68 protein-coding genes, 2 tRNA genes and 2 pseudogenes (1 of these 72 cut by a window edge) are annotated in these 53,401 nt (G+C 55.3%); 29 read left to right on the top strand and 43 right to left on the bottom strand.

What is annotated here, in order from left to right; genetic code table 11:
* The 4 genes from CPJ18_RS14645 to CPJ18_RS14630 all read left to right on the top strand — a co-directional run.
* A protein-coding gene (locus CPJ18_RS14645) for a DMT family transporter (protein WP_103659179.1) crosses the window boundary here: on the top strand, window positions 1-384 show its 3' end. It extends 516 nt beyond the left edge of the window; the window shows 384 of its 900 coding nt (coding positions 517-900); the start codon falls outside the window, past its left edge; its stop codon occupies window positions 382-384.
* A 645-nt stretch (window positions 385-1,029) separates the two neighbouring features.
* Window positions 1,030-4,845: a vitamin B12-dependent ribonucleotide reductase gene (locus tag CPJ18_RS14640; RefSeq protein ID WP_103659178.1), complete on the top strand. Its 3,816-nt coding sequence runs from the start codon at window positions 1,030-1,032 to the stop codon at window positions 4,843-4,845.
* A gap of 280 nt (window positions 4,846-5,125) precedes the next feature.
* Window positions 5,126-5,404 (top strand): BrnT family toxin, encoded by a 279-nt coding sequence (locus tag CPJ18_RS14635; protein WP_103659177.1) that lies wholly within the window; start codon window positions 5,126-5,128, stop codon window positions 5,402-5,404.
* Complete coding sequence (locus CPJ18_RS14630; RefSeq protein WP_245445412.1) at window positions 5,391-5,726, top strand: helix-turn-helix domain-containing protein; 336 nt, start codon at window positions 5,391-5,393, stop codon at window positions 5,724-5,726. Before CPJ18_RS14635 ends, CPJ18_RS14630 begins: the two co-directional genes overlap by 14 nt.
* A gap of 180 nt (window positions 5,727-5,906) precedes the next feature.
* On the opposite strand, the gene CPJ18_RS14625 is transcribed toward CPJ18_RS14630, so the two are convergent.
* Both CPJ18_RS14625 and CPJ18_RS14620 read right to left on the bottom strand, forming a co-directional pair.
* Window positions 5,907-7,190 carry an O-acetylhomoserine aminocarboxypropyltransferase gene (locus CPJ18_RS14625; RefSeq protein WP_103659176.1) on the bottom strand — a complete coding sequence of 428 codons (1,284 nt, stop codon included), beginning with the start codon at window positions 7,188-7,190 and terminating at the stop codon, window positions 5,907-5,909.
* A gap of 86 nt (window positions 7,191-7,276) precedes the next feature.
* Window positions 7,277-7,711, bottom strand: coding sequence for a CoA-binding protein (locus tag CPJ18_RS14620; RefSeq protein ID WP_103659175.1), 435 nt, complete (start codon window positions 7,709-7,711; stop codon window positions 7,277-7,279).
* Window positions 7,712-8,249: 538 nt separating this feature from the next.
* Here CPJ18_RS14620 and CPJ18_RS14610 point away from each other — a divergent pair.
* The 5 genes from CPJ18_RS14610 to CPJ18_RS14590 all read left to right on the top strand — a co-directional run bounded on the left by CPJ18_RS14610 (window position 8,250) and on the right by CPJ18_RS14590 (window position 12,399).
* On the top strand, window positions 8,250-9,086 hold the full coding sequence (locus CPJ18_RS14610) for a DMT family transporter (protein WP_103659173.1): 837 nt from the start codon (window positions 8,250-8,252) through the stop codon (window positions 9,084-9,086).
* A gap of 246 nt (window positions 9,087-9,332) precedes the next feature.
* A complete protein-coding gene (gene rplM, locus CPJ18_RS14605; RefSeq protein WP_067643588.1) occupies window positions 9,333-9,797 on the top strand; it encodes a 50S ribosomal protein L13 in 465 nt (154 codons plus the stop codon).
* Between the two features lie 2 nt (window positions 9,798-9,799).
* Window positions 9,800-10,267 (top strand): 30S ribosomal protein S9, encoded by a 468-nt coding sequence (gene rpsI / locus CPJ18_RS14600; RefSeq protein WP_077106783.1) that lies wholly within the window; start codon window positions 9,800-9,802, stop codon window positions 10,265-10,267.
* A 348-nt stretch (window positions 10,268-10,615) separates the two neighbouring features.
* On the top strand, window positions 10,616-11,542 hold the full coding sequence (gene argC / locus CPJ18_RS14595) for an N-acetyl-gamma-glutamyl-phosphate reductase (protein ID WP_103659172.1): 927 nt from the start codon (window positions 10,616-10,618) through the stop codon (window positions 11,540-11,542).
* Complete coding sequence (locus tag CPJ18_RS14590; RefSeq protein WP_103659171.1) at window positions 11,539-12,399, top strand: aminoglycoside phosphotransferase family protein; 861 nt, start codon at window positions 11,539-11,541, stop codon at window positions 12,397-12,399. The genes argC and CPJ18_RS14590 overlap by 4 nt, the downstream gene beginning before the upstream one ends.
* 48 nt (window positions 12,400-12,447) lie before the next feature.
* Here CPJ18_RS14590 and CPJ18_RS14585 read toward each other — a convergent pair whose 3' ends face one another.
* A complete protein-coding gene (locus tag CPJ18_RS14585; RefSeq protein ID WP_103659170.1) occupies window positions 12,448-12,882 on the bottom strand; it encodes an HIT family protein in 435 nt (144 codons plus the stop codon).
* 55 nt (window positions 12,883-12,937) lie between these two features.
* On the bottom strand, window positions 12,938-14,044 hold the full coding sequence (locus CPJ18_RS14580) for a COX15/CtaA family protein (protein ID WP_103659169.1): 1,107 nt from the start codon (window positions 14,042-14,044) through the stop codon (window positions 12,938-12,940).
* A gap of 147 nt (window positions 14,045-14,191) precedes the next feature.
* Here CPJ18_RS14580 and CPJ18_RS14575 point away from each other — a divergent pair, with 147 nt between their 5' ends.
* Window positions 14,192-14,404: a DUF2842 domain-containing protein gene (locus CPJ18_RS14575; RefSeq protein WP_077106777.1), complete on the top strand. Its 213-nt coding sequence runs from the start codon at window positions 14,192-14,194 to the stop codon at window positions 14,402-14,404.
* A gap of 3 nt (window positions 14,405-14,407) precedes the next feature.
* Here CPJ18_RS14575 and CPJ18_RS14570 read toward each other — a convergent pair whose 3' ends face one another.
* Complete coding sequence (locus tag CPJ18_RS14570; RefSeq protein WP_146258688.1) at window positions 14,408-15,043, bottom strand: tyrosine-protein kinase family protein; 636 nt, start codon at window positions 15,041-15,043, stop codon at window positions 14,408-14,410.
* A 201-nt stretch (window positions 15,044-15,244) separates the two neighbouring features.
* On the opposite strand from CPJ18_RS14570, the gene CPJ18_RS14565 reads away from it, so the two are divergent.
* The 5 genes from CPJ18_RS14565 to CPJ18_RS14545 all read left to right on the top strand — a co-directional run bounded on the left by CPJ18_RS14565 (window position 15,245) and on the right by CPJ18_RS14545 (window position 19,594).
* Window positions 15,245-15,817, top strand: a complete 573-nt coding sequence (locus tag CPJ18_RS14565) for a polysaccharide biosynthesis/export family protein (RefSeq protein WP_077106775.1) — start codon at window positions 15,245-15,247, stop codon at window positions 15,815-15,817.
* Window positions 15,818-16,146: 329 nt separating this feature from the next.
* Window positions 16,147-17,700: an undecaprenyl-phosphate glucose phosphotransferase gene (locus CPJ18_RS14560; RefSeq protein WP_103659167.1), complete on the top strand. Its 1,554-nt coding sequence runs from the start codon at window positions 16,147-16,149 to the stop codon at window positions 17,698-17,700.
* A gap of 66 nt (window positions 17,701-17,766) precedes the next feature.
* Window positions 17,767-17,916 (top strand): hypothetical protein, encoded by a 150-nt coding sequence (locus tag CPJ18_RS14555; protein WP_103583890.1) that lies wholly within the window; start codon window positions 17,767-17,769, stop codon window positions 17,914-17,916.
* A gap of 174 nt (window positions 17,917-18,090) precedes the next feature.
* The gene (locus CPJ18_RS14550) at window positions 18,091-18,702 is read left to right on the top strand and encodes a hypothetical protein (protein WP_103659166.1); all 612 of its coding nucleotides are present in this window, start codon (window positions 18,091-18,093) and stop codon (window positions 18,700-18,702) included.
* Between the two features lie 298 nt (window positions 18,703-19,000).
* A complete protein-coding gene (locus CPJ18_RS14545; protein ID WP_407026481.1) occupies window positions 19,001-19,594 on the top strand; it encodes a tyrosine-protein phosphatase in 594 nt (197 codons plus the stop codon).
* 104 nt (window positions 19,595-19,698) lie between these two features.
* Here CPJ18_RS14545 and CPJ18_RS14540 read toward each other — a convergent pair.
* A tRNA-Pro gene (locus tag CPJ18_RS14540) sits at window positions 19,699-19,775 on the bottom strand.
* A 96-nt stretch (window positions 19,776-19,871) separates the two neighbouring features.
* Window positions 19,872-20,459 (bottom strand): YqaA family protein, encoded by a 588-nt coding sequence (locus CPJ18_RS14535; RefSeq protein WP_103659165.1) that lies wholly within the window; start codon window positions 20,457-20,459, stop codon window positions 19,872-19,874.
* Window positions 20,460-20,921: 462 nt separating this feature from the next.
* Here CPJ18_RS14535 and CPJ18_RS14530 point away from each other — a divergent pair, with 462 nt between their 5' ends.
* Window positions 20,922-21,569 (top strand): exopolysaccharide biosynthesis protein, encoded by a 648-nt coding sequence (locus tag CPJ18_RS14530; RefSeq protein WP_103583887.1) that lies wholly within the window; start codon window positions 20,922-20,924, stop codon window positions 21,567-21,569.
* Here CPJ18_RS14530 and CPJ18_RS14525 read toward each other — a convergent pair.
* Window positions 21,556-21,840 (bottom strand): hypothetical protein, encoded by a 285-nt coding sequence (locus tag CPJ18_RS14525; RefSeq protein ID WP_077107244.1) that lies wholly within the window; start codon window positions 21,838-21,840, stop codon window positions 21,556-21,558. The two genes, CPJ18_RS14530 and CPJ18_RS14525, sit on opposite strands and share 14 nt — an antisense overlap.
* A 175-nt stretch (window positions 21,841-22,015) precedes the next feature.
* Here CPJ18_RS14525 and CPJ18_RS14520 point away from each other — a divergent pair.
* Together CPJ18_RS14520 and CPJ18_RS14515 are read left to right on the top strand one after the other, a co-directional pair.
* Window positions 22,016-22,090, top strand: a tRNA-Asn gene (locus CPJ18_RS14520).
* Between the two features lie 114 nt (window positions 22,091-22,204).
* Window positions 22,205-22,525 carry a hypothetical protein gene (locus tag CPJ18_RS14515; RefSeq protein WP_103659164.1) on the top strand — a complete coding sequence of 107 codons (321 nt, stop codon included), beginning with the start codon at window positions 22,205-22,207 and terminating at the stop codon, window positions 22,523-22,525.
* 34 nt (window positions 22,526-22,559) lie between these two features.
* On the opposite strand, the gene CPJ18_RS14510 is transcribed toward CPJ18_RS14515, so the two are convergent.
* Window positions 22,560-22,895, bottom strand: coding sequence for a DUF2934 domain-containing protein (locus CPJ18_RS14510; RefSeq protein WP_103659163.1), 336 nt, complete (start codon window positions 22,893-22,895; stop codon window positions 22,560-22,562).
* Between the two features lie 132 nt (window positions 22,896-23,027).
* On the opposite strand from CPJ18_RS14510, the gene CPJ18_RS14505 reads away from it, so the two are divergent.
* Window positions 23,028-23,258, top strand: a complete 231-nt coding sequence (locus CPJ18_RS14505; RefSeq protein ID WP_103583884.1) for a hypothetical protein — start codon at window positions 23,028-23,030, stop codon at window positions 23,256-23,258.
* Window positions 23,259-23,273: 15 nt separating this feature from the next.
* Here the strand turns inward: CPJ18_RS14505 and CPJ18_RS14500 are convergent, their stop codons facing one another.
* Window positions 23,274-23,648: a TIGR02594 family protein gene (locus CPJ18_RS14500; RefSeq protein ID WP_103584520.1), complete on the bottom strand. Its 375-nt coding sequence runs from the start codon at window positions 23,646-23,648 to the stop codon at window positions 23,274-23,276.
* 380 nt (window positions 23,649-24,028) lie between these two features.
* Window positions 24,029-24,295 carry a DUF982 domain-containing protein gene (locus CPJ18_RS14495; protein ID WP_077120683.1) on the bottom strand — a complete coding sequence of 89 codons (267 nt, stop codon included), beginning with the start codon at window positions 24,293-24,295 and terminating at the stop codon, window positions 24,029-24,031.
* Window positions 24,296-24,483: 188 nt separating this feature from the next.
* On the opposite strand from CPJ18_RS14495, the gene CPJ18_RS14490 reads away from it, so the two are divergent.
* From CPJ18_RS14490 to sseA, 4 genes are all read left to right on the top strand, one after another.
* Window positions 24,484-25,932 (top strand): cryptochrome/photolyase family protein, encoded by a 1,449-nt coding sequence (locus CPJ18_RS14490; protein ID WP_103659161.1) that lies wholly within the window; start codon window positions 24,484-24,486, stop codon window positions 25,930-25,932.
* A gap of 121 nt (window positions 25,933-26,053) precedes the next feature.
* On the top strand, window positions 26,054-27,091 hold the full coding sequence (locus CPJ18_RS14485) for a cysteine synthase A (protein WP_077120679.1): 1,038 nt from the start codon (window positions 26,054-26,056) through the stop codon (window positions 27,089-27,091).
* Window positions 27,092-27,103: 12 nt separating this feature from the next.
* Window positions 27,104-27,841, top strand: coding sequence for an alanyl-tRNA editing protein (locus CPJ18_RS14480; protein WP_103659160.1), 738 nt, complete (start codon window positions 27,104-27,106; stop codon window positions 27,839-27,841).
* Between the two features lie 17 nt (window positions 27,842-27,858).
* Entirely contained in the window at window positions 27,859-29,280 is a 1,422-nt protein-coding gene (gene sseA, locus CPJ18_RS14475) for a 3-mercaptopyruvate sulfurtransferase (protein ID WP_103659159.1), read from the top strand.
* Between the two features lie 89 nt (window positions 29,281-29,369).
* Here sseA and CPJ18_RS14470 read toward each other — a convergent pair whose 3' ends face one another.
* Window positions 29,370-30,254 (bottom strand): DUF4344 domain-containing metallopeptidase, encoded by an 885-nt coding sequence (locus tag CPJ18_RS14470; protein WP_103659158.1) that lies wholly within the window; start codon window positions 30,252-30,254, stop codon window positions 29,370-29,372.
* Between the two features lie 150 nt (window positions 30,255-30,404).
* On the opposite strand from CPJ18_RS14470, the gene CPJ18_RS14465 reads away from it, so the two are divergent.
* The 5 genes from CPJ18_RS14465 to msrQ all read left to right on the top strand — a co-directional run bounded on the left by CPJ18_RS14465 (window position 30,405) and on the right by msrQ (window position 35,267).
* Window positions 30,405-30,872, top strand: a complete 468-nt coding sequence (locus CPJ18_RS14465; protein ID WP_103659319.1) for a DUF1203 domain-containing protein — start codon at window positions 30,405-30,407, stop codon at window positions 30,870-30,872.
* Window positions 30,873-30,965: 93 nt separating this feature from the next.
* Window positions 30,966-31,301, top strand: coding sequence for a PilZ domain-containing protein (locus CPJ18_RS14460; RefSeq protein ID WP_077107230.1), 336 nt, complete (start codon window positions 30,966-30,968; stop codon window positions 31,299-31,301).
* A 131-nt stretch (window positions 31,302-31,432) separates the two neighbouring features.
* Window positions 31,433-33,421 (top strand): bifunctional 2',3'-cyclic-nucleotide 2'-phosphodiesterase/3'-nucleotidase, encoded by a 1,989-nt coding sequence (locus tag CPJ18_RS14455; RefSeq protein WP_103659157.1) that lies wholly within the window; start codon window positions 31,433-31,435, stop codon window positions 33,419-33,421.
* Between the two features lie 230 nt (window positions 33,422-33,651).
* Entirely contained in the window at window positions 33,652-34,593 is a 942-nt protein-coding gene (gene msrP / locus CPJ18_RS14450) for a protein-methionine-sulfoxide reductase catalytic subunit MsrP (RefSeq protein ID WP_077107232.1), read from the top strand.
* 2 nt (window positions 34,594-34,595) lie between these two features.
* Complete coding sequence (gene msrQ, locus CPJ18_RS14445; RefSeq protein ID WP_103659156.1) at window positions 34,596-35,267, top strand: protein-methionine-sulfoxide reductase heme-binding subunit MsrQ; 672 nt, start codon at window positions 34,596-34,598, stop codon at window positions 35,265-35,267.
* Here the strand turns inward: msrQ and CPJ18_RS14440 are convergent.
* Window positions 35,224-35,646, bottom strand: a complete 423-nt coding sequence (locus CPJ18_RS14440; protein ID WP_103659155.1) for a ribosomal maturation YjgA family protein — start codon at window positions 35,644-35,646, stop codon at window positions 35,224-35,226. The genes msrQ and CPJ18_RS14440 overlap by 44 nt on opposite strands.
* A gap of 63 nt (window positions 35,647-35,709) precedes the next feature.
* Between CPJ18_RS14440 and CPJ18_RS14435 the strand changes: the two genes are divergently transcribed.
* Complete coding sequence (locus tag CPJ18_RS14435) at window positions 35,710-36,582, top strand: DUF817 domain-containing protein (protein WP_245445411.1); 873 nt, start codon at window positions 35,710-35,712, stop codon at window positions 36,580-36,582.
* A 97-nt stretch (window positions 36,583-36,679) separates the two neighbouring features.
* Here the strand turns inward: CPJ18_RS14435 and CPJ18_RS14430 are convergent, their stop codons facing one another.
* The 30 genes and pseudogenes from CPJ18_RS14430 to tuf form a co-directional block, all read right to left on the bottom strand.
* Window positions 36,680-36,970 (bottom strand): GIY-YIG nuclease family protein, encoded by a 291-nt coding sequence (locus tag CPJ18_RS14430; protein ID WP_103659153.1) that lies wholly within the window; start codon window positions 36,968-36,970, stop codon window positions 36,680-36,682.
* Between the two features lie 244 nt (window positions 36,971-37,214).
* Window positions 37,215-37,640 carry a 50S ribosomal protein L17 gene (gene rplQ, locus CPJ18_RS14425; protein ID WP_042618511.1) on the bottom strand — a complete coding sequence of 142 codons (426 nt, stop codon included), beginning with the start codon at window positions 37,638-37,640 and terminating at the stop codon, window positions 37,215-37,217.
* Window positions 37,641-37,834: 194 nt separating this feature from the next.
* A complete protein-coding gene (locus CPJ18_RS14420; protein WP_067643671.1) occupies window positions 37,835-38,845 on the bottom strand; it encodes a DNA-directed RNA polymerase subunit alpha in 1,011 nt (336 codons plus the stop codon).
* Between the two features lie 186 nt (window positions 38,846-39,031).
* Complete coding sequence (gene rpsK, locus CPJ18_RS14415; protein WP_042618513.1) at window positions 39,032-39,421, bottom strand: 30S ribosomal protein S11; 390 nt, start codon at window positions 39,419-39,421, stop codon at window positions 39,032-39,034.
* Between the two features lie 137 nt (window positions 39,422-39,558).
* A complete protein-coding gene (gene rpsM / locus CPJ18_RS14410; protein ID WP_067643674.1) occupies window positions 39,559-39,927 on the bottom strand; it encodes a 30S ribosomal protein S13 in 369 nt (122 codons plus the stop codon).
* Window positions 39,928-40,151: 224 nt separating this feature from the next.
* Complete coding sequence (locus tag CPJ18_RS14405; protein WP_077107236.1) at window positions 40,152-40,763, bottom strand: adenylate kinase; 612 nt, start codon at window positions 40,761-40,763, stop codon at window positions 40,152-40,154.
* Entirely contained in the window at window positions 40,760-42,100 is a 1,341-nt protein-coding gene (gene secY / locus CPJ18_RS14400; RefSeq protein WP_077107237.1) for a preprotein translocase subunit SecY, read from the bottom strand. The genes CPJ18_RS14405 and secY overlap by 4 nt, the downstream gene beginning before the upstream one ends.
* A 312-nt stretch (window positions 42,101-42,412) precedes the next feature.
* Window positions 42,413-42,892, bottom strand: coding sequence for a 50S ribosomal protein L15 (rplO, locus tag CPJ18_RS14395; RefSeq protein WP_067643681.1), 480 nt, complete (start codon window positions 42,890-42,892; stop codon window positions 42,413-42,415).
* 16 nt (window positions 42,893-42,908) lie between these two features.
* A complete protein-coding gene (rpmD, locus tag CPJ18_RS14390; RefSeq protein ID WP_045230765.1) occupies window positions 42,909-43,115 on the bottom strand; it encodes a 50S ribosomal protein L30 in 207 nt (68 codons plus the stop codon).
* 11 nt (window positions 43,116-43,126) lie between these two features.
* Window positions 43,127-43,696: a 30S ribosomal protein S5 gene (rpsE, locus tag CPJ18_RS14385; protein ID WP_045230766.1), complete on the bottom strand. Its 570-nt coding sequence runs from the start codon at window positions 43,694-43,696 to the stop codon at window positions 43,127-43,129.
* A gap of 120 nt (window positions 43,697-43,816) precedes the next feature.
* Window positions 43,817-44,179 carry a 50S ribosomal protein L18 gene (gene rplR / locus CPJ18_RS14380; protein WP_077123218.1) on the bottom strand — a complete coding sequence of 121 codons (363 nt, stop codon included), beginning with the start codon at window positions 44,177-44,179 and terminating at the stop codon, window positions 43,817-43,819.
* Between the two features lie 12 nt (window positions 44,180-44,191).
* Window positions 44,192-44,725 carry a 50S ribosomal protein L6 gene (rplF, locus tag CPJ18_RS14375; RefSeq protein WP_067643690.1) on the bottom strand — a complete coding sequence of 178 codons (534 nt, stop codon included), beginning with the start codon at window positions 44,723-44,725 and terminating at the stop codon, window positions 44,192-44,194.
* Window positions 44,726-44,767: 42 nt separating this feature from the next.
* Window positions 44,768-45,166 (bottom strand): 30S ribosomal protein S8, encoded by a 399-nt coding sequence (gene rpsH, locus CPJ18_RS14370; protein ID WP_042618522.1) that lies wholly within the window; start codon window positions 45,164-45,166, stop codon window positions 44,768-44,770.
* Window positions 45,167-45,178: 12 nt separating this feature from the next.
* Window positions 45,179-45,484 (bottom strand): 30S ribosomal protein S14, encoded by a 306-nt coding sequence (rpsN, locus tag CPJ18_RS14365; RefSeq protein ID WP_077107239.1) that lies wholly within the window; start codon window positions 45,482-45,484, stop codon window positions 45,179-45,181.
* Between the two features lie 33 nt (window positions 45,485-45,517).
* On the bottom strand, window positions 45,518-46,075 hold the full coding sequence (gene rplE / locus CPJ18_RS14360) for a 50S ribosomal protein L5 (protein WP_077107240.1): 558 nt from the start codon (window positions 46,073-46,075) through the stop codon (window positions 45,518-45,520).
* A complete protein-coding gene (gene rplX, locus CPJ18_RS14355; protein WP_045230770.1) occupies window positions 46,068-46,376 on the bottom strand; it encodes a 50S ribosomal protein L24 in 309 nt (102 codons plus the stop codon). Before rplX ends, rplE begins: the two co-directional genes overlap by 8 nt.
* A gap of 12 nt (window positions 46,377-46,388) precedes the next feature.
* Window positions 46,389-46,757, bottom strand: coding sequence for a 50S ribosomal protein L14 (gene rplN, locus CPJ18_RS14350; RefSeq protein WP_003495199.1), 369 nt, complete (start codon window positions 46,755-46,757; stop codon window positions 46,389-46,391).
* 226 nt (window positions 46,758-46,983) lie between these two features.
* Window positions 46,984-47,220: a 30S ribosomal protein S17 gene (gene rpsQ, locus CPJ18_RS14345; RefSeq protein ID WP_077107241.1), complete on the bottom strand. Its 237-nt coding sequence runs from the start codon at window positions 47,218-47,220 to the stop codon at window positions 46,984-46,986.
* A gap of 12 nt (window positions 47,221-47,232) precedes the next feature.
* A complete protein-coding gene (gene rpmC / locus CPJ18_RS14340) occupies window positions 47,233-47,433 on the bottom strand; it encodes a 50S ribosomal protein L29 (RefSeq protein WP_042618527.1) in 201 nt (66 codons plus the stop codon).
* Between the two features lie 12 nt (window positions 47,434-47,445).
* A complete protein-coding gene (gene rplP, locus CPJ18_RS14335) occupies window positions 47,446-47,859 on the bottom strand; it encodes a 50S ribosomal protein L16 (RefSeq protein WP_042618528.1) in 414 nt (137 codons plus the stop codon).
* Window positions 47,860-47,897: 38 nt separating this feature from the next.
* On the bottom strand, window positions 47,898-48,632 hold the full coding sequence (gene rpsC / locus CPJ18_RS14330; RefSeq protein ID WP_067643703.1) for a 30S ribosomal protein S3: 735 nt from the start codon (window positions 48,630-48,632) through the stop codon (window positions 47,898-47,900).
* Entirely contained in the window at window positions 48,632-49,021 is a 390-nt protein-coding gene (gene rplV / locus CPJ18_RS14325) for a 50S ribosomal protein L22 (RefSeq protein WP_103659152.1), read from the bottom strand. The genes rpsC and rplV overlap by 1 nt, the downstream gene beginning before the upstream one ends.
* A 2-nt stretch (window positions 49,022-49,023) precedes the next feature.
* Window positions 49,024-49,302, bottom strand: coding sequence for a 30S ribosomal protein S19 (gene rpsS / locus CPJ18_RS14320; protein WP_067643709.1), 279 nt, complete (start codon window positions 49,300-49,302; stop codon window positions 49,024-49,026).
* Between the two features lie 15 nt (window positions 49,303-49,317).
* Window positions 49,318-50,154 (bottom strand): 50S ribosomal protein L2, encoded by an 837-nt coding sequence (gene rplB, locus CPJ18_RS14315; protein WP_067643712.1) that lies wholly within the window; start codon window positions 50,152-50,154, stop codon window positions 49,318-49,320.
* Between the two features lie 45 nt (window positions 50,155-50,199).
* Window positions 50,200-50,493, bottom strand: coding sequence for a 50S ribosomal protein L23 (locus CPJ18_RS14310; protein ID WP_042618531.1), 294 nt, complete (start codon window positions 50,491-50,493; stop codon window positions 50,200-50,202).
* Window positions 50,490-51,110, bottom strand: a complete 621-nt coding sequence (gene rplD, locus CPJ18_RS14305; RefSeq protein WP_103659151.1) for a 50S ribosomal protein L4 — start codon at window positions 51,108-51,110, stop codon at window positions 50,490-50,492. The genes CPJ18_RS14310 and rplD overlap by 4 nt, the downstream gene beginning before the upstream one ends.
* A gap of 12 nt (window positions 51,111-51,122) precedes the next feature.
* On the bottom strand, window positions 51,123-51,764 hold the full coding sequence (gene rplC, locus CPJ18_RS14300; RefSeq protein ID WP_077107243.1) for a 50S ribosomal protein L3: 642 nt from the start codon (window positions 51,762-51,764) through the stop codon (window positions 51,123-51,125).
* Window positions 51,765-51,934: 170 nt separating this feature from the next.
* Window positions 51,935-52,243: a 30S ribosomal protein S10 gene (rpsJ, locus tag CPJ18_RS14295; protein WP_045024701.1), complete on the bottom strand. Its 309-nt coding sequence runs from the start codon at window positions 52,241-52,243 to the stop codon at window positions 51,935-51,937.
* A gap of 355 nt (window positions 52,244-52,598) precedes the next feature.
* A pseudogene (locus CPJ18_RS27210) lies at window positions 52,599-53,117 on the bottom strand (EF-Tu C-terminal domain-related protein); the annotation flags it as partial.
* Between the two features lies 1 nt (window position 53,118).
* Window positions 53,119-53,401, bottom strand: a pseudogene (gene tuf, locus CPJ18_RS27205) (elongation factor Tu); the annotation flags it as partial.

Genomic DNA, 53,401 nt, shown 5'->3' with positions numbered 1-53,401 from the left:
ATTTTCGGCAAAAACTTCAAAGGGCTTGACCCGATGATGCCGGCAGCGGGCTCGCTATTGTGCGGGGCGATCATGCTGGCACCGCTCAGCCTTGTGATCGACCGACCCTGGACGCTATCGCCATCGACGTCTTCGCTTTTTGCTCTCCTGGCGCTTTCTGTGTTTTCCACCGCTTTGGCATTCGTCATCTATTTCCGACTCATCCACACGCTTGGTTCGGTGGGCACCACGGCACAGGCCTATCTGCGCGTGCCGATCGGTGTCGGCATAGGCGTCATATTTCTCGGAGAAAGCCTGTCTTCGACGGTATGGGTTGGTCTCGTCCTCGTCGTCGGTGGCGTCTTTGCCATGACACTTCCGACGAAACAGCCAGCGGCGGCATGAGCGATAGGCACGTGACCACACCCCAGAGCTTGTGATTATCATGGGAAATCATGTTGTAGGAATGTGTAAAACTTGGGGTGTCGCCTTTTTGCCGCACCTCTAAAAACCGCGCAAAACCGGCCTTCCGTTACGTAAGGAAAATCCGGCACGAAATTTATCCCGCCACTCAAGTGCCTGATTTTTATAGCGGGTTTTTCTTTCCCCGTTTTCCACAGCCCGTGCACACAATATCTGGTAGTTAACAAACCCTTTCAAACTAGGCCTTGACGGAATCACCACATTTTCCCAAGGTGTATTCATGTTGCGGCGGCAACAGAATCGGGTGTCTCACCTCGGGTTCTTTTCAGTTTCAGTTCACGCGTTTGCCTGCGTTTCAACCATGAGGGGGTGGAGCGTAAAGGCCTGTTTGTGAACTGGATTTTCCGCCAAAAACATGATGCGGGATATATGGCGACAAAAGGCTGTTAATACTATATATAGTATTGAACAGTATCATTGCAGCCGAAATCACCACGAGATACAGGGGTAGCATCTGCGGATGACCATCCCACCTAGATCGGCGAAAACCGGCGGCGCGTACGAGGCGCGACGCGGGAGAGAATTTTTGCGCCCTGTTCACGGGTGCCACGAAACGAGGACCATAAAATGCGCATTGAACGTCGCTTTACCAAGCCCGGCCAGTCTCCTTATGCGGAGATAGAATTCCGCAAGGGTATCAGCGAGATCAAGAACCCGGATGGCTCCATCGTTTTCCGCCTGGCGGATATCGACGTTCCCGCGCAGTTCTCTCAGGTCGCGACCGACGTTCTGGCGCAGAAATATTTCCGCAAGGCCGGTGTGCCGAAAATCCTGAAGAAGGTTGAGGAAAACGACGTTCCTTCCTTCCTGTGGCGTTCGGTTGCCGATGAAAAGGCCATGAAGGACATTCCCGAAGACGAGCGTTACGGCTCTGAAATCGATGCCCGTCAGGTGTTCTCGCGTCTTGCCGGAACCTGGGCTTACTGGGGCTGGAAGGGCAAATATTTCTCCACAGAAGAAGACGCCCTCGCCTTCCGCGACGAGCTTGCCTATATGCTGGCCACCCAGCGCGTTGCGCCGAACTCTCCACAGTGGTTCAACACCGGCCTGCACTGGGCCTATGGCATCGATGGCCCCGGCCAGGGACACTTCTATGTCGACCCCTTCACAGGCAAGCTGACCAAGTCCAAGTCGTCCTACGAACACCCGCAGCCACATGCCTGCTTCATCCAGTCCGTCGAAGACGATCTGGTCAATGAAGGCGGCATCATGGACCTGTGGGTGCGTGAGGCACGCCTGTTCAAATACGGCTCCGGCACCGGCTCCAACTTCTCCTATCTGCGCGGCGAAGGCGAAAAGCTGTCGGGCGGCGGTCGCTCCTCCGGCCTCATGAGTTTCCTCAAGATCGGTGACCGCGCAGCCGGCGCCATCAAGTCCGGCGGCACCACCCGTCGTGCGGCCAAGATGGTCGTCGTCGATGCTGATCACCCCGATATCGAAGCTTACATCGACTGGAAGGTGAACGAAGAGCAGAAGGTTGCCGCTCTCGTTACCGGTTCCAAGATCGTTGCCAAGCACCTCAAGGCCATCATGAAGGCCTGCGTCAATTGTGAAGCCGATAACGGCGATTGCTTCGACCCTGCCAAGAACCCTGCTTTGAAGCGCGAAATCCGCGCTGCCAAGAAGGACATGGTGCCTGAAAACTACGTCAAGCGCGTCATCCAGTTCGCCCAGCAGGGCTACAAGGATATCGACTTCAAGACTTACGACACCGATTGGGATTCGGAAGCCTACCTCACGGTTTCGGGCCAGAACTCCAACAACTCCGTGTCTTTGAAGGATGACTTCCTGCGCGCCGTCGAGAATGATGGCGACTGGAACCTCACCGCCCGCAAGGACGGCAAGGTCATGAAGACGCTGAAAGCCCGCGATCTCTGGGAAAAGATTTCCCACGCCGCTTGGGCATCAGCTGACCCAGGCCTGCACTTCAACACCACCATGAACGACTGGCACACATCGCCAGCCGCTGGCCCTATCCGCGCATCCAACCCTTGCTCGGAATACATGTTCCTGGATGACACGGCCTGCAACCTTGCTTCGCTGAACTTGCTTCAGTTCAAGGACCCCAAGACCAAGACCATCGACATTGCCGATTACGAACACGCCGTTCGCCTGTGGACCGTCGTTCTCGAAGTCTCGGTCATGATGGCGCAGTTCCCATCCAAGGAAATTGCCGAACGCTCCTACGAATACCGCACGCTCGGCCTTGGCTATGCCAATATCGGCGGCTTCCTGATGTCGTCCGGCATTCCTTACGATAGCGATGAAGGCCGCGCGATTGCCGGTGCCTTGACCGCCATCATGACGGGCGTTTCCTACGCAACATCTGCCGAAATGGCTGGTGAGCTTGGCCCCTTCCCGGGCTTTGCACCGAACCGCGACAGCATGCTGCGCGTTATCAGAAACCACCGCCGCGCCGCCCAGGGCTTGGCCTATGGTTACGAGGGCCTGTCGGTCAACCCGGTTGCGCTCATCCATGCCGATTGCACGGACCCGGACCTGATCACCCACGCGGTTGCCGCATGGGACAAGGCTCTGGAACTCGGCGAAAAGCACGGCTACCGCAACGCCCAGACCACCGTTATCGCGCCGACAGGCACAATCGGCCTCGTCATGGATTGCGACACGACCGGCATCGAGCCTGACTTCGCGCTGGTAAAGTTCAAGAAGCTGGCCGGTGGCGGTTACTTCAAGATCATCAACCGCGCTGTACCGGAATCCCTCCGTTCGCTCGGTTACTCGGAAAGCCAGATCGCCGAAATCGAAGCTTACGCTGTCGGCCACGGCAACCTGAACCAGGCACCTGCCGTCAACGCTTCGACGCTACGCGCCAAGGGCTTCACTGATGAGAAAATCGAAGCTGTCAACGGCGCGCTGAAAGCCGCCTTCGACATCAAGTTCGTGTTCAATCAGTGGACACTCGGTGCCGACTTCCTCAAGGACACCCTGAAGGTTTCCGACGAGCAGCTTTCCGACATGAGCTTCAACCTGCTGGAGCACCTCGGTTTCTCCAGAAAGGACATCGAAGCGGCCAACGTGCATGTTTGCGGCGCGATGACGCTGGAAGGCGCACCGTTCCTCAAGGACGAGCATCTGCCTGTGTTCGATTGCGCCAACCCATGCGGCAAGATCGGCAAGCGTTACCTCTCGGTCGAAAGCCACATCCGCATGATGGCGGCAGCGCAGCCCTTCATCTCGGGTGCGATTTCCAAGACCATCAACATGCCAAATGACGCAACGGTCGAGGATTGCGGCGCAGCCTATATGCTGTCCTGGAAGCTGGCACTGAAGGCCAACGCCCTTTACCGCGATGGTTCCAAGCTGTCACAGCCGCTCAACGCTTCGCTGGTCGAAGACGATGAGGACGAAGATGCGCTGGAAGATCTGATCGCCCAGCCACAGGCGGCTCAGGCCGTGACGCTGACTGAAAAGATCATCGAACGTGTTGTGGAGCGCGTCGTTTCTCGCGAGCGTGAAAAGCTTCCGAATCGCCGTCAGGGTTATACCCAGAAGGCAGCTGTGGGTGGACACAAGGTTTACCTGCGCACCGGCGAATTCGGTGATGGTCGCATCGGTGAAATCTTCATCGACATGCACAAGGAAGGCGCTGCTTTCCGTGCGATGATGAACAACTTCGCCATCGCCATCTCGCTTGGCCTGCAATATGGCGTGCCGCTGGAAGAATATGTGGAGGCCTTTACCTTCACCAAGTTCGAACCAGCCGGCATGGTCATCGGCAACGATGCCATCAAGAACGCCACCTCGATCCTCGACTACGTCTTCCGCGAACTCGCCGTTTCCTACCTCGGCCGTCACGATCTGGCCCATGTGGATACGTCGGACTTCTCGCAGACGGCACTCGGCAAGGGCATCGAAGAAGGCAAGACCAACCTCGTTTCCACCGGCTGGACGCGCGGTTACAAGCCAACTCTGGTGTCCAACACAAGTAGCGAACGTGCCAACTCGTCCGAACCAAAGGGTTCGGCAACCGCCGCCCCTGCCCGCGCTTCCGGTAACGTAACATCGATCTCCGGCAATACGGTCCGCAAGCTGGAACCAGCCATCGCCGCCTCACCTTCAGAAGTCATCGCCTTCAAGCGTGACTATGAGGAACGCGCAAAGGAACTAGCAGAGGAAATCGCCGAAGAGAGCCTCGTCACCGAATCCGAACAGGCCGCAACCGCCCTCTTCTCCGACAAAGCCGCCGCAGACGCAGCATCGGCCAAGACGGAAGCCAAGAAGAAAGAAGCCGAACGCCGTGTACGCTCGATTGCGCAGGGTTATACCGGCAACATGTGCGGCGAGTGCCAGAACTTCACGATGGTTCGGAATGGTACTTGTGAGAAGTGCGACACTTGTGGTGCGACGAGTGGTTGCTCGTGAATTGCAGGGATAAGTAGTTGATCTACTTTTCATGCGGTTAAGTTGAGTTGAATATAGCCCCGCAGTGATTTGGTTCGCTGCGGGGTTTCGCTCTTGGAGGTAGAAATGCACTGCCCACATTGTACGATTAATTTTCATAACAATTGGGATCAGGGGTCGCTCTACAGGTAGCGTCAACCAACCGACTGGAGCTACCATACCGCCGATGCAAAGTTGGCCGGCGCTGGAATACCACCTTCAAAATAGACATTTTAAAAATACTGGATACCCGTAGTTTATTATGTTAGATTTTGATTGGGATGAGCAGAAAGCAACCGCCAATTTCCTAAAGCATGGCGTCAGTTTCGCCGATGCTTGCGTGGTGTTCGATGATCCCTTTGCGATCGACATAGAAGACAGGTCGATCAATTACGGTGAAGTGCGGCGGCGGATTATTGGTATCGGTCATAACCAATATCTGACTGTCATCTACACAGAGCGTGGGGATGTCATTCGCCTGATTTCCGCTCGAAAAGCAACGCGGTTGGAGCGACGGGAGTATAGTGATGTCAATGGATAAGATACAGAAATCCGACTGGGCCCGCGTGGACGCCATGAGCGACAAGGACGCGGAAGCGAACGCTTTGTCTGATCCGGATAATCAGCCAATGACACAAGAGCAGTTGCGCGCTGCTCCGCGTATGCCGCAGGTTAAAGCCATCCGCCGTGCACTTCGGTTGACTCAAGAAGAGTTCGCGGCTCGCTACCAAATTCCCCTTGGCACCCTTCGGGATTGGGAGCAAAGCCGAAGTGAACCGGATCAACCCGCCCGCGCCTATCTGAAAGTGATTGCCGTTGATCCCGCTCGCACTGCGGCGGCGTTAATTAAGGGAGCTGCCTGAGGAAGGCGGTTTCGGCCTGTCGACAACGTGTTTCTGAAAATGGAAGCAACATGCACTCTCGACATCAGAAGTCACCCCTCACCTGAAAAATCTATGACTGAGCGACGCTCAGATCATGATTTTCTACCTCTCCCACAGGGGGAGAGGTAAACCACAGCGGGCGATGCCCGGATGCCCCAATCACACCTTAGCCAGCGCCTGCTCCAAATCCGCAATAATATCCTTCACATCCTCGATGCCGATGGAGAGGCGCACGACATCCGGGCCGGCACCGGCGCCGGTCTGCTGCTCTGGCGTCAGTTGCGCGTGGGTGGTGGATGCTGGGTGGATGACGAGGGAGCGGGTGTCGCCGATATTGGCGACGTGGGAAAACAGTTGCAGGCCTTCGACCAGCGCCTTGCCCACCTCATGTCCACCCTTCACGCCGAAGGTGAAGACGGAGCCTGCGCCTTTGGGTGAGTAGCGCTGTTGCAGCGCGTGATTCTCGCTGTCTTCGAGACCGGCATAGTTGACCCAGCTGACTTTCGGATGGGCTTTCAGCCACTTGGCAACGGCAAGTGCGTTATCGGAATGGCGCTGGACACGCAGCGGCAGCGTTTCGATACCGGTGAGGATGAGGAAGGCGTTGAAGGGCGCAATGGACGGACCGAGGTCACGCAAGCCGAGAACCCGCGTCGCGATGGCAAAGGCGAAATTGCCGAATGTCTGGTGCAGCACGACGCCGGAATATTCGGGCCGCGGCTTTGACAATGCCGGAAATTTATCGCTGGCCGACCAATCGAAGGTTCCGCCATCGACAATGATGCCGCCCATGGAGTTGCCGTGACCGCCGAGGAATTTGGTCAAGGAGTGCACGACGATATCTGCACCATGCTCGATAGGCCGTATCAGATACGGGCTTGCCATGGTGTTATCGACAATCAAGGGAATGCCGTGCTTGTGGGCAACCTGCGCAATCGCTGCGATATCCACGAAGGTACCGCCCGGATTGGCGAGGCTTTCGATGAAGATCGCCTTCGTGCGATCATCGATCTGGCTTTCGAAGCTGGCTGTATCTGTCGCATCTGCCCAACGCACCTGCCAGCCAAAGTTCTGAAAGGAGTGGCCGAACTGATTGATGGAGCCGCCATAAAGCTGGCGGGCCGCGACGAAGTTATCGCCTGACTGCAACAGCGTGTGAAACACCAAAAGCTGCGCCGCATGGCCCGAAGCCACCGCCAAAGCCGCCGTTCCACCTTCGAGCGCAGCGACGCGCTCCTCCAGTACCGCCTGGGTGGGGTTCATGATGCGTGTATAGATGTTGCCGAATTCCTTCAGACCAAACAGCGCCGCGGCGTGATCGGAGTCACGAAATTCGTAGGCCGTTGTTTGATAGATGGGCGTTGCGCGCGCGCCGGTCGCTGGATCGGGCTCGGCACCGGCGTGAATTGCCAGGGTCGAAAAGCCCGGATTAGTCTCTGACATGTGTCCCTCCAATGTATTCTTACCTGCCTTGAGAGCAGAGGGATGATAGCGTCCTCAAGGCGAAAGGTAAGTGCAACTTGTGCTAACTATGATGCGATATTGAGACGCGGATACTCAATTGCCGGGCATCGATCCATAACCATTTCTATCCCATAAGCCTCAGCCTTTGCGGCTGCGTCATCATGGCGAACGGACAACTGTCCCCAGATAACCTTGGGCCGTGGCGACAAGAGAGTGACTTCGTCAACAATCGCAGGCAGATATTCCGCCGCTCGAAACACATCGACCATGTCGATCGGCTCGGGAATATCAGCCAGCTTGGCGTAGACTGGCCGCCCCAGAATTTCCTTACCCTCCTGCCCCGGATTGACGGGAAAAACCGAGTATCCCTTGGACAGTAGAAATTTCATGACGCCGTGGCTCGGCCTTGCAGGATTGGGCGAAGCACCCAGCAACGCGATGGTCTTAACCTCGCTCAGAATACGGCGAATGTGGTCGTCGTCATAGGCGTCGTGGTTCATGGTCGTTCTCCCTCATGGCGTCCGCTTCAGATATTGTCAGGCAATATCGTGACGGAGAAAAGTGTTTTCTAGAAGTCCCAAAACTTCACGGAATTTGACACAACTATAATGTTTGCGCTAACTACAACCACAATCCGCAATCGTACTTTATTTGTACCGCAAACGTTCACAGGCATTTTAGAAACTACTCATAGTTACATTAGAGAAATATGTTTCATATTGAAACTGTTTAATGCTGAACAATTGGCGAGTGAAAATGCGCAGGAAACCGGCCTGAGCGGCATTGAAACGATCAAATTTTTCCAGAGACATGGACTCTAATCGGTTTATTTCATCGCAAGCTGTGGATTGATCGTTAAAACGAGCATCAGCTTTCAACCTCTTGAAAACACGCCTTAATTGTATATGCGGCCTATTTTTAACAGGAAATGCCTCTGACGGGCCTCGCAAGACGCGTGAAATATATTCGCAGGGCCAGTCGCAACAGGCCTTCGAAAAGCATAAGCAATAGACAATCTGGACAAGTTGCGAGTCGCCCGTGCCGATTGAAGTATTGTTGCTCGTTTTGCTGGGTGCCGTTCTGCACGCCAGTTGGAATGCACTTGTTAAATCCGGGACGGATAAAGCGCTGGACGCAACCTTGGTTGCCGCTGGCGCTGCTGCCTGTTCCATTCCGTTCTTGCCATTCCTGCCGCTGCCCGGCACCGTGGCCCTGCCGTTCCTCATTGTTTCAGCCATATTGCAATTCGCTTATTTCCGGCTTGTTGCGGCGGCTTATACGGTCGGGGATATCGGCCTCGTCTACCCCATCATGCGCGGGGTCGCGCCTCTCATCGTCGCCGCCAGCAGTAATCTCTTCTTAGGCGAAGCTCTCAGCCCCGCCGCGATAGGCGGAATAGCCGTCATCTCCGCTGGTATTTTGACCCTTGCTTTTGAAGCCCGCCATGGCGGCAGACACGCGATCTTGCTCGCCCTCGCCAATGCCGTGGTCATCGCGGGTTATACCTTTGTGGATGGCGTCGGCGCACGGCTTTCAACCAGCGCCATTTCCTATACGCTGTGGATGTCACTTTTGCCGCCCCTCCTCTTATTTTCCTGGGCGCTTTATCAGAGGGGCTGGGCACCGGTGTCGACACATGTGCGCCGCCACTGGTGGCGTGGGCTTGCGGGCGGCGCTGGGTCTATCCTGTCCTACGGCCTGGCGCTGTGGGCCATGACGAAAGCGCCCGTTGCGGTGGTTGCGGCCTTGCGGGAAACATCCATCCTTTTCGCCATCATTATTTCGGTTCTCATCCTCAAGGAAAAGGCCAGTATCTGGCGCTATATTGCTGGTGCCATCATCGCTCTGGGCGTTCTGATCATGCGTCTTGGCTGATTTTGATGGTATTTTATTGTGGTATCATGAAACCACATAAATAAGTCATTGTTTTTAAATGTTAATTTTTGCAGGTGCTCTTTTTACACCCGTTGACGCAGTTTCATCGACCGCCTATAAGCGCGCCAGACAGAATTTCCCCGGAAATACGGTCATTCCGGCTGCGCGCATGCGCTCAGCCTTAAGCAACAAAAAACGCCTGCGTGCTCAGCTTGAGTGTGACGGGTCCTAGAGAAAGTTAAAAGAATGTCTACTTTCGTTCAGAAGCCTGCTGAGGTGGAGAAGAAGTGGATCATCATCGACGCCGAAGGCCTCGTTGTTGGTCGCCTCGCCACTGTTGTTGCAACCCGCCTGCGCGGCAAGCACAAGGCAACATACACACCGCACGTAGATGATGGCGACAACGTCATTATCATCAATGCGGAAAAGGTTGTCTTCACCGGCAAGAAATATTCCGACAAGAAGTACTACTGGCACACTGGTTACCCAGGTGGCATCAAGGAACGTACCGTTCGCCAGATCATCGAAGGCCGCTTCCCGGAGCGCGTTCTCGAAAAGGCAATCGAGCGTATGATTCCCCGTGGTCCTCTTGGTCGTCGCCAGATGAAGAACCTTCGCGTTTACGCTGGTTCGAACCACCCGCATGAAGCACAGCAGCCTGCCGTTCTTGAAGTGGCAACGCTGAACAGCAAGAACGTAAGGAGCGCCTGATAATGGCCGATCTTTCCTCCCTGAAAGACCTCGCCCCGGCATCGGAAGCTTCGGCTCCCGTGCACGTCCGCAAGGTTGACACACTCGGCCGCTCCTACGCGACCGGTAAGCGCAAGAACGCCGTTGCACGCGTATGGATCAAGGCCGGCTCCGGCAAGATCATCATCAACGGCCGCGACTTCTCTGCATATTTTGCACGTCCGGTTCTACAGATGATCCTGCAGCAGCCTTTGATCGCTGCAGCACGCGCTGGCCAGTTCGACATCATCGCAACTGTTGCCGGTGGTGGTCTCTCCGGTCAGGCCGGTGCAGTTCGTCACGGCGTCTCCAAGGCTCTCACCTACTTCGAACCAGCACTCCGCGGCGTTCTGAAGAAGGGTGGCTTCCTGACCCGCGACAGCCGTGTTGTTGAACGTAAGAAGTACGGTAAGGCCAAGGCTCGCCGTTCGTTCCAGTTCTCCAAGCGTTAATCGCTTACAGACGACAGAACTCGAAAAGGCGGAGCTTCGGCTCCGCCTTTTTTGTTGCTTGATAACAACAGCGTTGCTGCGGAGTCTTAGTTTCTTAGGGCGACCGTTCCGACCGATAAGAACGTCGTCATACTTTGTTACAGCTAAGCCATTATCGGTTGGCCGCGAGGCGCAGGTGGCCCGCTTACGACCCTGCCCATATCAACGCCATTGCCGGAGCAACGGTAGCAATGTATATGCTTTGCCTGCGCGCTACAGCTTCTGAGAGCAAGTTGAGAGATCGATTCAGAGGCGTGGCAAAATGATTCCGCGTATTCCCGTAAACACTTGATAATTCAGGACAAGGACATGACAGCAAAAATCTTCATCGACGGCGAACACGGCACGACAGGCTTGCAAATCCGCACCCGCCTTGCCGACCGCCGCGATATTGAACTGCTGTCCATTCCCGAGGCTGAGCGCCGTAATGCGGCCATGCGGGAAGATATGCTCAACAATGCGGACATCTCTATCCTGTGCCTGCCGGATAACGCCTCCAAGGAAGCCGTGACCATGGTCTCCGGCAACAACAAGGTTCGCATCATCGATACCTCCACGGCTTACCGGATCCATCAGGACTGGGCATACGGCTTTGCCGAAATGGACAAGGCGCAGGCCGAGAAGGTGCGTTCCGCCCGTTTCGTTGCCAATCCGGGATGCTACCCAACGGGAGCCATCGGCCTTATCCGCCCGCTGCGCGTCGCTGGCATTCTGCCGGATGGTTATCCGGTCAGCGTAAATGCCGTTTCCGGCTACACGGGCGGCGGCAAGCAGATGATTGCGCAGATGGAAGACCAGAGCCGCGATGACGCCATCAGCGCCAATAATTTCCTCTACGGCCTGACGCTGAAACACAAACATGTGCCGGAAATGAAAATCCACGGTCAACTCGACCGCTCGCCCCTGTTCTCGCCATCCGTCGGCCGTTTCCCGCAGGGCATGATCGTCCAGGTGCCGCTGTTCCTTGCAGACCTGAAAGAAGGCGCTACTGTCGAGACCATTCATGCCGCGCTGGTCGAGCATTACGCCGGGCAGAACATCGTGCAGGTCGTGTCGCTTGAAGACAGCAAGTCGCTCTCACGGATCGATGCCGAAGAACTGGCCAATCAGGACACGATGAAGCTTTTCGTGTTCGGAAATGGCGAACACGTCAACCTGGTCGCCCTGCTGGATAATCTCGGCAAAGGCGCGTCAGGTGCCGCAGTCCAGAACATGGAACTCATGCTTTCGGCATGACCGAAAATTTGGCAAAGACACCTATTCCAGCTGAACTCACAAGGCGGTGGAGCATCTCCTCCGCCTTTCTTATTGCCGATACGCCCACGAGTCTTGTCTACCGCGTCACCCTCGCCGACGCATCCAGCGCCATCGTCAAAGCCTTGAAACCAAAGGGCATGGGTGAGCTACCGGGCATGGCGTTTCTGGAGTGGTGCGAAGGATATGGAGTGGTTCGATTAATCGACCGCGTCGACCATATTTGCCTTTTGGAAGATGCGGGCAATATGACCCTACGTGAGTACCGGGTCCTCCACGGCGAAATGTCCAGCAATGCCATCATCGTTGATACGCTCAAAAAGCTTCACTCAGATCGCCCTCGTCCAGCAACTGAATTGACGCCTCTTCGAAAACATTTCGAGGCACTGTTCAAGCGGGCTTTGCGCGAGACGAACGATGAGTTATCGCCTGTGTTGCGTCACGCCGCCAGCATTGCCGAAGACTTGCTTTCGAACCAGATGAATGTTCGGCCTTTGCACGGCGATCTACACCACGACAATATCATTTTTAGTCACGATCGCGGCTGGCTGGCCATCGACCCGCAAGGCCTACTCGGTGATACTGCTTACGAGGTCGCAAATGTTTTCGGCAATCCGCTGGGTGCATTTGGCGAGATCATCAGCCCTGCCCGCATTGCGACACTGGTTTCGCTGTTTGCCGATGCTCTCGGCTGTGATGAGGAAAAAATACTGCGCTATGCGCTTGCACATGCCGGTGTGTCTATTTGCTGGTCGCTAGAAGACGGAGACACGGTCCTCAGCAACGAGAACGCCCGTGAGAGACTGGCTTTTTTCAACGTAGCAGCCAGCCTTCTTTAAAGACCGCTCGATCCCTAGATGGTGAAAAACTGCTGGGCGCTATCAAGGTCAATTCCCGAAAACCGCCCGCACCTTCTCCATCAGAGCCAGCGTGTCATCTCCCAACGATTTTGGTGAATCGCTCCAGGAGTACCCCATACACGCTGGTAAACGACGTTTTTCTTCGGCATCGGATTCGTAACGGGGCATGATGTGCGCATGCAGTGCAGGCTCGGAGTTTCCCCAAATCTCATAATTCACTCTCGCGCAATTCGTCACATAGAGTAACGCGTCGCCAGCCAAGGCCATATCGCTGAGAAATGTCGTTCGTTCCTGCGGGATGAGAGCATTGAGGCTCAAGACCACGGGATCAGCGAGCAAGAGGCAGTAACCGGGCAGAGGCTGGACGTCTCCTATGACGAGCCATCCGGACGCCATCCGCGAAATGACGAAGGGGTTCGTTCCGGCTCTCGCCATTGCCACTCGTTCTTCGATCAGATTCATGGTCGGACCTTCGCTGCCAAAAAACCGAGGGGCGGTCGCTTCAGATCATTCGAGATCAATCCTGAACAGCCGCAGGATACTCTCCAACGAAACCGCGCCAGTGCGCGATGGCGAAGGCTAGAACCAGCAGGGCCATGCCCTGGTGTGCCAGTGCGACGTGTATATCGACGTGCATAAGCAGCGTGGTTATGCCAAGCCCCGCCTGAATGCAGACCAGCACGAAGAACAACACGGAGCGGCGGGCGTGGGGGGTGTTGGGCAGGGTGCGGGTCAGGTGGACCATGTTCCATATCGTCGCGGCGAACAGTATATAGGCACCGAGGCGGTGTATGAACTGAACGGTCTTTGGATTTTCGAAAATGTTGATCCACCAGGGTTGCTGGAGGAAAAGGTCGCCTGGCACGAGGGAGCCATCCATCAATGGCCAGGTGTTGTAAGAAAGTCCGGCATTCAGGCCGGCTACCAGTGCGCCGAGGTAAATCTGAAATAGACAGAGGCAGGCCAGCAATGCGGCGAAGCCCCTGCCCCGCTGCTCGTTCGCGGCCTGCGGTGAGTGAAGCGACAGGCCGCGCAAAATCCACATGCATCCGGCAAAGATCAGGCAGGCAATGGTCAGATGGGTGGCCAGACGGTATTGCGAGACATCCGTGCGATTGACGAGGCCGGATGAGACCATCCACCAGCCGACGAAGCCCTGAAAGCCGCCGAGCGCGAGCAGGCCGACCAGCGGCAGCCTCAAACGCTTTTCAACGCGCCCCGTCAGCCAGAAATAGGCCAGTGGCAGCGCAAAAATCAGACCAATGGCGCGAGCCAACAGACGGTGCGCCCATTCCCACCAGAAGATGGTCTTGAACTCACCCAGCGACATGCCCTTGTTGATTTCCTGATATTGCGGAATGCGCTTGTAGAGCTGGAATTCCTCTTCCCATTCGGCAACGGAAAGCGGCGGAATGGCACCATGGATCGGCTTCCATTCGGTGATGGAAAGGCCAGATTCTGTTAGTCGGGTCGCGCCACCCACGAGCACGAGACAGAACAGCGTGAACAGCACGACGCGCAGCCAGATGCGCAAAAGGCGACGGTCTTTTTCCTGCTTTGCCAACGCCGCCACCCGGCGCTGCTCGACAGAGGTTTCAGCCGTAGCCACCGTGTTCGCCTGCATTCTTGACACTCCACAAGTCTTTGCGATGGTTTGCAACAACGCATCGTGCAAAACAAGCCCTCAGAGCCCTTCCCTCCAGCATAAAGCTTTGCGGCATTGGGTCGCGCCTGTATAATGTCTCGATCAATTCAGCAGACGGAAACCGGCATGCCCACGCGCCTCAAATCATTCATCGGCACCATCATCATCATCTGTCTGGTGGTGGTTTATGCGGTGGTTGCGACCAGCTTCGCATCGGCTGCCCTTGCCGCGCAGCCATGGTGGGTGCATCTGGTTTATTTCGTGGGCTCCGGCCTGCTATGGATTTTGCCAGCCATGCTCGTTATCAAATGGATGGCAGGCCCTAAACAGCAGAAATAGATGTCAGGCGGCGGTTCTATCGCCCGAATATGATTCGCTCATCATGACGACGTCGGCATAGCCGAGCGCACGAAGCTCCAGCAGAGTTTCAGTTGCCAGCGGGTTATCCCCATCCGGCAGCGACAAGACGATTTCGGCGTCGATATATTTCAACAATTTCGTCACGCCTTCGATGTCTGCCGAACCGAACTCCAGAAGAACCGTGTCATAGGTATCCGCGAGCGCATGCAGAACCATCGTGAGCCGTTCGATGATTCGCATGGTGTGCAGAGGCTGCGCCTTGCCCTGCGGCACGATGTGGGCGTTAGAAAGCCGATCGTGATGGATCGTTTCGCCAAAGGGTGTTTCGCCGAAGAGCAGATCCGAAACGCCTGCAAGCCCGGCCTCCTGCGCCATCAACTGCGTGGGATACCCGGAAGAGGTCATGTCGACCACCACCACCGACCTGCCGAGTTCAGCAATAGACCTTGCCAGCATGACACTTGCCGTCGATCCGTCGTCGCCACTGGGTGAAAGCAAAGCCACGGTCGGCTTTGCACCGCGCATGGAGAGAAAATCCGCGACGCCGTTTACAGAAAGGCTGAAGCGCTCTTCTGTTGCTTCATCGAAATCATCTGCGTAAGGAGCGTTTTTGTTCACATTTTTTCTCTGTTTCATTGGATAATGACAACACCAGTATTGATGATGACTTTACGTCGCTGAGGTAACGCAAGCGTTAAACTCTACGCCGGCCGATGCGAAAACGTATGAAAGCAACTTCGAAAATTCATTTGTTTACCGGGCATTAACCATGAAGGCCTGATAACCGATTGAAGAAATGTCTTTGGAGCATGATTGCGGATGACGTTCGCTGCCCCACGTTTGATATCCATACTCCTCGTTGCTCTTGCGACGTTGCTCGGAGGCTGTTCGGCTTACAAGCCCGCTCCCCGCACCTTCAACGAAGCAGCGCTTCAGCCCTACCGGCTCGATAGCGGAGACCGTCTGCGCGTCAATGTTTTCGATCAGACCGGCCTGACCAATACATACACGATCGATCAGGCTGGCTATGTCGCCTTCCCGCTCGTCGGGCAGGTGGCGGCGCGCGGCAAGACCGTTGCCCAGCTGGAATCAGGCATTGCACAGAAGCTGCGCCAGGGCTTCCTCAAAAATCCAGACGTGACGATCGAGATTGATCGCTACCGTCCCGTGTTCGTCATGGGTGAAGTCGGCAGACCCGGTCAATATTCCTATGTACCCGGCATGACGGCGCAAAATGCCATCGCTATTGCAGGCGGCTTCACGTCTCGGGCCAATCAGCGCGATGTGGACATCACGCGAAAGATCAATGCCAATGTGCTGACAGGCAGAGTCATCATATCGGCACCGGTCATTGCGGGTGACACGATCTATGTCCGTGAACGCTTCTTCTAAACCGCAACATCATCCATCGATCTGATATAGGCGGCTCACTTCAAAAGAATTCTACATAAAGTTTGCGGTCTGGAAGCATCGCGGTCCAATGGACACGGCTTTCAAACTGCTCATGGCTGCGGGTAAACAAGTATTGCGTATCCCGCCCCCTTAGTCTGTGAAATGTCCGACATCTGCAGATTGCGCAAAAAACGGCCATTGTGAGTTTTAGAAAAGACATATATACACGAAATGCTGGCATTAAAAGAGACGCTTTGCGTCTCTTGGCCTAAGCGTTTCTTAGTAAGTTTTTTGTATGCTCACCTGCATGAAGACCGCGGAAACACAGAATGAGTAAGGCCGGAGGCGACAGCACCCCTATCGATCTGGACGCTTTGCGCAAAAAGCTTTCCCGCGGCATCGAGGACAGCAACGCCAAGAAGCGTGAACCTGTCACGCTCAACCCTTTGGCACTTCAAGTCGCCAATCAGTTGCGCGCAACCAGCCACTCGCCCAACATCGTCATTGGCCAGTTACGACTTTTCGACTTCGTCATTTTGACCATCCTTGGCATCCTCATCAACGCCCTCGAAGTGCCGGATGCCTTTGGCTCCCGCGTGGCGCTGCTGGCAATCTGCTTCTGTAACAGCATCTTCTGCTCCATTCTGCTGCAAATCACGGATACCTATCAGCTCCCTACCCTTCGCCGCTCCATGGCGTCGATGCCTCGAATCCAGGCTTCGCTGCTGGCGTCTTTCGTGCTCACCGTTCTTCTCACCGCGGCATTGCTACCCGAAGACAGCTATTCGTGGCGGAACTTGGGGCTCTGGTATGGCGCGAGCGTCGTTTTCCTTCTGATTGAGCGGATTATCGTTGAACTGATGATGCGCCACTGGGGCCGCAACGGCGTGATGGAACGTCGCGCAGTGATCGTCGGCGGCGGCCAGGCAGCGAAGGATCTGATCCGTTCGCTCGAGCACGATGACAACGACATTCGTATCTGCGGTATTTTCGACGACCGTAAAAGCGCACGCTCTCCAGAGGTTGTTGCCGGCTATCCGAAACTGGGTACCTTCGCAGAACTAGTCGAATTCGCCCGCCTGACCAAGCTCGATATGTTGATCATCTCCATTCCCATGAGCGCCGAAGCGCGCATATTGGAGCTTATTCGCCAACTCTGGGTGCTTCCTGTCGATATTCGAATCGCCGCTCATGCCAATAAGCTGCGGTTCCGTCCCCGCTCCTATTCCCACATCGGTAGCGTGCCGATGCTGGATGTCATGGACAAGCCTTTGCGGGACTGGGACTCGGTCGCGAAGCGGGTCTTCGATGTTGTGTTCAGCGTAATATGCATCGCCCTGCTCTGGCCGATCATGTTGGGTGCCGGCATCGCTGTGAAGAGCACTTCCAAGGGACCGATTCTTTTCAAGCAGAAACGTCACGGCTTCAACAACGAAACGATCAATGTCTGGAAGTTTCGCTCGATGTACACGGAGTTGAGCGACCCGACCGCCAAGAAAGCCGTTACGAAAAACGATCCTCGCGTAACACCGGTTGGCAGGTTTCTGCGAAAGTCGTCTATCGATGAGTTGCCGCAACTGTTCAACGTGCTTGCGGGAGACCTCTCTTTAGTCGGTCCTCGCCCCCATGCCGTGCATGCCCAGACGGGAGATCTGAAATATACCGAGGTCGTCGAGCATTATTTTGCACGTCACAAGGTTAAACCCGGCGTGACCGGATGGGCCCAGATCAACGGATGGCGCGGCGAAATCGACCATGGCGACAAGATCAAAAACCGCACGGCCCATGACCTCTATTATATTGAGAACTGGTCTCTCTGGCTCGATCTGAAAATTTTGGTCCTGACCCCGATCCGCCTGCTGAAATCCGAGAATGCCTACTAGGGCGACACGGAACCTCTTGCGATTTCATGCGTTTGGCTGCTGCTAATTTCTAAACAGGGGAATTCCATGACGCAGTCAAACAATCTCTACCTCATCATCGGTGCACTCATCATCGCCGTCGCAGGCCTTGGTGCCTATGTCTGGCACGAAGAAAGCAAGCCCAAGGGCATCGAAATGAATATCGGCCCCAACGGCGTTTCCGTTCAGGAGAATTGATCAACTCAAGCTTCGCGCAGGTTGAGAAATCTAGACCGGTTTGTGTCAGTTTTTTAACATGACAAAAACCGGTCTCTTTATGAGAAGAGATCAACAGAGAATGCTCGCTTAACAAAGCGAATGTCGTGGCGCAGATGAAATGCGACATGCCTCAGAATCAGGAAATCGTCGGCGATGGTCTCGAGACTCGTTTCTCACGTACAGCTTCTGTCCACAGAGCTCGCGTTAAAAGCTATTGAGAAGCACCAAGCAGCGACACGAGAGCGCCCGGCCTGCGAGCCGCTCGATCTTTCACAAAGCCCGCATCCAACCCCGCCTGAACCAGATGCGCCACCCCTGGCTGAGAAACGACCGACGCTGTCGCTCGTTCAACCGACACCCGCTGCTGACGCTGAAGGCAACGGCGCAACTCTGGCGTTGATGAAGACATTGAAGGAATGGCTGGCAGAGTTATCCGCTGACCCAACCAGTTCGGCGCAGGGCAAAGCGATGTCGCAGGCCCTCACCCTTGGCACGCTGAAAGTCTTTGATCCGATTGGAGGTGTTGTGATTTCAGCATGGGACGTCTCCACAGCGCTACCTGCGAAAATCCTGAGCGGCAAAATCGAGGCCGTCGGCTGGAGCCAATTCCTGAAGCAGCACGTTAAACGTAAGGATGGCCTGTCCTATGCCAAGGACGCAGATGGCAGCTACGTGGATCTCATCACGGGCGAGAGCGCGTTCTTCGGAGCAGTGGCGAACAAATTCCACTACTTCACATGGCCGAAGCCAGATACGCAATTATAATAAAAAAATGGGAGACCCGCCGCTGTCCCACCAGCAGATGGCGGGTCTCAACCTTTTACCCCTCCAGTCAGGGCAACTGTATAGAAGCACGCCGAATGAAATACGGCAAGATCATGGCGATGATTTTGCGTAATAATTGTTCAAACTGCTTCAAAAACAGCCCAGGGTAGATCAAGCGACCTGTCATGTCGCGTCTGGCTTGCCGTCTTTAGTCAGCGTTGACTGCACAGTTTTTACGCCATTCAGCCTAGTGTCAGCATTCACCTCCATTTTCCTGTCAGACGAACAGGAAAATATGATGATGCGCAGTATTTTGTTTCGCGGTGTTTTGCCAATCGCCGCTGCCCCTTTGATCTTTCTGATCTATTTCGGCGTCCTCCAGCTCTCCGGAAACTTCCATGAGGTCATTGCCGGCCAGTTGTACCGCTCCAGTCAACTGACCGGAAAGCAGCTGGCGGACTATGTGCAGGCAAACGGCATCAAGACCATCATCAACCTGCGGGGCGAAAACGGAAAGTCTGCGTGGTATCGAAACGAGACTGCGACGGCCGAAAAACTCGGCGTACAGCATGTCGATTTCGGCATGTCGGCTTATAAGGAGCTTAATCTCGGGCGTGTGGCGCAACTCATCCAGATCATGCGTGACGCACCAAAACCCATTCTCCTCCACTGCAAGTCCGGCGCAGATCGCACAGGCCTTGCCGCAGCCATCTACGTCAATCGCGTCGCCGGGATGGACGAGGACACCGCCGAGCGTCAGCTCTCCATACGCTTCGGTCACCTTGGCATCCCCTATCTGTCATCAGCCTACGCGATGGACAGAACCTGGGAAGACATAGAGAGCGCCAAGACCATCGGCAGCATGGTGAGCCTACCGGCGCAGATCATCTGAACCTTGGTATCCGCACGAACACGCGGATCGACCGTGGAAGATCACATCCGAGTTCTTATTCAATAAAATTAGGAAGCAGAGGTATGGGGGATACCTCAGAAAAATGGTCGGAGCGGCGGGATTCGAACCCACGACCCCTTGACCCCCAGTCAAGTGCGCTACCGGGCTGCGCTACGCTCCGACACAGGTGATGCGTTTATATAGATGGCTCTTCATGCGCAAGCGGAAAATAACGGCTCGAAGAAAAAGGCCGGACGAATGAATTCCGGCCTCAATGTCACCGAACTAAGACATAGGTGGCATAGACCGCTATCAGCGCTGCTGCCATGACGGCCGCGATGAGGCCGAGGCGTTTTTCGATGAAGTGGCGGATCGGCTCACCATAGCGTTGTAGCAGTCCTGCGAGAATGAAAAAACGGGCCGCGCGCGTGACGATGGCAGACAGGATGAACAGGCCAAGGCTGATATTGGCGGCACCGGAGAGAATCGTTACGACCTTGATCGGCGGCAGGTGCGCGATACCGGACGTTATCAGCAGCAGTAGGATCGTGTTGTAGTCCACGGACGCCCTCATGTGCTCGAAGCTGTCGAGCTTGCCGTAGAACTCCAGTATTGGCCGCGCGACGCTCTCGAACGCGTAGTGGCCGAGATACCACCCTGCTATTCCCCCTAGAACCGACGCGATTGTTGCCACCAAGGCATAGAACATGGCGCGCTTGGGCTTTGCCAGGACCATGGGGATGAAAAGAACATCCGCGGGGACGACGAAAATCGAGCTTTCGACAAATGCGACAATGGCCAACCACCAGACGGCGGTTTTCTTGGCGGCAAGCGCCATCGTCCAGGCATATAATCCTTTGAGCATTCCGCACCCCTTCACCGGCTGATTTAACCGTACCGATGGCCTATGGCAAATATTGCGGGGCAATAATGAGGCACCGCTCCATTTGATTTTTGCACCGCAGCAACTCCACACAGCCGTCTTTCCAGCACATTCCGCAAATCATGGTGCATTGCAATAATAATTCAACTTATACTGGTTAATTTTCTTGATTTGATGTAGAATAAAGGCGGGACAAATGGAGGAGGAAATAGTTATGGACTATCTTGGCTTCGTTACTTCGCTCAACCCTTTTATCATCGGGCTTCTTTTTGCGGTGCTTCTGGCAGGTGCCTATAGCTCCTGGGTTTCGCACTGAAAAGCATGAGACCGACTAAAGGATGATGCTGTGGCCAGGCGCAATTGCCCTGATCGATTGTGTTTGCCATAGGCATGCCATTTCTTGAATGTTATCTATCCCGCATCGAAATAGCTTCGGGATAGAGCATGACGCAGAACTTCACTTTTACCGATACATCCGAGAGCCTCAGCACGGTCTTGCAGAGGCTCATCGGTAATTTGAGTGGCAAAACCATTACCCTGCGCGAGCTGATGGAAGCGATTGGCGAGCAAGGGCTTTTGTTGATGTGCGCCATCGCCTGTCTGCCTTTTCTCATTCCGGTGTCCATTCCCGGCGTCAGCACCATCTTTGGCGCAGCCATCGTCATGATCAGCCTGGCGATTACGCTCAATCGGCTTCCATGGCTGCCACGGCGCATTCTTGACAAACAAATGGAAACGGCCCGCCTTGTTCCGGCTCTGCAAAAGGGTGTGAGCATCGTCTCCAAGCTCGATCGCTATATGCGCCCTCGCCTGCCCGCCTTCACCACCGGTACGGTCATGGCACGCATCAACGGCCTTGCCATTATGACGGCTGGCGTTTTGCTGATGATGCCGCTTGGCTTCGTGCCTTTTTCCAACACCCTGCCGGGCGTGGCGATTCTGCTCTTCTCGGCCGGCATGATCCAGCGGGATGGAGCGACCGTCTTGGGCGGCTATCTTTTTCTGATTCTGACGACGATTTATTTTGCCGCATTGGCATATGGCGCATTCTGGGCAGGACAAGGGCTCAGCAACTCTCTCACGGGCGCATAGTGCCCCCACGGCGCGCTTCTCTGGCGCGCCGCTTCCTCGCCCACCAGATTGCCAAGCGCCTGCGCTTGCGCCTCACATACGGCAAATCCTGAGACAGGACTAGAAGACCAAGCGGCACCATCCAGAAACCGAGAATCGGCAAAAATCCGAGAACGCCGCCGATGATGAGCAAAACGCCGATGACGATGCGTCCGACTCGCGAACGCGGCATTGGCACGCTCCATTTACCCAGATGAAGACGCCCCGTTTGGGGATGAAGACCAAAAGTCATTTCAATACGCCTCTGATTGGAACTGCGATCACAATTTTTTTTGATGCCAACATGCCCGGAAAATGGGGGCTTCAGTGGATAAAACAAGAGGATTTCATTTTTTTTGAAAAAACCGCTTGGCAAAACGGAAAAGCATTTGTATTACCCCGCTCACACCGCGCCAAGCAGCGCACGTTCCCTGGTAGCTCAGCGGTAGAGCATTCGACTGTTAATCGACAGGTCGCCGGTTCGAATCCGGCCCGGGGAGCCATTTCTTCTGAAGAGTTGAAATGGTTATGTTGCAGGAAAGCCTGCAATATCATCGCTGCAAAATCACACAGCATATGTAAGAAACATAGCACTCTCGTTACGACAGGATTGTGTCATGTATATCGATTGGGCGCTAATACAGCGTGACTGGGATTGGGCTGGTCACATGCTTGAAGCCATCGTCATGGCTGCCATTGTGGCTCTGCTGGCGCGCCTCATCGTGAAATGGCGGGATGCGGTGGTGATTGGTCTGGCTTTCGCTGCTGGGCACTTCCACGGGCGCGAGAAGCGTGACTATGAGGTGTCAGTGCATATGCAGCCGCCTCACCTTGAAGCCTATTATTTCTGGAACTGGTCTTGGGATCAGGCCACCGATTTCTGGCCGACGGCGCTATTGTGCGTCGGCCTGCTTATCTGGTGGGTGAAAAAGCGATAACGGCGTCACGTTGATAACGCGACGCCGTTGTTATTTAACGCGATTGCGAGGAGCTCTTGTTTTTCGCAGCTCCACCGGAAACCGTCGTGGACGTGGCTGAGACTGGGTCGCTGGCTGGAAAACTGTCCTCCAAGCCTTCGTCCAAATCGCCATCTGCGCCTTTTTCCAAGGTTTCTGCGCGTTCGTTGCTCAATGATTCTGCCGCGGGCGACTCTGCGCCGTCATGTGGGTCAGACCCATCTTCTATCGCGGTGTTGAATTCATGCTCCGCTTCTGCCCAATGGCGATCGTGTTCGCCTTCCCGGCGTCCCTCGCTTTCCCATTTTTCGTAGGCTTTCTGGCGGATTTTAGCTTCGCGGTCGGGTGTCATGTTTCTTCTCCCATCAAGTTTGTCGGAGAGGAAACAACAGGCGCAATATTTTGTTCCTGCGGCGTAAAACAATCCTGCACGGAACTTCGCAACACCCCTCCTCGTTAGAAAGGACATAGAAGGAGTTGCGTTATGGATGACAAACACACGAAATCGCTGGATATCGACGACAAAGACGTCGCGGATTTTCACACTGAACGTGAGCTTAAGGGCGATGCGGAAGAGATCGATCCAGATGAAGCGATAAACCTGCGCGCACGCCGCCAGGCGGCGCGCCAGCACGAGGATGCCTTCATCGTTGCGACTGATCTGGAAGATGACGATCAGCGCGATGCTGCTCCCGGCACACGCGAGCAGCCTTAAATCATAGGCTGGAAGCTAGCGGCGAACCGACACGATCGATTTGCGGCTGAAGTTGGATACCTGAACGCGTCCAGACTGGTTGCCACCGAGTATCTGGGCGGTTCCCTTGTCCATGCTTTTCAAGATACCGGCATGGTAGCGCTTGCCGGTTCTGACGACCACGACATCCCCGGGTTTAGCGGCAGCCGTTGGAACGGCGTATCCGAAAGACGTCCAGGATTTGGCGATTGCTGAGGACTTGGGTGGCTCTCTTCCGGACTTGGTTGCGACGACACTAAGAAAATGTCCGCACCATGGTGTTTTGCGAGGATTGACCCCTAAAATTGCCTTCAGCGTTTTGTTGTTTTTTCCTTCATGGAGCCCGGAATATCGCTCCGCTTGATTGAGCATGCCAGCCGATGCAGATGCAGGTGCAGTGAAAGCCGCGCAAAGAGCAGCGGCCAGAACGTACGCAGTTACTTTCAAATTCTCGCCCTTTAGAAGCACGCGGACTTCGCCTCTGCCCCGTCAGAAGTCCGATATGCATATTCAAAGTGTAGCAGTGGAAGACGTTAGCTTGGCTACTCGTCGCTGCCGAGTTTTGGTCTATTCGCCTAATTCAGCGACAATTTGACCAGATATAGGCAAAAATTAGAACAAAAGTTACCAAAACCTTACAAAATTTTTCTACGAAACGCTGGCTTCGAGCAATTTTAGGGAAAAATCAATATCTGAAAACACGAAAGCCACCCGTGGTGAAGCGGGTGGCCTTAGTCATAGACGTGTGTCGATCAGGATGCGAGTTTTTGGGTCTCCACGAGGCAATGTGCATCACGGCTTGCTTCAACGAATGCGGTACGGGCGATCTCGCCACCAACGCTGCCCATCAGCGAAGCCCTGCATAGTCTCAAAGCCTGCTGATATACCTTGCCCTGTCGGCTAGGCCATTCGTGTTGCAAAAAATCGAAGGCCTCGTAAGCGCCATTGAAGGTTCTGGGGGCACCGTTTTCCAGAGAGATGACCACTGGGGTTTCCCATTTGACGTCGTTCAGCATCATTGATTGGACTTCCATACTCAATTAACCCGCCACTAACGTTGAACCCGGCATATGGTTCCGCTTAAAATGGTTTCAAGAGACAATAACTCTTCGACCGAATCTCACTCCTCCGAGCGGTCTTATTATAACCGACCGCGGGAACAAAGCTCTTCAACAATCATTCAATCTGAAGTGAACAGAGTGGGCGCATGACTGAACATAAAAATCCTGTAATTCTTTGGTTTCGCAAGGACTTACGCATTGCCGACAACCACGCGCTTGCAGCCGCTGCCGCGCATCGCGGAGCAGTGATTCCCGTCTACATCCGTGATGAGAAAAACAAAACGAGTGGCGCTTTGGGAGGCGCTCAAGAGTGGTGGCTGCATCACTCATTGACGGCTCTCTCCACCGCACTGAAGAAGGCTGGCAGCAGGCTGGTTTTGCTCAGTGGTGAGCCGGAAACAGTGCTGAAAAAGCTTCTTTCAGACACCGGTGCCGACACTATTTTCTGGAACAGGCGTTACGATCCAAAAGGGATTGAAACTGATAGCCGGATCAAGAAAAATTTCCGCGATGACGGTTTCGAGGTCGAGAGTTTTGCGGGACATCTGCTCCATGAACCATCCAAACTAAAGACGAAAACCGGCGGCCCCTACCGTGTGTACACGCCCTTCTGGCGAGCGATCGAGGCTGGAGAGGAACCAGACGAACCTTTATCCGCGCCGTCCAAGCTCGCCTCCCCCTCGAGCTGGCCAAAATCCGAAAAGCTTGATGAGTGGAACCTGCTGCCGAAGAAACCTGATTGGGCAAAGGATTTTTCAGATGTCTGGACACCCGGAGAAGACAGCGCCGCTGAAAAGCTCGAAAGCTTTGTTGACGCTTCGTTGAAGGGGTACGAGGAAGCCCGTGATTTCCCCGCAAAGCCTGCAACATCCATGCTGTCGCCGCATCTGGCCATGGGCGAAATATCGCCTGCCCAGGTCTGGCATGCCACGCGCGGGCTTTCGCATACTATTCCCTCCCATGATCTAAGCCGTTTTCGCAAGGAGATCGCCTGGCGGGAATTTTGCTACCATCTTCTTTTCCATTTTCCCGAACTAGATGAGAAGAACTGGAATGACAGCTTCGACGCCTTCGAATGGCAAACCGACACTGCGAAATTCCAAGCGTGGAAAAAGGGAATGACCGGCTATCCAATTGTTGACGCAGGCATGCGCCAGCTTTGGAAGCATGGTGTCATGCACAATCGCGTCCGCATGATCACAGCTTCCTTTCTCATCAAACACCTGCTGATCGACTGGCGCGAAGGCGAGAAATGGTTTCGCGATACGCTTGTCGACGCTGACCCAGCTTCCAATGCGGCCAATTGGCAATGGGTGGCCGGATCCGGTGCCGACGCTTCGCCATTCTTCCGTATTTTCAACCCCATACTTCAGGGAGAGAAATTCGATGCGGATGGTGAATATGTCAAAACCTTCGTTCCGGAACTATCCAAGCTGGATAAAAAGTTCATCCACAAACCGTTCGATGCTCCAAAAGACGTATTGAAGAAGGCAAATATTGAGCTTGGTAAAGACTACCCAAAGCCGGTTGTTGATCACGCTCAGGCCCGGCAATACGCTCTGAAGGCCTATTCCGCGATCAAGAAAAGCGGGTAAAACAGGGTATCGGCAAAATTTTGCTTCTCGCCCCCGTTCACTGGAAGAAATTTTCTTGTCACAACGGGCAGAGGCGAGGAGATAACGGCATCTATTCGCGGACTGAACGAGAAGGCCAATCATGACCATTCATACCTCTGTGCTTACGGCAATCGGCAACACTCCGCTCATCCGCCTCAACGCGGCATCAGAAGCGACGGGTTGCGAAATTCTCGGCAAGGCCGAGTTCATGAACCCCGGCCAGTCCGTTAAGGATAGAGCAGCGCTCTACATCATTCGTGATGCGGAACGTCGCGGACAATTGCGCCCCGGCGGCACCATTGTCGAAGGCACCGCGGGCAACACCGGCATCGGCCTTTCATTGGTTGCCAACGCACTGGGCTACAAGACGGTCATCGTCATTCCTGAAACGCAGAGCCAGGAGAAGAAGGATGCGCTGAAATTGCTCGGCGCGCAGCTGATCGAGGTTCCGGCCGCCCCCTACTCCAATCCCAACAACTATGTGAAGGTTTCCGGCCGATTGGCAAAGCAACTGGCGGCGAGCGACCCTAACGGCGCAGTCTGGGCAAACCAGTTCGACAATATCGCCAATCGCCAGGCTCATATCGAAACGACGGCACCGGAAATATGGGATCAGACGGATGGTAAAGTTGACGGCTTCGTCTGTGCTGTCGGGTCCGGCGGCACATTGGCTGGTGTGGCGGATGGTCTGCGTGACTTCAACCCCGATATCAAGATCGGCCTTGCCGACCCCGAAGGTGCCGCCCTGTTCGAGTTCTACAAGAACGGCGTGCTGAAATCCGAAGGCTCTTCCATCACCGAAGGTATCGGCCAGGGTCGTATTACGGCCAATCTGGAAGGTTTTGAGCCGGATTTCTCCTATCGAATCACGGATGCGGAAGCCCTGCCCGTTCTTTACGATCTGGTAACGACAGAGGGGCTTTGCCTGGGCGGTTCCAGCGGAATCAATGTTGCGGGTGCAATTCGGCTTGCCCATGACCTCGGTCCGGGGCATACAATCGTCACCATACTTTGTGACTACGGCAACCGTTACCAGTCGAAGCTTTTCAACCCTGATTTCCTGCGGTCCAAGGGGCTTCCCCTACCCGCATGGTTGTTGGAAAAGCGGGAGGTTTCGGTTCCGTACGAAACCGTCTGAGGTCGATGCCATATGCCTGTGAATGCCCTGTTTCGTGACGATTTCTATCTTTCCACGTGCGAAGCGGTGGTGACACAGGTTCATGAAGACGGCGGCATAGAGCTGGATCAGACCTGCTTTTATGCCACCTCCGGCGGTCAACCTGGCGATACGGGTTACCTCGAGAGAGCGGACGGCTCTAAGATCATGCTTGGGCCTACCAAGCATGGCGCAGACAAAAGCACCATCATCCATGTCCCCACCGAGGGACAACAGGCTCCTGACATCGGCGAGACGCTGACACTGCATGTCGATTGGCCGCGTCGCTACAAGCTGATGCGCATGCACACCGCCTGCCATTTGCTGTCCGTCGTCTGTCCATGGCCGATCACGGGAGCAGCCGTTGGCGAAGAGGAATCGCGCGTCGATTTCGACATGTCCGAGACCGTCGACAAAGAAGACGTGACGGCCAGGCTGATGGCCTTGGTCGAGGAAAACCATCCGGTCTTCCTGAAATGGATCACGGACGCGGAACTCGCCGCCAATCCTGACATCGTCAAATCCAAGAATGTCCGTCCGCCGCTTGGGCTCGGGCGTGTCAGTCTCGTCTGCATCGGCGAAAATTCCGCTGTTGACAGCCAGCCTTGCGGAGGCACTCATGTTGCCCAGACGCAGGAAGTGGGTGAAATCCACATCGCCAAGATCGAAAAGAAAGGCAAAGAGAATCGCCGTTTCCGAATTCGTTTCGGCAAACCCGACACATCCGCCTGATTTCTGGGAGAACTATTGTGAGCACGGATAAGAGCCGTTTCGTCGTTTCGGCGGACTGGGTTGAGCAGCAGCTTGGCACCCCACATTTTCGATTGGTCGATGCCTCTTGGTATTTGCCCGCGCATAAGCGAAACGGGAAAGAAGAATTCGAAGCTGGCCACATCCCCGGTGCAGTCTTCTTCGATCAGGACGTGATTGCCGACCACGCGACCGGCCTGCCCCACTCTCTGCCCTCGCCGCAGTTTTTTGCGGATGAAGTCGGCAAACTCGGGATTGGTGAGAGCGACACGATTGTCGTCTATGACGGTCCGGGCTTCTTTTCCGCGCCACGCGTTTGGTGGATGCTGCGCGTGATGGGCGCTGACAAGGTGTACGTTCTGGATGGCGGTCTGGATGGCTGGAAAGCCGCGGGCAAGCCGGTGGAAGCCGGTACGCAGCCTATCGAGCCTGCGACCTTCGAGCCGCATTTCGATGCCAAGCGTGTAACATCGTTTTCGCACATGCGGGCGCTGGTTGACGGCGGTGAAGATCAGATTGCCGATGCACGCGGTGCCGGTCGTTTCACCGGCGAGGAAGCAGAGCCACGCGCTGGCATGCGCTCTGGCCATATGCCAGGTGCGCGCAACCTGCCCGCCACCGCCTTTTCCGAGAACGGCCGCTTCAAGGACCTGCCGACGATCCGCAAGATGATATCGGATGCGGGCATCGACCTCACCCAGCCGGTCGTCACCAGCTGTGGCTCTGGCGTGACGGCTGCGGTTATCACGCTTGCGCTGGAATCGCTCGGCCACACAGACAATTCGCTTTATGATGGCTCATGGGCGGAATGGGGATCGAAGCCGGACACGGCCATCGTCACCGGCCCCGCCGAGCCCGGCCCAACTCCTATCCAAGGGCCAATCAAGGCCAATGTCACGCAACTGGAAATGACGTCCGCACCCAAGGTCAGCCTTGCGGTGCCGGTCAACATCCAGACCGCCATCATGCGCACGACTGACATTCCGCTGCATTTCTATCGCTACCTTTACTGGCGCGTTGGAAAGCGCTGGCACTGGCAAACCCGCATGCGCATGAACGATGCCGAACTGACAGCGCTTCTGCGTGACCCAAGAAGCTGTGTGACCGTTCTCTATATGAATGGATCGCCTGCCGGCTTTTTCGAACTGTTCAAGACCAGCGAAGAGGTGACGGATCTTTCCTATTTCGGCCTGATGGAAGAGGCGATCGGCGCTGGTGTGGGGAAATGGTTCCTGCTGCAGGCGCTTTACCAGGCATGGCAGGACAACCCGCAGCGGGTCACGGTCTCCACCAACACGCTGGACCATCCCCGCGCGCTTCAGCTCTATCAAATGATGGGCTTTTCGCCTGTCAGCACCTACGAGACGTGGGTCGAGCCTTTGACGGACAGTGAATTTCTGGAAATATCCAGACGGGGCTGAGCGCTCACCGCGCACTCCCCTCGTAAACAATTGCTTTGCCCATCGGGCAAAGCTTCACGGGCTGCTTAGATCAAGATAGCTACGCTCTCTTAAAGCTCTTGCCCCAAATTCACAGCCGTCGGAATTTCTTTCGCCGGCTCGCTTTCTTTCTCCGCACCGCCAGTCGCAAGATGAGCAGCGATGAGTTCACCGTGGAACTTGGCCATTTCGTAGCAATAGGTGATTTCGCGCTTTTCGGCTGACCAATAAACATCCGGGCGTCCACAGGTACGCGCCGTCAGCTTGACCTCACCTTTGAGATCATAGGCGCTGAAACTGCGGGCGATGAGGTCCAGTACCTTCGATTCTTTTACGATGGTCGCGTAGATATCCAGAAACGGATCGCGCGCTGGCTCATAGCTGGTGACGAACTTTGTGGTCCCCGCCTTGGCCGCATGCGGCTTCAGCGTTTCGTTCCAATAGGCAACGGTTTGTGGATAGGCGGTTTCGCACGCCTTCCATTCAGCCTTGGGCAGTCCCATCATATCGGCCAGATCACCGTAACCACCGGCGTCCTTGCCCACCATCAGGCAGGCCATCTGGCTGTCACGCGTCTTGTTGGGAACGAGTGCCGAATAAATCGGCGTATTATGGTCCGGCAGAGCCTGTGCGGAGCGAGCGAGATACCAGCTATCCGTGGCATTGACGATGGCCGTATCGAGCCATTCCTCATTCGCCTCCAGCATCATAGTGGCCGCCAGCTGATCGGCCGTATCTTTCCCAGCTCCCGTTTCCGGCAGGGAAAAATCGGAAATCAGCATCCGTGAAGCCTCATGGTAGAGGCTGAAAATCGCGTTACCGATGACGAAATTCACCGTCTGCTGCAACTGTTCGTCGGATAAATCATCGAGCGCAGGCGCTGTTTGCGCGTGGGCGGCAGGTATCGTGATAGAAAAAACGGTGACCAGGGTCGCGGTCATCAACCTGCGCAGCATTTACGTCAACTTTCCAAAATGAGGACGTTTGATTGATCGCTAAACTGAACGGCACAAGCAATGGGGTAGTTGCCTGCTGGCGCAAGAAACGGGTGGATACACGAATGTTTGAAAGGCATAGCGACAAACAAGCAACGCAAAGGAGCCGCTATGACCAGGATTGTATTTATCGCCATGGATGCCGCCGAGGCAGAAGCCTTTCGCAATGGTAATCCAGATGCCAACGGCCAGAAACCGGAGCACTCGATCGCGACAGGAACCTACCCCTGCCGTGTTTGCCTCGGTCAAATAGAAGACGGCGAAGCCATGCTTCTCTTGGCCTACCGCCCATTCCCGAAGCTGCAACCATTTGCCGAAACCGGTCCGATTTTTATTCATGCCAAGGCTTGCAGCCGTTACGAAGCAAAGGAAATTCTCCCGCCCATGCTCGAGAGCCCGGACTACATCGTTCGAGGCTATGGCTTCAATGACCGCATCGTTTACGGCACAGGTTCGGTGACGCCGACCGACCGGATATCCACATATGCGCAAGAGCTTCTTGCCAGGGAAGACATCGCCTATGTGCATGTTCGCTCGGCCCGCAACAATTGCTATCAATGCCGGATCGACCGTAGCTGAAATGGCAATTGCGCGTAATTTTATCGAAAATCATAAACGGCTTTCAAAGCTTCCGTGCAATTCTGGCACAGGGAAACAATTGGGGAGCGCCATATGACCGGTAATCTGAACATGCAAAACCGCGGCGCAGGCCGCAGCCAGACACGTATCTACGGTACAGTTCAGTATTTCAATCAGTCGGTGACAGGCCGCGTGGTCGATCTTTCGGCCACCGGCATGGCGCTGGAGCTGGACGGATCTTTCGCCGCTGCCAAAGGAAGCCGGGTGAAGGTGCAGAGTGACGACCTCGGCTTCATAGAGGGCACGGTTCAATGGCAGCACATGAACCGGCTCGGTCTGCAACTGAAGCTTTCGACAAACACGCTGGCACAGCTTTCCTCCTACTTTCGCTTTTTCCATGAGGACGTGAAACCGACACTGGCACGATGAAATGATTTTTTACCGGACGGTTTAAAATTCAGGGACAAGTCATAACCCTGTTATTTTGATGATGGACTCCTCGATAATTCGCTCTAGGCTGCGGTCTTTTCGTACAGCCTGAATTCATTCGAGGTGTTTCCATGTCTTCGCTTATCGGCCTTCATCCCATCACGCGCCGCTCCTTGCTGGGCGGCATCGCTGCCTCCTCCGCACTCGTCATGCTGCACCCGTTTGCAGCCCGTGCGCAGGGCAACCAGGCGCATCTGCGCATCATGGAAACGACGGATATTCACGTCCACGTCTTCCCGTATGATTATTACGCCGACAAGCCGAACGATACGCTGGGCCTGGCGCGCACCGCCTCCATCATCGACAGCATTCGTGCAGAAGCCGGAAATTCGATGCTGGTCGACAATGGCGACTTCCTTCAGGGCAACCCGCTGGGCGATTACATCGCTTACGAGCGCGGCATGAAGGCAGGTGACAAACACCCCGTTATCAACGCCATGAACGTGCTCGGCTACGATTGCGGCACGCTTGGAAACCACGAGTTCAATTACGGGCTCGATTTCATGTTCAACACGCTGGGCGGTGCCAGCTTCCCTTATGTCTGCGCGAACCTGACAAAGGGCCAGCTCGCCTCCGACCCGAAGCAGGACGACCTCTTCTTCAAGCCCTACGTCATCCTCGAAAAGCAGATCAAGGATGGCTCCGGTGAGACCAGCCCGGTTAAGGTCGGCATCATCGGCTTCGTGCCACCACAGATCATGATGTGGGATGCCAAAAACCTCGAAGGCAAGGCGCAGACACGCGATATCGTCGATGCCGCCAAGGCCTGGGTTCCTGTCATGAAGGAACAGGGTGCCGATATCATCATCGCCCTGTCGCACTCCGGCATTGAAGGCAAAGGCCAGAGCGACCGCATGGAAAATGCCTCGCTCTATCTGGCTGGCGTCAAAGACATCGATGCCGTTTTCACTGGTCACCAGCATCTCGTCTTCCCAGGCCCCAAAACTTGGGATGGCATCGAAGGTACCGATCCAGTCAAGGGCACGCTCATGGGCAAGCCTGCCGTCATGGCCGGCTTCTGGGGCTCACATATGGGCCTTATCGATCTGCTGCTGGAAAAAGACGGCAAGAACTGGAAGATCGTGGATTTCACCACCGAAGCGCGCCCGATCTACCACCGCGACGACAACCGCAAGATCGTTGCCGACGTGAAGGACAAGCCGGAGATCATCGCCGCAGTCAAGACGGATCACGAAGCAACGCTGGCCTATGTCCGCCGCCCCGTGGGCAAGACATCCGCGCCGCTCTATTCCTATTTTGCGCTGGTCGCAGATGATCCATCGGTTCAGATCGTCTCCAATGCCCAGACCTGGTACATCAAGGACATGCTGAAGGAAGGCCAATACAAGGACCTTCCTGTGCTCTCTGCTGCTGCCCCCTTCAAGTCTGGCGGACGTGGCGGTGCTGATTATTACACCGATGTCCCTGCCGGTGACATCGCTATTAAGAACGTTGCCGACCTCTACCTCTACCCCAACACCGTTCAGGCCGTGCTGATCACTGGTGCGCAGGTCAAAGACTGGCTGGAAATGTCGGCGGGCATGTTCAAGACGGTGGAAGCAGGTGCCAAGGACGCACCGCTGCTGAACAACGACTTCCCGTCCTACAACTACGATGTCATTGACGGCGTGACCTATCAGATCGACGTGTCGAAGCCACCGAAGTTCGACAAGGACGGCAAGTCGATTAATCCGGATAGTAACCGCATCGTCGGCTTGCAATTCGAAGGCAAGTCGATCGACCCCGAACAGAAATTCGTCGTGGCGACAAACAATTACCGCGCCAGCGGCGGTGGTAAGTTCCCCGGTATCGCGTCGGACAAGATCATCTTCGTTGCACCCGATACCAACCGCGACGTCATCGTGCGCTACATCATCAGCCAGGGCACCATCAATCCAGCCGCCGACGACAACTGGTCCTTTGCACCCGTTGCCAATACGACGGCGATTTTCGAAACCGGTCCAAAGGCACGTCAATATGCCAAGGACGTAAAGGGCGCGAAGATCGAGGAAGCCGGGGATGGCGCTGAGGGCTTTGCAAAGTTCCGCCTGATTCTCTGACAACAGAACAATCTGAGGCGCGCTTTACCAAGCGCGCCTCACGCTCTCGCAGATTTTACCGTGTCTATCGTATTATTTTAGACGTTGCCGATCTTTGTCGTAAATCCGCCGCGGGACGAGCGTGACATGCTCTCAATATTTTTTCTCGTTACGGAAAAACTTTTCTGCCACTCGTTACGTAATGAGTATTGAATAGCTGTTCATCCGTTCCGGCTTCGCAGGAGGTTTTCATGCCCGCCTATCATCCGCCACACATCCCATCGTCCGAAATCACTCCGCGCAGCATCTATCTTTCCAGGCGAAATTTTCTCGGCACTGCCGCAGGTCTGGCGGCGCTGGGCCTGACCGGGCAAGACGCGATGGCGGCCCCCCTCACCGCAAAGCCCGGTGCTTATAAACTCGATGAAAAGCTGACGCCGCTCGATGCCGTGACAAGCTATAATAATTTCTATGAGTTCGGCACAGGCAAGTCCGACCCCAAGGAAAATGCCGGAAACTTCAAGCCCACGCCATGGACCGTGAAGGTGGATGGTCTGGTCGGCAAGCCGCAGGAAATCAACATTGAAGACCTGTTGAAATACCCACTGGAAGAGCGCACCTACCGCATGCGCTGCGTGGAGGGCTGGTCCATGGCTATTCCCTGGATCGGCTTCCCGCTCTCTGCCCTGTTGGATAAGGTCGAGCCTCTGGGCAGTGCGAAATTCGTCTCATTCGAGACTGTCGTTCGCCCCGAAGAAATGCCCGGCCAAAGCGGACTGTTTCAGCCGTTGGACTGGCCCTATGTCGAGGGCCTGCGCCTGGATGAAGCCAGACACCCGCTGACCATTCTGGCCGTCGGCCTTTATGGTGAAACGCTGCCAAACCAGAACGGTGCCCCCATCCGTCTCGTCGTGCCGTGGAAATATGGCTTCAAGGGCATCAAATCCATCGTGCGTATTTCGTTGGTGGAGAAACAGCCAGAAACGACGTGGAAGAACTCCAATGCCCGCGAGTACGGTTTCTACTCCAACGTCAATCCGAAGGTCGACCATCCGCGCTGGAGCCAGGCCACGGAACAGCGCATCGGCGAAGGCGGTTTCTTCAGCACGCAGAGACGGCCGACGCTGATGTATAATGGTTATGACGAAGTCGCGAGCCTCTATACAGGCATGGATTTGAAGGCAAATTACTGATCATGGCGTTTGCGCTTTCGCTTCCCTCCCTGCCAAAGAAATATCAACCAGCGGCCATCTGGGCGCTGTACATCATCGGCCTGTCTCCCGGCGTCTGGTACTTTTATCTCGCAGCGACGGGAGGGCTTGGCTTCAATCCGGTCAAGGAGTTCGAACATCTCCTCGGCACTTGGGCGCTGCGCTTTCTCTGTCTTGGCTTGGTCGTGACGCCACTACGCGATCTCTTCAACGTCAATCTCATCGCCTACCGGCGCGCACTGGGATTGATCGCCTTTTATTATGTGCTGGCGCATCTGGCAGTCTATCTGGTGCTGGATCGCGGTATGGTGCTGAGCTCCATCCTCGGCGACATCTTGAAGCGACCCTACATCATGTTCGGCATGGCGGGCCTCGTCATGCTCATTCCGCTGGCAGTGACCTCGAACCGCTGGTCGATCCGCAAGCTTGGAAGCCGATGGAACATGCTGCACAAGCTTGCCTACCCCATTCTCATCGTCGCCGTTCTGCACTTCTTTCTGGCCCGCAAATCGCTGACACTGGAACCGGCCTTCTATATTTCGGTCACAGTCATTCTACTCGGTTATAGATTGATCCGTCCGGCGATCATGGCACGTAAGCGCGCCAACCGGGCTACGAAGACCGTTCGGGCCGTCTCACGACAATCGCCACAATAAGGGCAGCCAGCGCTATTCCCGCTAGATAACAGGATATATTCCAAGGCGAAAACACGCGCCCGAGCAACAATGCTCCGGCTGTCGTCGCTCTGAACTCATCCAGCACCGGAAAATGTACGAGCCTGATAAGCTCGACAATGACTGCAGTGGCGCAGGCCACACCAATCAACAGACGCATATTTCGAAACGGTGCAACACTGACGACCACCAGATAGACCATCGATCCCCAGAGAATCGATCCACCATATTTCACGATCAGAAACGGCAGGCCGACTGCATAGCCATACCGGCGCAACGCCAACCCGGCCACGACAACCGCCAAGGCACTCGCAGCGAGACCAAGACGACGAAAATAATCCGAGTGTGGATGGTCGATCATGATGTTGCTTTATTTCCAGTTGCTATAAGGATGCAATCTTCACGCGCAAAGAGGATGCCGGATTTGAGCACCGAGGCCGCCTACCCCGCCAGCCGCCTGTCCTCATTGGACGCGCTTTTATGCGATACCCAGCCTTGGGGCGAGTTGAAAGGCGCAAAGCGCTTCATCGTTGAATTTCTCTATTTCGGGATCAAGGAAGCACGGGCGTGCCTGTTTGCCGGCCTGTTTTTCATATCCATCTTTCTGGTGCCTCGCGATGGCCTGTTCGGCCTGCCGCGCTACGACGTTCTGCTGGTCATAGCGCTTGCCATTCAGTTCTTCATGATCTGGAGCAAACTGGAGACGCTGGATGAAGCGAAGGCCATCCTTCTGTTTCACATCGTCGGCTTTGCGCTTGAGGTCTTCAAGACATCCGGCAGCATCCAGTCATGGTCCTATCCGGACTTTGCCTATACCAAGGTCTTGGGCGTACCGCTGTTTTCCGGCTTCATGTACGCAGCTGTCGGCAGTTACATCATCCAGGCCTGGCGTCTACTGGATGTGCGCATCAAACATCACCCGAGCTACTGGATGGCGACGCTGATCGGCCTTGCGATCTACCTCAACTTCTTCACCCATCACTATATCGGCGATTACCGCTGGTACATCGCAGCCTGCGCCGTCGGCCTATACGCCCGCGCGACCGTCATCTATCGCCCCTATGATCGCGACCGAAAAATGCCGCTGCTGCTCTCCTTCATCCTGATCGGATTTTTCGTCTGGCTCGCGGAAAACATCTCCACCTTCTTCGGGATCTGGAAATACCCGAACCAACTGGGCGCATGGTCCGTGGTCCACATCGGCAAATGGAGCTCGTGGTCTCTCCTCGTCATCATGACCTTCACAATCGTCTCGCACCTGAAGCACATTAAAAGCCGGATTTCGGTGCCGGAGTGAAGATTCAGTTGGTCGGAGCGGGTTTTCCGATCGCGCAGACGCGCGATGACTGGATTCCTGGACAAGCACAGGAATGAGGGCGGCTGGAGGAGCGGCATCAAAGGCTAAGCAGGTAGTGAGAAATATCCTGCCAATCAGGATTACTAGACTCAATAAGATTGAGCTTCCATTGCCTTGGCCACTTCTTGATTGTCGTCTCTCTTGTTATCGCTGCGGTCAGAAGATCATATTCCTCGAACCACACAAGTGTCTTAACCCCATATCGCGATGTAAAACCCGGTGTGAGCTCATTCTGATGCTCATACAACCGACTTGCCAAATCGCGTGTCACTCCAGTGTAAAGTGTCCCGTTACGTTGTGACGCAAGAATGTAGACATAACCCTTCATACACAGATGATGCCGCAACAATAAAAATGTTGCAATCAATGCGTGTCAGATCAGATACTCCCGTTCTCCCTCATTCCTGTGCTTGTCACAGGAATCCAGTCAACGCGCGTCTGCGCGGTCGAGAAACTGCCTTCACTTCGAATGGCTAAGCCCGTACCAAAATCCCAACGACACATCACCCAAAACAAAAAAAGCCGGACGATTGCTCGTCCGGCTTTTTGCTTCATCCCCGAGAGGACGAATATTATGCAGCTTCAGCAGCAGCGTTTTCAGCAGCAACGCGAGCCTTGTCGGCTGCGCCCTTGGCGTCTACGTCGCGCTCTACGAACTCGACAACAGCCATGGCAGCGTTGTCGCCCTGACGGTAGCCAGCCTTCATGATGCGCAGGTAGCCGCCGTTACGGGTGGCGTAACGTTCAGCGATGGCATCGAACAGCTTGCGAACTGCGTCCTGATCCTTGATCTGAGACACGGCCTGACGACGAGCGTGCAGGTCGCCGCGCTTGCCGAGAGTGACCAGCTTTTCTACGATCGGGCGAATTTCTTTCGCCTTTGGCAGAGTTGTTACGATCTGCTCATGCGTGATGAGCGAAGCAGCCATGTTGGCAAACATTGCCTTGCGGTGGCTGGCGGTTCTATTGAGCTTGCGGCCTGAATTTCCGTGGCGCATTGCTATTCTCCTTTAATGCAGGTTCCCTATCCGGGCCTGCCGTTTCCTGGCACATGCAGGCGACCCAATTTCTGTCACGGGGCCTGCTGTTTGACGGGGAAAGGCAGTCTGTAACGGGTCTGCCTTCTTATCTGGGTTCTTGTTGATGCAGCCTGCCAGAGGAAAACCGCTGATGCGATTTTCCTCGAAGCGGCTTAGTACTGGTCTTCGTAACGCTTTGCGAGATCTTCGATGTTCTCTGGCGGCCATGCAGGCACTTCCATGCCGAGGTGCAGACCCATGGAAGCGAGAACTTCCTTGATTTCGTTCAGCGACTTGCGGCCAAAGTTCGGAGTACGAAGCATTTCGGCTTCTGTCTTCTGAATGAGGTCGCCGATGTAAACGATGTTGTCGTTCTTCAGGCAGTTTGCCGAACGAACAGACAGTTCCAACTCGTCGACCTTCTTGAGAAGCGCCGGGTTGAATGCCAGTTCGGTCACAGATTCTTCTTCTGCTTCCTTCTGCGGCTCGTCGAAGTTGACGAACACGCCAAGCTGGTCCTGAAGAATACGAGCGGCAAAGGCAACGGCGTCTTCGCCGGAAACCGAACCATTCGTATCGATCGTCATGATCAACTTGTCGTAGTCAAGAACCTGGCCTTCACGGGTGTTTTCCACCTTGTAGGACACTTTCTTGACCGGAGAGTAGAGGCTGTCCACCGGAATAAGACCGATTGGTGCGTCTTCTGCGCGGTTACGCTCTGCAGGCACGTAGCCCTTGCCGTTGTTGACAGTGAATTCCATGCGGATTTCAGCGCCTTCGTCCAGCGTGCAGATAACATGGTCGGGATTGAGGATCTCGATGTCGCCAACCGTCTGGATATCGCCAGCGGTAACGGAACCTGGACCCTGCTTGCGCACGACCATGCGCTTGGAATCGTCACCATCCATCTTGATGGCGATTTCCTTGATGTTCAGCACGATATCAGTCACGTCTTCCCGAACGCCGGGAATCGATGAGAACTCGTGCAAAACGCCATCGATTTGCACTGCTGTTACAGCAGCGCCACGCAGAGAAGACATCAGAACGCGACGAAGGGCGTTGCCGAGCGTCAGACCAAAGCCGCGCTCCAGCGGTTCAGCAACCAGCGTCACCTTGGTGCGGCTGGAAGACGTGAACTCGACCTTGTTTGGCTTGATCAGTTCCTGCCAATTCTTTTGAATCATCTTTAAACCTTCCGTTCGCCGCCACCATCCAATCGTGGCGGACCGAGCATCATCACCGAGAGGAACCAATGGTTCATCGGAGGGTTCCTAAGCGTAGGAAAACCGGTTACACCGGCAGGCCAACGCCACATACGCGAAAATTCCGCCAGACCGAAGGAAAGGCGGAATTCTCAAGATACGGTCGCGTCAGACGCGGCGCTTCTTGCGCGGACGGCAACCGTTGTGCGGGATCGGCGTAACGTCACGGATCGAGGTGATCATGAAACCGGCAGCCTGCAGAGCGCGAAGTGCAGATTCGCGACCGGAGCCCGGACCGCAAACTTCAACTTCCAGCGTCTTCATGCCGTGTTCCTGCGCCTTCTTGGCAGCATCTTCAGCAGCGATCTGAGCAGCAAACGGTGTCGACTTACGCGAACCCTTGAAGCCCTTGGCACCAGCAGACGACCAGGCAATAGCGTTGCCCTGTGCGTCGGTGATGGTGATCATCGTGTTGTTGAATGTCGAGTTAACGTGCGCAACGCCCGTCGTGATGTTCTTACGTTCGCGACGTTTAACGCGAGTGGCTTCCTTGGCCATGGTCTACCTTTCGTTGATCTCTGCACCGCCGTAACACCAGCGGCTACACCGGCGATAAGCTTCCAAGAAGCCTCTCGCCAAACTCAGAAAGGCTGGTGCGGCTTGCACCAGCCTCCCCTCTCCGGAGAACCGGAAAATTACTTCTTCTTACCTGCAATCGCCTTCGCTGGACCCTTGCGAGTACGAGCGTTGGTGTGCGTGCGCTGACCGCGCACGGGCAAGCCGCGACGGTGACGCAGACCACGGTAGCAACCGAGATCCATAAGACGCTTGATGTTCATCGAAGTTTCACGACGAAGATCACCCTCGACGCGATAATCGCGGTCGATTGCTTCGCGGATCTGAAGGACTTCTGCGTCCGTCAGCTGATGAACGCGCTTTTCAGCCGGAATACCGACCTTTGCTACGATTTCTTGCGCGAATTTCGTGCCAATCCCGTGAATATAGGTCAAGGCGATAACAACGCGCTTAGCCGTCGGGATGTTGACGCCAGCGATACGTGCCACGTCTATTCTCCTTGCGTTCCAGTTGCCATCCGGCAAGTGGTGCTTTCATTTGAGCAGCTCTTTTGCCGCCAGTTCAAAATTCGTGTTCGTCACAAGTCAAAACGACCGAACTCGGACTTTCCTTCCCTTGAGGAAAATCCGCGCCAGTCGCTTGGGATGTCGCGAGTTGGCGCGGTGTAACGGAATCGGTTCAAAAAAGCAACCTGCCCCGTCAAGATTCTTTATTAGCGTGCGACAGAGGCCTCGGCGCTGGGTGCTTTTTCCAACACAGCTTCGATCGCCTGGGTCACCTGGTCGACATGGGCCATGCCATCCAGCACCACCAACTCGCCCTGCTCTTCATAGTATTTCGACAGAGGAGCCGTCTTTTCGCGATATTCGGAAAGGCGCTTACGGAACGATTCGGGATTGTCATCCGAGCGAACCGCTCCACCAGCCGCAACCGTTTCGGCCACGCGATTTTCGATTCGGCGCACGAGCGCTTCTTCATCCACCTTCAGTTCGATGACGGCATCCAGCACGAGATTCTTCTCACGCAGATTTTCGCCAAGCACCTTAGCCTGCGGAACCGTGCGCGGGTATCCATCGAGAATGAACCCCTTCTCACAGTCAGGCTGCTCAATACGTTCGGATACGATCTGATTGACGATATCATCCGATACGAGACCACCAGCGTCCATCACCTCCTTGGCGCGCTTGCCGATCTCAGAGCCGTCATTGACAGCCGCACGAAGCATATCGCCGGTGGAGAGCTGGGGAATCCCATACTTGTCCGTCAAGCGCTTGGCCTGTGTTCCCTTGCCTGCTCCTGGCGGTCCCAAAAATATCAGTCTCATCGTCCCCTCTTTCCTCCACGCAGTTTCGATTTCTTGATCAGACCCTCATATTGCTGGGCGATCAGGTGACCCTGAATCTGTGCCACTGTGTCAAGAGTTACACTGACTACGATCAAAAGCGAAGTACCACCAAGGGCTAATGGGATACCCGTCCGTGCGATAAGCGTTTCAGGAAGAATACAGACGAAGACAAGATAAACAGCACCGATGAGTGTGATTCTGGTCAAGACGTAGTCAATATATTCCGCCGTGCGCTCGCCTGGACGAATGCCTGGAATGAAGCCGCCATGCTTCTTCAGATTGTCGGCAGTGTCTTTCGGATTGAACACGATTGCCGTGTAGAAGAAGGCAAAGAACGCAATCAGAAGACCATAGAACAACATGAACAGCGGTTGGCCGTGCTGAAGGGACGAAATAATGGTCGTCACCCATGGCGGCAGATTTGTGCTGTTGGTGAAGCCGGCTGCCGTCGCGGGCAAAAGCAGCAACGACGATGCGAAGATGGCAGGAATAACTCCAGCAGTATTCAGTTTCAGCGGCAGATGCGACGTATCGCCCTGGAACATTCTATTGCCGACCTGGCGCTTCGGATACTGGATCAGAAGCCTGCGCTGCGCACGTTCGACAAACACGATCAGCGCAATCACACCGATGCACACGACGAGAACAGTCAGCATCAAAGGCGTGGAAAGCGAGCCACTTTTACCCAAGTCCAGCGTCCGGGCAAGAGCCGTCGGTAGCCCAGCGGCGATGCCAGCGAAAATGATCAGCGAAATACCGTTGCCGATACCGCGCGACGTGATCTGTTCACCCAGCCACATCAGGAACATCGTGCCGCCGAGCAGCGTCAGCACTGTGGAGATACGGAAGAACAAGCCAGGATCTACGACCAGCCCTGCCCCGCTTTCGAGACCAACGGCAATGCCATAGGCCTGAAGCGTGCCGAGCAGCACAGTGCCGTAACGCGTATACTGATTGATGATCTTACGGCCCGCTTCACCTTCCTTTTTCAAGGCTTCGAGCGAAGGCACGACCGAGGTCATCAGCTGCACGATAATCGATGCGGAAATGTAAGGCATGATGCCGAGCGCGAAAATCGCCATGCGCTCTACAGCGCCGCCCGCAAACATGTTGAAGAGACCGAGAATACCGTTGGCCTGGCCTTTGAAGGCCTGGGCATAGGCTTCCGGATTCAGACCAGGAAGCGGAATATGTGTGCCAAGACGGTAGACGAGAAGTGCGGCAAGGGTAAACCAGAGGCGCTTTTTCAGATCTTCAGCTTTCGCGAAGGTCGAAAAATTCAGGTTTGAGGCCAGTTGTTCCGCTGCTGAAGCCATAAATTTCTCCGCATGACCCTTGTCCAGCGGCACGGAAACCGGCAATTCCGGAAAAGGTCTAAAAGATACTGGTTTAAAAACCGGGCTTCGGACGGATGACGGCTATCACGCCGAAATCATGCCTCACCCTGTTTTCGTTAGTCCGGTCAGCGCTCATTTGAGTGCCTAGGAACTGTGAGGCTCTCCCCGCTTCGCTTGCGCGCCGCTTGAGAGTTTCCGCATAATCCATTTAATCGATTAGGATTCAAAGGCTTACGCAACTATGAGTGCGAACGCCCGGAATGAACCACCCCGGGCGTTCGAAGTCTTATATTACTCTGCGGCTTCCGCTGCAACAACCAGAAGCTTGATAGAGCTACCAGCCTTCTCGATCTTTTCAACAGCAGACTTGGAAGCGCCGGCGACTTCGAAGGAAACCTTCGTGGTCAGCTCGCCATCAGCAAGAATGCGAACGCCGTCCTTGAGGCGACGAATAACGCCAGCTGCCTTGAGAGCAGCAGCATCGATCGTTGCGTTGGCGTCGAGCTTGCCTGCATCGATAGCAGTCTGAACGCGACCAACAGACACTTCAGCATACTCGGAAGCGAAGATGTTGGTGAAGCCACGCTTTGGCAGGCGACGGTAGATTGGCATCTGACCGCCTTCAAAGCCGTTGACTGCAACGCCCGAACGAGCCTTCTGACCCTTGACGCCGCGACCACCGGTCTTGCCCTTGCCAGAACCGATACCGCGACCTACGCGGATACGATCCTTGGTGGAACCTTCGTTGTCTTTAATTTCATTGAGTTTCATGATGACTTCCTCCGTCTCACTTCTCGTCTACGACGCGAACGAGATGCTGGACAGCACGGATCATGCCACGAACTGCTGGAGTATCTTCCAGAGTGCGCTGACGGTGCATCTTGTTGAGACCCAGGCCGATCAGCGTCTGGCGCTGAACTGCAGGGCGGCGAATTGGGCTGCCGATCTGTTCGACCGTAACAGTCGTCTTGGCTTCAGTAGTCTTCTTGGCCATGATACTGCTCCTTATTCTTCAGCAGCGTTGCCGGAAGCGGCGCGGCGGGACTGAAGGGTCGCATACTTAAGACCGCGCTGTGCAGCAACGTCCTTAGGATGAACCTGGTGCTTCAAAGCGTCGAACGTTGCACGAACCATGTTGTATGGGTTCGAGGAACCGGTCGACTTGGCAACAACGTCATGAACGCCGAGCGTTTCGAAAACAGCGCGCATTGGACCACCGGCGATGATACCGGTACCAGCCTTTGCAGAGCGCAGCAGAACCTTGCCAGCGCCGTGACGACCATTAACATCATGATGCAGCGTACGGCCATCGCGCAGTGGTACGAAGATCAGATCGCGCTTTGCGCTTTCGGTAGCCTTGCGGATAGCTTCTGGAACTTCGCGAGCCTTGCCGTGACCGAAGCCAACGCGGCCCTTCTGGTCACCAACGACGACGAGAGCAGCAAAACCGAAACGACGGCCGCCCTTAACAACTTTGGCGACGCGGTTGATAGCAACCAGCTTGTCGACGAATTCGCTATCGCGCTCTTCGCGGTTCTGGCGATCGTCGCGAGAACCTCTTTTTTCCTGTGCCATTGTCCTTTTCCTTTTTCTTTTGCGGGTGGAACGGCAAACAATAATGGACCACCGGCTTCATTGCTGAAGTCCTGATGATCCGGTGAAATCCGCCCGGAACGTTGCCCGGGCGGAAAAGTCTTAGAAGTTCAGACCGCCTTCGCGGGCTGCTTCAGCCACAGCCTTGATACGGCCGTGATAAATGAAGGCGCCGCGGTCGAATACGACATCCTTGATACCAGCCTTGCTGGCACGTTCAGCAACGAGCTTACCGATCGCGGCAGCTGCTGCAACGTCCGCACCCGTCTTCAAAGACGAGCGCAGATCTGCCTCGAGTGTGGAGGCAGACGCAAGCGTCTTACCGGCCACATCATCGATGATCTGAACATAGATGTTCTTCGACGAGCGATGAACCGACAGGCGCGGGCGACCGTTAGCAACCGCCTTGATCTGGCGGCGCACGCGGTTGGCGCGACGTGCAAGTGCTTCTTTCCTGCTAGCCATTTCGCTTGATCCTTACTTCTTCTTGCCTTCTTTGCGGATGATCCGTTCTTCAGCGTACTTGACGCCTTTGCCCTTGTAGGGCTCGGGACCACGGTATTCGCGGATTTCCGCGGCAACCTGACCGACCTGCTGCTTATTGATGCCGGAAACGATGATTTCAGTCGGCTTCGGAACAGCAATGGTGATGCCGACCGGAGGCTCGTAAACTACATCGTGAGAGAAACCGAGAGCCAATTGCAGGTTCTTGCCCTGCAAAGACGCACGATAACCGACGCCGTTGATTTCGAGCTTGCGCTCGTAGCCGTCCTTGACACCCTTGAAGATGTTCTCGACCATCGTGCGGGACATGCCCCACTTGGAACGAGCTTCCTTGGTGTTGTTGGCTGGCTGTACCGAAACAGCGTTATCTTCCAGCTTGACCTGAATTTCGTCGTTTGCAACGAAGAACAGTTCGCCCTTAGGACCCTTGGCAGTAATCTTCTGGCCGTCGACATTGGCCGTCACACCTGCAGGAACCTGAACGGGCTTTTTACCGATACGAGACATATTTCTATCCTGTCTGTCCGTTAAGGAGATCCCTGCTCAGTCTTAGAAGACCGAGCAAAGAACCTCGCCACCAACGTTCTGTTCACGAGCCTGGTGATCAGCCATCACACCCTTCGGAGTCGAAAGGATTGTGATGCCGAGACCATTCGCAACCTGCGGGATGGACTTCACCGAGACATAAACCCGGCGGCCCGGCTTGGAAACGCGACCGATTTCACGGATCACGGACGCGCCTTCGTAGTACTTCAGTTCGATCGTGAGTTCGGACTTGCCGTTCTCGAAATCGACCTTGGAATAACCGCGAATGTAGCCTTCAGCCTGAAGCACGTCGAGAACGCGTGCACGAAGGCTGGAAGCAGGTGTGTTTACCGAAGACTTGCGACGGGCTGCACCATTGCGGATGCGGGTGAGCATATCACCCAAAGGATCAGTCATTGTCATGTGCCCGTCTCCTTACCAGCTCGACTTGACAATACCCGGCACCTTGCCGGAATTGCCCAACTCACGAAGCGCAATACGCGACATTCCGAGTTTGCGGTAGAACGCGCGCGGACGGCCCGTTACTTCGCAGCGGTTGCGGACACGCGTCTTCGAGCCATCACGCGGCAGCGAAGCGAGCTTCAGAGTTGCCTGGAACCGCTCTTCGATCGGAAGGGACTGGTTCATAACGATTGCCTTAAGGGCGGCACGCTTGCCGGCCTGCGAGGCAACCGTCTTGCGGCGGCGCTTGTTCTTTTCAACTGCGCTTGTTTTCGCCATATCGTAGTTCCTTTTCTACGCTCGTCGTTACGGTTATTGACGGAACGGGAAGTTGAACTCTGTCAAAAGAGCCCGTGCTTCGTCGTCCGACGTCGCCGTCGTGCAAACGATGATGTCCATGCCCCACATCTGATCAACCTTATCGTAGTTGATTTCTGGGAACACAATGTGTTCCTTGATGCCCATGGCGAAGTTGCCACGGCCGTCAAAGCTCTTCGGGTTCAACCCGCGAAAGTCGCGAACGCGCGGAAGCGCGATGTTGATCAGACGGTCAAGGAATTCGTACATGCGCGCGCCACGAAGAGTAACCTTCGCACCGATTGGCATGTGTTCGCGAACCTTGAAGCCCGCGATGGAATTGCGAGCCTTGGTGATGACTGGCTTCTGACCGGCGATAGCAGCCAGATCGCCGGCGGCGACTGTCGGCTTCTTCGAATCGGCAGTGGCTTCGCCAACACCCATGTTGATGACGATCTTATCCAGCTTGGGGATCATCATTACGTTTGAGTAGGAGAACTTCTCCTGCATTGCGCCGCGAATACGGGAAACGTATTCAGCCTTGAGACGCGGCTCGTACTTGGACTCAGCCATCGATCACTTCTCCCGAACGCTTGGCAACACGGACTTTCTTGCCGTCTACAACCTGGAAACCAACGCGAGTTGGCTTACCATCTTTATCAGCGATGGCGAGGTTGGAGATGTGCAAGGAAGCTTCCTTGTTGATGATGCCGGCTTCCTGGCCCTGGGTCTGGCGCTGGTGACGTTTCACCATGTTTACGCCACTCACAAAAGCCCGGTCTTCTTTCGGCAAGACCTGTGTTACTTCGCCGGTACGGCCCTTGTCCTTACCGGTCAATACGACAACCTTGTCGCCTTTACGAATTTTCTGCATCGCTATCGCTCCTTACAGTACTTCTGGAGCCAGCGAGATGATCTTCATGTGGTTCTTAGCGCGAAGTTCGCGTGGAACCGGTCCGAAGATACGGGTGCCGATCGGCTCTTTCTTGTTGTCGATAAGAACAGCTGCGTTGTTATCGAAACGGATGACGCTGCCATCAGCGCGGCGGATGTCTTTAGCGGTACGCACAACAACCGCCTTCATCACGTCGCCCTTTTTAACGCGGCCGCGCGGAATTGCTTCCTTGATCGAAACGACAATAATGTCGCCAACGGAAGCATACTTACGCTTCGAGCCGCCCAGCACCTTGATGCACATGACACGACGTGCGCCGGAATTATCCGCCACGTCGAGGTTTGTTTGCATCTGAATCATGTCAGGTCGCCTTCTTGTTGTTACCGGACCGGTTGGGCAAAAACGGCCCCCTGTTCCAGCTTATGAAATGTCTCTGTTTTCGCGCGGAATAAACGTGACAGGGTGGTTTCCTAACGGACCTTCCGTGCGCATCAAAGCAAAAGAACGCCCGTGAACGAGCGTCCTTGCGCTGCTTCATACAGACTTTCGCGCATATAGCAAGGTGCTGCGCGAATTTCTGTCGAAATTAAGCCTGGGCGGCGATAACCGTCCAGCGCTTGTCCTTGGAGATAGGCGCGCATTCCTCGATGGAAACGGTATCGCCAACCTTGTATTGATTGTTTTCGTCGTGCGCCTTGTATTTTTTCGAGCGACGAACGGTCTTCTGAAGCAGCGGGTGAGCGAATCGACGCTCAACACGAACTACGACAGTCTTCTCGTTCTTGTCGGACACAACGACGCCCTGCAGAATGCGTTTAGGCATATTATTCTTCCTTTAGGCCTTGGCTTCTGCCGCCTTCTGGCGGGCAATGGTTTTCACGCGGGCGATGTCCTTGCGGACTTCGTCGATGCGCGAGGACTTTTCCAGCTGGCCGGTTGCCTTCTGAAAGCGCAGGTTGAACTGCTCTTTCTTCAGGTCGGCAAGCTTGTCCTTGAGCTGATCGGCGCTGAGGCCGCGAACGTCTTCGGCTTTCATGGTGCCTGCTCCTTACTCTGCGATGCGCTGAACGAAGCGCGTCTTAACCGAGAGCTTGGCAGCGCCGAGACGAAGCGCCTCGCGGGCGATCTCCTCGGAAACACCGTCGATCTCGAACATCATACGACCGGGCTTGACCTTGCATGCCCAGTATTCAACAGAACCCTTGCCCTTACCCATACGAACTTCGGTCGGCTTCGCCGTAACCGGAGTGTCTGGGAATACGCGGATCCACACACGACCAGCGCGCTTCATGTAACGCGTGATCGCGCGGCGGGCCGCCTCGATCTCGCGCGCGTTAACGCGGTTCGGTTCCTGCGACTTCAAGCCGAATTCACCGAATGCCAGGTCAAAGCCGCCCTTGGCCACACCTTTAATGCGACCCTTAAACTGCTTACGGTACTTAGTACGCTTTGGCTGCAACATTTTCTAACTTCTCCGAGCTTATCTTTCGCCAGCGTCAATCAAGCGTTTTCGCGGCGACGGTCGCCACGATCACCGCGCTGCTCACGGCTTGCAGGGCCCTGTGCATCGCCTTCTAGACCACGACGTTCAGAAGCCATCGGATCGTGCTCAAGGATTTCGCCCTTGAAGATCCAGACCTTGATGCCGCAAATACCGAACGCCGTTGTAGCTTCTGCTACACCGTAATCGATATCTGCACGCAGCGTGTGCAAAGGAACGCGACCTTCGCGGTACCATTCGGTACGAGCGATTTCAGCGCCGCCGAGACGACCACCGCAAGTGATCTTGATGCCTTCGGCACCCAGACGCAGAGCGGACTGAACAGCACGCTTCATAGCGCGGCGGAAAGCCACACGACGTTCGAGCTGCTGGGCAATCGACTGTGCAACGAGCGTTGCGTCGATTTCCGGCTTGCGCACTTCAACGATGTTGAGGTGCGTTTCAGAAGCAGTCATCTCGGAAATCTTCTTGCGAAGCTTTTCGATGTCTGCACCCTTCTTGCCGATGATCAGACCCGGACGAGCCGAGTGGATGGTCACGCGGCACTTCTTGTGCGGACGTTCGATGACGACTTTGGCGATGCCGGCCTGCTTCAATTCCTTGATCAGGTAAGCACGGATTTTCAGGTCTTCGTGCAGAAGCTTGCCGTATTCGGCAGTGTCTGCATACCAGCGGCTATCCCAAGTGCGGTTGATACCGAGGCGGAAGCCGATTGGATTGATTTTCTGACCCATTATGCGGCCTCCCCTTTTTCTTCCACTTCGCGAACGACGATCGTGAGGTGTGCGAAAGGCTTTTCGATGCGCGATGCACGACCACGGCCACGAGCGTGGAAACGCTTCATGGTGATGGACTTGCCAACATAGGCCTCGGCGACGACGAGAGCGTCGACGTCGAGGTCATGGTTGTTTTCTGCATTCGCGATTGCCGATTCCAGCGTCTTCTTGACGGTGGCAGCAATACGCTTGCGAGAAAATTCGAGCTCGGCGAGAGCGCGATCAACCTTTTTACCACGGATAAGAGCGGCAACTAGGTTAAGTTTCTGGGGGCTGACGCGAAGCGTACGGGCAATGGCCTGAGCCTCATTGTCCTTCAACCGGCGTTCGGTATTAGCCTTCGCCATGATTACTTCCTCTTTGCCTTCTTGTCCGCACCATGACCGTAATAGGTCCGGGTCGGAGAGAATTCACCGAACTTGTGACCGACCATGTCTTCGTTGACAGAGACGGGTACATGCTTGCTGCCGTTGTAGACGCCGAATGTCAGACCAACGAACTGAGGCAGGATCGTGGAGCGACGGCTCCAGATCTTGATCACTTCACTGCGTCCGCCTTCGCGTACCTTCTCAGCCTTAGTGAGAAGATAACCGTCAACAAACGGACCTTTCCATACTGAACGAGCCATTTGAGAGTTCCTCTCTTACTTCTTGCGCTGATGGCGCGAACGCATGATGAACTTGTCGGTCGACTTGTTGGAGCGAGTCCGCTTGCCCTTTGTGGGTTTACCCCACGGAGTCACCGGATGGCGACCACCAGACGTACGACCTTCACCACCACCATGAGGGTGATCGACAGGGTTCATCACGACACCGCGAACGTGAGGCTTCTTGCCGCGCCAGCGTGAACGACCGGCTTTGCCGTCGTTGATGTTGCCATGATCGGCATTCGAGACAGCGCCGATCGATGCGAGGCAAGAGCCATGCACCAGACGCTGCTCACCGGAGTTCAAGCGAAGGATCGCCATCCCTGCATCGCGACCAACGAGCTGAACATACGTACCGGCGGAGCGAGCGATTTGACCGCCCTTGCCTGGCTTCATCTCGACGTTGTGGATGATCGATCCGACTGGGATGTACTGAAGAGGCATTGTATTGCCTGGCTTCACGTCCACCTGCTTTTCGGAGGCGATCACCTTGTCACCGGCAGCGAGACGCTGTGGCGCGAGAATGTAAGCCTGTTGGCCGTCCGTGTATGTCACGAGCGCGATGAATGCGGTGCGGTTAGGGTCATATTCCAGACGCTCGACCGTACCTTCAACGTCGAACTTACGACGCTTGAAGTCTACCAGACGGTAGGTCCGCTTGTGACCGCCGCCCTGAAAACGAACGGTGATCCGGCCCTGATTGTTACGGCCACCCTTCGAGCTGAGGCCCTCTGTAAGAGCCTTTACCGGCTTGCCCTTGTAGAGCGAAGACCGGTCCACGATAACCAGCTGACGCTGGCTTGGCGTGGTCGGATTGAAACTTTTCAATGCCATTTTATTTGTTCCCTTTTGGGTCTTTGCCCGCTTGGGCCTAACCTTTTAGAGTCCGGTGGACACGTCTATGGATTGACCTTCGGCCAGCGTGATGATGGCTTTTTTGACATCCTTACGCTTACCAGCGAATCCACGGAAACGACGAGTCTTACCCTTGCGGATAAGCGTGTTCACTGCCGTGACCTTGACGCCGAAGAGCGCTTCGACTGCAGCCTTGATTTCAGGCTTCGAAGCGTCTTTGGCGACGTTGAATACGACCTGGTTCTGTTCAGAGACCAGCGTCGACTTTTCCGTGATCGAAGGAGATACGATCACATCGTAGTGGCGAAGATCCGTCATTTGAACCGCTCCTCGAGGGCTTCAACCGCAGCCTTGGACAGCACGAGCTTGCCGCGGCGCAGGATGTCGTAAACATTGATGCCCTGGATCGGCAGAACGTCCACGTTAGGGATGTTCTGAGCTGCGAGCTTGAAGTTGCCATCAAGTTCTGCGCCACCGATTACGAGAGCGTTGGTCAGGCCAAGCGTTGCGAAGTGGCCAAGCAGGCCCTTTGTCTTTGCATCGGTCGCAACGAGCTGATCGACGATGATCAGTTCTTCGGACTTCAGCTTAGCAGACAAAGCGTGACGCAGAGCGAGTGCACGAACCTTCTTAGGAAGTTCGTGAGCGTGGCTACGAACGACTGGGCCGTGGGCCTTGCCGCCGCCGCGGAACTGCGGTGCGCGAGCCGAGTGGTGACGAGCGCGGCCCGTACCCTTCTGCTTGTACATCTTTGCACCCGTACGGGAAACTTCCGAACGGTTCTTGGATTTGTGCGTTCCCTGCTGCTTCTTGGCGAGCTGGTAACGAACCATGCGGGCCAGGATATCCTGGCGTGGGTCGAGGCCGAAAATTTCGTCCGACAGGGATACCGTGCCGGCGTCTTTTCCCTCGAGGGTTTTGACGTTCAATTCCATGATGAGGCTCCCTTACTTCGCTGCCGACTTAACGGCGTCGCGGACGATGATCCAGGAACCCTTGGAACCGGGAACGGCGCCCTTCACGAGGATCAAACCGCGACCCTCATCGGTCAGAACCACTTCCAGATTCTGGGTGGTAACGCGTGTGTGGCCCATGTGACCAGCCATGCGCTTGCCCTTCCAGACCTTGCCCGGATCCTGGTTCGAACCAGTCGAACCATGGGCACGGTGCGAGACGGAGTTACCGTGCGATGCGCGACCACCACCGAAGTTGTGACGCTTCATCGAACCAGCAAAACCTTTACCGATCGTGGTGCCGGTAACGTCTACGAGCTGGCCTGTCTGAAAATGATCTGCGGTCAGTGTTGCACCGACGTCGATGAGATTTTCGGGGGAAACCCGGAACTCAACGAGCTTTGCTTTCGGCTCGACGCTGGCAGCGGCAAAGTGACCGCGGAGTGCCTTTGTCGTATTCTTGACCTTGGACTGGCCGGCACCGAGCTGAACTGCGGTGTAGCCATTCTTGTCTTCTGTGCGCTGGGAAACAACTTGCACGTTGTCCAAACGCAGTACCGTTACTGGGATATGCTCACCGGCGTCGTTATAGACCCGGGTCATACCCACTTTCTGTGCAATCACACCTGAACGCATTGGTTCAATCCTCTTGCGAGCCTTGAAGGGAAAACCCTCTGTGGCCTTTGTTAAGGAGTTCCCTTCGACATCTCACGACGTTTCCGGTCTCCGGATTGGAAGACGTTGGATTGCTCCACGTACCTTCCTTGTTATATCGGCCCTTACTTTCGCAAGGTCAGGCCGAGGTCTTAGAGCTTGATTTCCACGTCAACGCCTGCAGCCAGATCGAGCTTCATCAAAGCATCGACTGTCTGTGGAGTGGGGTTAACGATATCGAGAAGACGCTTGTGCGTCCGCATTTCGAACTGCTCACGGCTCTTCTTGTCAACGTGAGGAGAGCGGTTAACGGTAAACTTTTCGATGCGGGTAGGCAATGGAACCGGGCCGCGAACGCTGGCGCCGGTGCGCTTGGCGGTCGACACGATTTCACGGGTAGAGGCATCGAGGATCCGGTGATCAAACGCCTTGAGGCGGATACGGATATTCTGGCCGTTCATTCGTCTTGTCCTTGTTCTTTGTCTTTGGATTTCCGCACGCGGAAATACATGAACCTGTTGATCGTGGCGCCGCAGATTTTCAAAAATCAAGAGGAGCGCGAAAGGCACTCCAATCATTTCGTTAGTCTGTAAAGTTGAATCACCAGGCTCCGCTACGTGTTGCGAATCCAACTGGTGAGTGTGAGTGCGCGTTTACGCGCTTTCACAGAATTTTTCAAGCCTTAAAAATGCAACGTCACAACGCTTTTTATAAAACGTTCGATGGCGGTGCTTTTCACACCGCCATCGTCCACTATTCAACCGCCGGACCGAAGCCCGGCGCTATAGCCGCGATGCCAAGGCACCGCCTGCCCTATTACTCGACGATCGAAGCCACGATGCCGGCACCGACGGTACGGCCGCCTTCGCGGATCGCGAAGCGCAGCTTTTCTTCCATCGCGATCGGAACGATCAGTTCGACTTCAACAGTCACGTTGTCGCCTGGCATAACCATTTCCGTGCCTTCTGGAAGCGAAACGATACCGGTCACGTCAGTCGTACGGAAGTAGAACTGTGGACGGTAGTTCGTGAAGAACGGTGTATGACGACCGCCTTCTTCCTTCGTCAGGATGTAGGCTTCAGCCATGAACTTCTTGTGCGGCTTGACAGAGCCTGGCTTGCAAAGGATCTGACCACGCTCAACGCCATCGCGCTGTACGCCACGAACCAGTGCGCCGATGTTGTCGCCAGCCTGGCCCTGATCGAGCAGCTTGCGGAACATTTCAACGCCGGTAACCGTCGTCTTCGAAGTTGCCTTGATGCCGACGATTTCGACTTCTTCACCAACCTTGACGATACCGCGCTCAACGCGACCCGTCACAACCGTACCACGGCCNTTCGACTTCTTCACCAACCTTGACGATACCGCGCTCAACGCGACCCGTCACAACCGTACCACGGCCAGAGATCGAGAACACGTCTTCGATTGGCATCAGGAACGGCAGGTCGATTGGACGCTCTGGCGTTGGGATGTAGGCGTCGACCTGAGCCATCAGCTCGCGGATCGCGTCTTCGCCGATCTTCTTGTCAGAGTCTTCAAGAGCGGCAAGAGCCGAACCCTTGACGATTGGAATATCGTCGCCTGGGAAGTCGTAGGACGACAGAAGTTCGCGAACTTCC

Source organism: Agrobacterium rosae (assembly GCF_002915175.1).
Lineage (GTDB): Bacteria > Pseudomonadota > Alphaproteobacteria > Rhizobiales > Rhizobiaceae > Agrobacterium > Agrobacterium rosae.
This window is presented reverse-complemented; position numbering and strand designations above follow the sequence as displayed.

Bases quoted from the DNA above. Each gene is read 5' to 3' on its own strand.
- CPJ18_RS14500 (WP_103584520.1), bottom strand. From the start codon at position 23,648: ATGCTCAATCAAGCGGAGCGATATTCCGGGCTCCATGAAGGAAAAAAC.
- CPJ18_RS14580 (WP_103659169.1), bottom strand. From the start codon at position 14,044: ATGCAGGCGAACACGGTGGCTACGGCTGAAACCTCTGTCGAGCAGCGC.
- rplO (WP_067643681.1), bottom strand. From the start codon at position 42,892: ATGAAACTCAATGAAATTAAAGACAACGAAGGTTCCACCAAGGATCGT.
- rpmC (WP_042618527.1), bottom strand. From the start codon at position 47,433: ATGAAAGCCGAAGACGTTCGCGGCCTCAGCGCCGATCAGCTCAAGGAC.
- rpsQ (WP_077107241.1), bottom strand. From the start codon at position 47,220: ATGCCTAAACGCATTCTGCAGGGCGTCGTTGTGTCCGACAAGAACGAG.
- CPJ18_RS14480 (WP_103659160.1), top strand. From the start codon at position 27,104: ATGCCTGTGAATGCCCTGTTTCGTGACGATTTCTATCTTTCCACGTGC.
- CPJ18_RS14515 (WP_103659164.1), top strand. From the start codon at position 22,205: ATGTATATCGATTGGGCGCTAATACAGCGTGACTGGGATTGGGCTGGT.
- CPJ18_RS14465 (WP_103659319.1), top strand. From the start codon at position 30,405: ATGACCAGGATTGTATTTATCGCCATGGATGCCGCCGAGGCAGAAGCC.
- rplN (WP_003495199.1), bottom strand. From the start codon at position 46,757: ATGATTCAGATGCAAACAAACCTCGACGTGGCGGATAATTCCGGCGCA.
- rplE (WP_077107240.1), bottom strand. From the start codon at position 46,075: ATGGCTGAGTCCAAGTACGAGCCGCGTCTCAAGGCTGAATACGTTTCC.
- CPJ18_RS14535 (WP_103659165.1), bottom strand. From the start codon at position 20,459: ATGCTCAAAGGATTATATGCCTGGACGATGGCGCTTGCCGCCAAGAAA.
- CPJ18_RS14405 (WP_077107236.1), bottom strand. From the start codon at position 40,763: ATGAGACTGATATTTTTGGGACCGCCAGGAGCAGGCAAGGGAACACAG.
- rpsI (WP_077106783.1), top strand. From the start codon at position 9,800: ATGGCCGATCTTTCCTCCCTGAAAGACCTCGCCCCGGCATCGGAAGCT.
- CPJ18_RS14550 (WP_103659166.1), top strand. From the start codon at position 18,091: ATGGTCTCGAGACTCGTTTCTCACGTACAGCTTCTGTCCACAGAGCTC.
- CPJ18_RS14310 (WP_042618531.1), bottom strand. From the start codon at position 50,493: ATGACGGATCTTCGCCACTACGATGTGATCGTATCTCCTTCGATCACG.
- CPJ18_RS14510 (WP_103659163.1), bottom strand. From the start codon at position 22,895: ATGACACCCGACCGCGAAGCTAAAATCCGCCAGAAAGCCTACGAAAAA.
- rplC (WP_077107243.1), bottom strand. From the start codon at position 51,764: ATGCGTTCAGGTGTGATTGCACAGAAAGTGGGTATGACCCGGGTCTAT.
- CPJ18_RS14420 (WP_067643671.1), bottom strand. From the start codon at position 38,845: ATGATTCAAAAGAATTGGCAGGAACTGATCAAGCCAAACAAGGTCGAG.
- rpsS (WP_067643709.1), bottom strand. From the start codon at position 49,302: ATGGCTCGTTCAGTATGGAAAGGTCCGTTTGTTGACGGTTATCTTCTC.
- CPJ18_RS14565 (WP_077106775.1), top strand. From the start codon at position 15,245: ATGACGTTCGCTGCCCCACGTTTGATATCCATACTCCTCGTTGCTCTT.
- CPJ18_RS14485 (WP_077120679.1), top strand. From the start codon at position 26,054: ATGACCATTCATACCTCTGTGCTTACGGCAATCGGCAACACTCCGCTC.
- rplM (WP_067643588.1), top strand. From the start codon at position 9,333: ATGTCTACTTTCGTTCAGAAGCCTGCTGAGGTGGAGAAGAAGTGGATC.
- CPJ18_RS14470 (WP_103659158.1), bottom strand. From the start codon at position 30,254: ATGCTGCGCAGGTTGATGACCGCGACCCTGGTCACCGTTTTTTCTATC.
- rplP (WP_042618528.1), bottom strand. From the start codon at position 47,859: ATGTTGCAGCCAAAGCGTACTAAGTACCGTAAGCAGTTTAAGGGTCGC.
- CPJ18_RS14620 (WP_103659175.1), bottom strand. From the start codon at position 7,711: ATGAACCACGACGCCTATGACGACGACCACATTCGCCGTATTCTGAGC.
- CPJ18_RS14490 (WP_103659161.1), top strand. From the start codon at position 24,484: ATGACTGAACATAAAAATCCTGTAATTCTTTGGTTTCGCAAGGACTTA.
- msrQ (WP_103659156.1), top strand. From the start codon at position 34,596: ATGGCGTTTGCGCTTTCGCTTCCCTCCCTGCCAAAGAAATATCAACCA.
- CPJ18_RS14460 (WP_077107230.1), top strand. From the start codon at position 30,966: ATGACCGGTAATCTGAACATGCAAAACCGCGGCGCAGGCCGCAGCCAG.
- CPJ18_RS14625 (WP_103659176.1), bottom strand. From the start codon at position 7,190: ATGTCAGAGACTAATCCGGGCTTTTCGACCCTGGCAATTCACGCCGGT.
- CPJ18_RS14585 (WP_103659170.1), bottom strand. From the start codon at position 12,882: ATGAATCTGATCGAAGAACGAGTGGCAATGGCGAGAGCCGGAACGAAC.
- rplD (WP_103659151.1), bottom strand. From the start codon at position 51,110: ATGGAATTGAACGTCAAAACCCTCGAGGGAAAAGACGCCGGCACGGTA.
- CPJ18_RS14530 (WP_103583887.1), top strand. From the start codon at position 20,922: ATGACGCAGAACTTCACTTTTACCGATACATCCGAGAGCCTCAGCACG.
- rpsJ (WP_045024701.1), bottom strand. From the start codon at position 52,243: ATGAACGGCCAGAATATCCGTATCCGCCTCAAGGCGTTTGATCACCGG.
- CPJ18_RS14525 (WP_077107244.1), bottom strand. From the start codon at position 21,840: ATGACTTTTGGTCTTCATCCCCAAACGGGGCGTCTTCATCTGGGTAAA.
- rpsC (WP_067643703.1), bottom strand. From the start codon at position 48,632: ATGGGTCAGAAAATCAATCCAATCGGCTTCCGCCTCGGTATCAACCGC.
- CPJ18_RS14555 (WP_103583890.1), top strand. From the start codon at position 17,767: ATGACGCAGTCAAACAATCTCTACCTCATCATCGGTGCACTCATCATC.
- rpmD (WP_045230765.1), bottom strand. From the start codon at position 43,115: ATGGCCAAGAAGACTACTGAAGCCAAGACGACTGTTACGGTCGAACAG.
- CPJ18_RS14590 (WP_103659171.1), top strand. From the start codon at position 11,539: ATGACCGAAAATTTGGCAAAGACACCTATTCCAGCTGAACTCACAAGG.
- argC (WP_103659172.1), top strand. From the start codon at position 10,616: ATGACAGCAAAAATCTTCATCGACGGCGAACACGGCACGACAGGCTTG.
- CPJ18_RS14505 (WP_103583884.1), top strand. From the start codon at position 23,028: ATGGATGACAAACACACGAAATCGCTGGATATCGACGACAAAGACGTC.
- CPJ18_RS14455 (WP_103659157.1), top strand. From the start codon at position 31,433: ATGTCTTCGCTTATCGGCCTTCATCCCATCACGCGCCGCTCCTTGCTG.
- rplX (WP_045230770.1), bottom strand. From the start codon at position 46,376: ATGCAGAAAATTCGTAAAGGCGACAAGGTTGTCGTATTGACCGGTAAG.
- msrP (WP_077107232.1), top strand. From the start codon at position 33,652: ATGCCCGCCTATCATCCGCCACACATCCCATCGTCCGAAATCACTCCG.
- CPJ18_RS14635 (WP_103659177.1), top strand. From the start codon at position 5,126: ATGTTAGATTTTGATTGGGATGAGCAGAAAGCAACCGCCAATTTCCTA.
- rplB (WP_067643712.1), bottom strand. From the start codon at position 50,154: ATGGCATTGAAAAGTTTCAATCCGACCACGCCAAGCCAGCGTCAGCTG.
- CPJ18_RS14560 (WP_103659167.1), top strand. From the start codon at position 16,147: ATGAGTAAGGCCGGAGGCGACAGCACCCCTATCGATCTGGACGCTTTG.
- rpsN (WP_077107239.1), bottom strand. From the start codon at position 45,484: ATGGCGAAAACAAGCGCAGTTGAAAAGAACAAGCGCCGCCGCAAGACG.
- CPJ18_RS14430 (WP_103659153.1), bottom strand. From the start codon at position 36,970: ATGAAGGGTTATGTCTACATTCTTGCGTCACAACGTAACGGGACACTT.
- rplF (WP_067643690.1), bottom strand. From the start codon at position 44,725: ATGTCTCGTATCGGTAAAAAGCCCGTTCAGGTTCCTGCAGGTGTGACG.
- rplR (WP_077123218.1), bottom strand. From the start codon at position 44,179: ATGGCTAGCAGGAAAGAAGCACTTGCACGTCGCGCCAACCGCGTGCGC.
- rpsE (WP_045230766.1), bottom strand. From the start codon at position 43,696: ATGGCACAGGAAAAAAGAGGTTCTCGCGACGATCGCCAGAACCGCGAA.
- CPJ18_RS14640 (WP_103659178.1), top strand. From the start codon at position 1,030: ATGCGCATTGAACGTCGCTTTACCAAGCCCGGCCAGTCTCCTTATGCG.
- CPJ18_RS14575 (WP_077106777.1), top strand. From the start codon at position 14,192: ATGCCCACGCGCCTCAAATCATTCATCGGCACCATCATCATCATCTGT.
- CPJ18_RS14545 (WP_407026481.1), top strand. From the start codon at position 19,001: ATGATGCGCAGTATTTTGTTTCGCGGTGTTTTGCCAATCGCCGCTGCC.
- rplQ (WP_042618511.1), bottom strand. From the start codon at position 37,640: ATGCGCCACGGAAATTCAGGCCGCAAGCTCAATAGAACCGCCAGCCAC.
- rplV (WP_103659152.1), bottom strand. From the start codon at position 49,021: ATGGCGAAGGCTAATACCGAACGCCGGTTGAAGGACAATGAGGCTCAG.
- rpsH (WP_042618522.1), bottom strand. From the start codon at position 45,166: ATGACAATGACTGATCCTTTGGGTGATATGCTCACCCGCATCCGCAAT.
- CPJ18_RS14630 (WP_245445412.1), top strand. From the start codon at position 5,391: ATGTCAATGGATAAGATACAGAAATCCGACTGGGCCCGCGTGGACGCC.
- rpsK (WP_042618513.1), bottom strand. From the start codon at position 39,421: ATGGCCAAGGAAGCCACTCGCGTTAAACGTCGCGAACGTAAGAACATC.
- CPJ18_RS14440 (WP_103659155.1), bottom strand. From the start codon at position 35,646: ATGATCGACCATCCACACTCGGATTATTTTCGTCGTCTTGGTCTCGCT.
- CPJ18_RS14495 (WP_077120683.1), bottom strand. From the start codon at position 24,295: ATGATGCTGAACGACGTCAAATGGGAAACCCCAGTGGTCATCTCTCTG.
- secY (WP_077107237.1), bottom strand. From the start codon at position 42,100: ATGGCTTCAGCAGCGGAACAACTGGCCTCAAACCTGAATTTTTCGACC.